The organism is Confluentibacter lentus (genome assembly GCF_002806995.1).
Classification (GTDB): Bacteria; Bacteroidota; Bacteroidia; order Flavobacteriales; family Flavobacteriaceae; genus Confluentibacter; species Confluentibacter lentus.
In genome coordinates, this window is sequence record NZ_NIHE01000010.1 from 1 (window position 1) to 57,671 (window position 57,671).

At 33.2% G+C, this 57,671-nt stretch carries 38 protein-coding genes and 3 tRNA genes (1 of these 41 running past the window's edge); 25 read left to right on the forward strand and 16 right to left on the reverse strand.

Going from position 1 to position 57,671, the window contains the following annotated elements; translation table 11 throughout:
• Nucleotides 1-226: 226 nt before the first annotated feature.
• Complete coding sequence (gene nudK, locus CDH50_RS13935; protein ID WP_100612907.1) at nucleotides 227-808, forward strand: GDP-mannose pyrophosphatase NudK; 582 nt, start codon at nucleotides 227-229, stop codon at nucleotides 806-808.
• A 14-nt stretch (nucleotides 809-822) separates the two neighbouring features.
• Here the strand turns inward: nudK and CDH50_RS13940 are convergent, their stop codons facing one another.
• Both CDH50_RS13940 and CDH50_RS13945 read right to left on the reverse strand, forming a co-directional pair.
• Entirely contained in the window at nucleotides 823-1,572 is a 750-nt protein-coding gene (locus CDH50_RS13940) for a C40 family peptidase (protein ID WP_100612908.1), read from the reverse strand.
• Between the two features lie 113 nt (nucleotides 1,573-1,685).
• Nucleotides 1,686-2,864 (reverse strand): acetyl-CoA C-acyltransferase, encoded by a 1,179-nt coding sequence (locus CDH50_RS13945; RefSeq protein WP_100612909.1) that lies wholly within the window; start codon nucleotides 2,862-2,864, stop codon nucleotides 1,686-1,688.
• Between the two features lie 127 nt (nucleotides 2,865-2,991).
• Between CDH50_RS13945 and CDH50_RS13950 the strand changes: the two genes are divergently transcribed.
• The 13 genes from CDH50_RS13950 to CDH50_RS14010 all read left to right on the forward strand — a co-directional run bounded on the left by CDH50_RS13950 (nucleotide 2,992) and on the right by CDH50_RS14010 (nucleotide 23,234).
• The gene (locus tag CDH50_RS13950; protein WP_100612910.1) at nucleotides 2,992-5,040 is read left to right on the forward strand and encodes an HD family phosphohydrolase; all 2,049 of its coding nucleotides are present in this window, start codon (nucleotides 2,992-2,994) and stop codon (nucleotides 5,038-5,040) included.
• 91 nt (nucleotides 5,041-5,131) lie between these two features.
• Nucleotides 5,132-5,215 (forward strand) — tRNA-Ser (locus CDH50_RS13955).
• 19 nt (nucleotides 5,216-5,234) lie between these two features.
• A tRNA-Pro gene (locus CDH50_RS13960) sits at nucleotides 5,235-5,309 on the forward strand.
• Between the two features lie 347 nt (nucleotides 5,310-5,656).
• Nucleotides 5,657-5,863 (forward strand): hypothetical protein, encoded by a 207-nt coding sequence (locus tag CDH50_RS13965; RefSeq protein WP_100612911.1) that lies wholly within the window; start codon nucleotides 5,657-5,659, stop codon nucleotides 5,861-5,863.
• Between the two features lie 160 nt (nucleotides 5,864-6,023).
• On the forward strand, nucleotides 6,024-9,863 hold the full coding sequence (locus CDH50_RS13970) for a PAS domain-containing sensor histidine kinase (protein ID WP_100612912.1): 3,840 nt from the start codon (nucleotides 6,024-6,026) through the stop codon (nucleotides 9,861-9,863).
• A gap of 2 nt (nucleotides 9,864-9,865) precedes the next feature.
• Nucleotides 9,866-10,504, forward strand: a complete 639-nt coding sequence (locus tag CDH50_RS13975) for a response regulator (protein ID WP_100612913.1) — start codon at nucleotides 9,866-9,868, stop codon at nucleotides 10,502-10,504.
• Between the two features lie 474 nt (nucleotides 10,505-10,978).
• Nucleotides 10,979-12,970, forward strand: coding sequence for a PAS domain-containing hybrid sensor histidine kinase/response regulator (locus tag CDH50_RS13980; RefSeq protein WP_100612914.1), 1,992 nt, complete (start codon nucleotides 10,979-10,981; stop codon nucleotides 12,968-12,970).
• Nucleotides 12,971-13,094: 124 nt separating this feature from the next.
• On the forward strand, nucleotides 13,095-13,466 hold the full coding sequence (locus tag CDH50_RS13985) for a response regulator (protein WP_100612915.1): 372 nt from the start codon (nucleotides 13,095-13,097) through the stop codon (nucleotides 13,464-13,466).
• 39 nt (nucleotides 13,467-13,505) lie between these two features.
• Nucleotides 13,506-14,708 carry a sensor histidine kinase gene (locus CDH50_RS13990; protein WP_100612916.1) on the forward strand — a complete coding sequence of 401 codons (1,203 nt, stop codon included), beginning with the start codon at nucleotides 13,506-13,508 and terminating at the stop codon, nucleotides 14,706-14,708.
• A gap of 800 nt (nucleotides 14,709-15,508) precedes the next feature.
• Nucleotides 15,509-17,899, forward strand: coding sequence for a glycoside hydrolase family 31 protein (locus CDH50_RS13995; protein ID WP_100612917.1), 2,391 nt, complete (start codon nucleotides 15,509-15,511; stop codon nucleotides 17,897-17,899).
• 72 nt (nucleotides 17,900-17,971) lie between these two features.
• Nucleotides 17,972-20,206 (forward strand): glycoside hydrolase family 3 C-terminal domain-containing protein, encoded by a 2,235-nt coding sequence (locus CDH50_RS14000; protein WP_100612918.1) that lies wholly within the window; start codon nucleotides 17,972-17,974, stop codon nucleotides 20,204-20,206.
• A gap of 476 nt (nucleotides 20,207-20,682) precedes the next feature.
• On the forward strand, nucleotides 20,683-22,791 hold the full coding sequence (locus CDH50_RS14005; RefSeq protein ID WP_198513506.1) for a beta-galactosidase: 2,109 nt from the start codon (nucleotides 20,683-20,685) through the stop codon (nucleotides 22,789-22,791).
• 369 nt (nucleotides 22,792-23,160) lie between these two features.
• Nucleotides 23,161-23,234: transfer RNA gene (locus CDH50_RS14010), tRNA-Arg, on the forward strand.
• Between the two features lie 68 nt (nucleotides 23,235-23,302).
• Here the strand turns inward: CDH50_RS14010 and CDH50_RS14015 are convergent.
• Complete coding sequence (locus CDH50_RS14015; RefSeq protein ID WP_100612920.1) at nucleotides 23,303-26,167, reverse strand: glycosyl hydrolase 115 family protein; 2,865 nt, start codon at nucleotides 26,165-26,167, stop codon at nucleotides 23,303-23,305.
• 271 nt (nucleotides 26,168-26,438) lie between these two features.
• Nucleotides 26,439-26,870: a PH domain-containing protein gene (locus tag CDH50_RS14020; protein ID WP_100612921.1), complete on the reverse strand. Its 432-nt coding sequence runs from the start codon at nucleotides 26,868-26,870 to the stop codon at nucleotides 26,439-26,441.
• Nucleotides 26,871-27,188: 318 nt separating this feature from the next.
• Here CDH50_RS14020 and nhaD point away from each other — a divergent pair, with 318 nt between their 5' ends.
• The 6 genes from nhaD to CDH50_RS14050 all read left to right on the forward strand — a co-directional run bounded on the left by nhaD (nucleotide 27,189) and on the right by CDH50_RS14050 (nucleotide 33,320).
• Complete coding sequence (nhaD, locus tag CDH50_RS14025) at nucleotides 27,189-28,493, forward strand: sodium:proton antiporter NhaD (RefSeq protein ID WP_100612922.1); 1,305 nt, start codon at nucleotides 27,189-27,191, stop codon at nucleotides 28,491-28,493.
• A 157-nt stretch (nucleotides 28,494-28,650) separates the two neighbouring features.
• The gene (locus CDH50_RS14030) at nucleotides 28,651-29,463 is read left to right on the forward strand and encodes an SDR family oxidoreductase (RefSeq protein ID WP_100612923.1); all 813 of its coding nucleotides are present in this window, start codon (nucleotides 28,651-28,653) and stop codon (nucleotides 29,461-29,463) included.
• Nucleotides 29,464-29,479: 16 nt separating this feature from the next.
• The gene (uxuA, locus tag CDH50_RS14035; protein ID WP_100612924.1) at nucleotides 29,480-30,643 is read left to right on the forward strand and encodes a mannonate dehydratase; all 1,164 of its coding nucleotides are present in this window, start codon (nucleotides 29,480-29,482) and stop codon (nucleotides 30,641-30,643) included.
• Entirely contained in the window at nucleotides 30,644-31,381 is a 738-nt protein-coding gene (locus CDH50_RS14040; protein WP_100612925.1) for a (Fe-S)-binding protein, read from the forward strand. It begins immediately after the preceding gene.
• On the forward strand, nucleotides 31,381-32,742 hold the full coding sequence (locus CDH50_RS14045; protein WP_100612926.1) for a lactate utilization protein B: 1,362 nt from the start codon (nucleotides 31,381-31,383) through the stop codon (nucleotides 32,740-32,742). The genes CDH50_RS14040 and CDH50_RS14045 overlap by 1 nt, the downstream gene beginning before the upstream one ends.
• Complete coding sequence (locus tag CDH50_RS14050) at nucleotides 32,739-33,320, forward strand: LutC/YkgG family protein (protein ID WP_100612927.1); 582 nt, start codon at nucleotides 32,739-32,741, stop codon at nucleotides 33,318-33,320. Before CDH50_RS14045 ends, CDH50_RS14050 begins: the two co-directional genes overlap by 4 nt.
• Before the next feature lie 96 nt (nucleotides 33,321-33,416).
• Here the strand turns inward: CDH50_RS14050 and CDH50_RS14055 are convergent, their stop codons facing one another.
• Nucleotides 33,417-37,217: a glycoside hydrolase family 3 C-terminal domain-containing protein gene (locus tag CDH50_RS14055; RefSeq protein WP_198513507.1), complete on the reverse strand. Its 3,801-nt coding sequence runs from the start codon at nucleotides 37,215-37,217 to the stop codon at nucleotides 33,417-33,419.
• Nucleotides 37,218-38,043: 826 nt separating this feature from the next.
• On the opposite strand from CDH50_RS14055, the gene CDH50_RS14060 reads away from it, so the two are divergent.
• The 5 genes from CDH50_RS14060 (at nucleotide 38,044) to CDH50_RS15220 (ending at nucleotide 43,516) form a co-directional block, all read left to right on the forward strand.
• A complete protein-coding gene (locus CDH50_RS14060; protein ID WP_100612929.1) occupies nucleotides 38,044-41,127 on the forward strand; it encodes a PAS domain-containing hybrid sensor histidine kinase/response regulator in 3,084 nt (1,027 codons plus the stop codon).
• Nucleotides 41,128-41,933: 806 nt separating this feature from the next.
• On the forward strand, nucleotides 41,934-42,692 hold the full coding sequence (locus tag CDH50_RS14070; protein WP_100612931.1) for a hypothetical protein: 759 nt from the start codon (nucleotides 41,934-41,936) through the stop codon (nucleotides 42,690-42,692).
• Nucleotides 42,693-42,732: 40 nt separating this feature from the next.
• Nucleotides 42,733-43,134 carry a DUF5675 family protein gene (locus tag CDH50_RS14075; protein WP_100612932.1) on the forward strand — a complete coding sequence of 134 codons (402 nt, stop codon included), beginning with the start codon at nucleotides 42,733-42,735 and terminating at the stop codon, nucleotides 43,132-43,134.
• Nucleotides 43,135-43,137: 3 nt separating this feature from the next.
• Nucleotides 43,138-43,353 carry a hypothetical protein gene (locus CDH50_RS14080; protein ID WP_100612933.1) on the forward strand — a complete coding sequence of 72 codons (216 nt, stop codon included), beginning with the start codon at nucleotides 43,138-43,140 and terminating at the stop codon, nucleotides 43,351-43,353.
• On the forward strand, nucleotides 43,340-43,516 hold the full coding sequence (locus tag CDH50_RS15220) for a hypothetical protein (protein ID WP_198513508.1): 177 nt from the start codon (nucleotides 43,340-43,342) through the stop codon (nucleotides 43,514-43,516). The genes CDH50_RS14080 and CDH50_RS15220 overlap by 14 nt, the downstream gene beginning before the upstream one ends.
• Nucleotides 43,517-43,620: 104 nt before the next feature.
• Here CDH50_RS15220 and CDH50_RS14085 read toward each other — a convergent pair whose 3' ends face one another.
• The 11 genes from CDH50_RS14085 to CDH50_RS14140 form a co-directional block, all read right to left on the reverse strand.
• Complete coding sequence (locus tag CDH50_RS14085; RefSeq protein ID WP_100612934.1) at nucleotides 43,621-44,010, reverse strand: DUF1398 domain-containing protein; 390 nt, start codon at nucleotides 44,008-44,010, stop codon at nucleotides 43,621-43,623.
• A 129-nt stretch (nucleotides 44,011-44,139) separates the two neighbouring features.
• Nucleotides 44,140-44,904, reverse strand: a complete 765-nt coding sequence (locus CDH50_RS14090) for a helix-turn-helix domain-containing protein (RefSeq protein ID WP_100612935.1) — start codon at nucleotides 44,902-44,904, stop codon at nucleotides 44,140-44,142.
• 137 nt (nucleotides 44,905-45,041) lie between these two features.
• Nucleotides 45,042-45,464: a DUF6943 family protein gene (locus tag CDH50_RS14095; protein WP_100612936.1), complete on the reverse strand. Its 423-nt coding sequence runs from the start codon at nucleotides 45,462-45,464 to the stop codon at nucleotides 45,042-45,044.
• A 1,256-nt stretch (nucleotides 45,465-46,720) separates the two neighbouring features.
• Complete coding sequence (locus tag CDH50_RS15225; protein WP_198513509.1) at nucleotides 46,721-47,734, reverse strand: hypothetical protein; 1,014 nt, start codon at nucleotides 47,732-47,734, stop codon at nucleotides 46,721-46,723.
• A 5-nt stretch (nucleotides 47,735-47,739) separates the two neighbouring features.
• Nucleotides 47,740-49,473, reverse strand: a complete 1,734-nt coding sequence (locus CDH50_RS14110; RefSeq protein ID WP_100612938.1) for a hypothetical protein — start codon at nucleotides 49,471-49,473, stop codon at nucleotides 47,740-47,742.
• A complete protein-coding gene (locus CDH50_RS14115; protein WP_100612939.1) occupies nucleotides 49,474-50,271 on the reverse strand; it encodes an HNH endonuclease in 798 nt (265 codons plus the stop codon).
• A gap of 2 nt (nucleotides 50,272-50,273) precedes the next feature.
• Nucleotides 50,274-51,167 (reverse strand): HNH endonuclease family protein, encoded by an 894-nt coding sequence (locus CDH50_RS14120; RefSeq protein WP_100612940.1) that lies wholly within the window; start codon nucleotides 51,165-51,167, stop codon nucleotides 50,274-50,276.
• Complete coding sequence (locus tag CDH50_RS14125) at nucleotides 51,164-53,401, reverse strand: AAA family ATPase (protein ID WP_100612941.1); 2,238 nt, start codon at nucleotides 53,399-53,401, stop codon at nucleotides 51,164-51,166. Before CDH50_RS14125 ends, CDH50_RS14120 begins: the two co-directional genes overlap by 4 nt.
• Entirely contained in the window at nucleotides 53,398-54,738 is a 1,341-nt protein-coding gene (locus CDH50_RS14130; RefSeq protein WP_100612942.1) for a DNA double-strand break repair nuclease NurA, read from the reverse strand. The genes CDH50_RS14125 and CDH50_RS14130 overlap by 4 nt, the downstream gene beginning before the upstream one ends.
• A 20-nt stretch (nucleotides 54,739-54,758) precedes the next feature.
• Nucleotides 54,759-56,762 carry an ATP-binding protein gene (locus CDH50_RS14135; protein ID WP_100612943.1) on the reverse strand — a complete coding sequence of 668 codons (2,004 nt, stop codon included), beginning with the start codon at nucleotides 56,760-56,762 and terminating at the stop codon, nucleotides 54,759-54,761.
• Nucleotides 56,759-57,671: the 3' portion of a DNA-methyltransferase gene (locus CDH50_RS14140; protein WP_100612944.1), read on the reverse strand. 71 nt of this gene lie beyond the right edge of the window; the window shows 913 of its 984 coding nt (coding positions 72-984); its start codon lies beyond the right edge, outside the window — the gene reads right to left on this strand; it ends in the stop codon at nucleotides 56,759-56,761. Before CDH50_RS14140 ends, CDH50_RS14135 begins: the two co-directional genes overlap by 4 nt.

Consider the following 57,671-nt stretch of genomic DNA (forward strand, 5'->3'; position numbering starts at 1 on the left):
ATTTCAAGCATTTCGCCTGTGTGCTGTATTTTTTTTGTACTTCTATTATTGTCATTGCTTATCTATTGATTTTATTATACTTTTACTCAACTTCTATTCCATTATAGGGATAGGTGCGTTAGAAATTATAAACATATCAATTTAGGAATTGGTATTTTTATCAAAATTGAAAAAATAAAAACGATATCATAAACCTACTTTAATTTACTAAATATTAATTTTAAAAATGATTTCAACACGAATAAAAAATATAGTTAGCAAATTACTTTCCGACAATTATTACATCTTAAAAAAAATAACATTTGATTATAGACTTAGTAACGGAACATGGGTAACTCAATCAAGGGAAGTGTATAATAGAGGCGATGGTGCTGGTATTTTGCTTTACAATAAAGAAAAGCAAACGGTTATACTGACCAAGCAATTTAGAATGCCCACTTATATGAATGATAATGAAGATGGCATGTTGGTGGAGATTTGTGCCGGCATGTTAGATAAAGATAATCCAGAAGCTTGTATTATTAGAGAGACAGAAGAAGAAGTTGGTTATAGATTAGAGAACGTAAAAAAAGTATTTGAAGCTTACAGTTCGCCAGGGGTTATGACCGAAAAAATGTATTTTTTTGTTGGTGAATATACTGATGCTATGAAAGTCAGTTCTGGTGGGGGTTTGGATAGCGAACATGAAGATATTGAAGTACTTGAAATTCCTTTTAATAAAGCTATTGATATGTTAAACAATGGCGAGATTGTGGATACAAGAACCATCGTTTTGCTACAATATGCACAAATTCATAAGCTTTTGTAATAAAGGAATAGTATTTATATTATTTTTTTAATGACGCGAAGTTTATGGGTATGCGTTTTTTTGTCAACATTATAAATTCCATAGTGGTCTAAACGGTCTATTCTCACTTTCCCATGTGCATGGATGATATAATTATCACTCATAATAATCCCCACATGGATAATGGCTCCTTCATTATTATCAAAAAAAGCTAAGTCACCAGGTTCGCTTTCTTCAATAAAACTTAAAGGGTCGCCTTGGGTAGCTTGTTGGGAAGCGTCCCGTAAAAGTTTATAACCATTTAGCTTATAAACCATTTGTGTAAATCCAGAACAATCTATTCCAAAAGGCGTTTTACCTCCCCATAAATATGGACTGTTTAAATATAAAAAAGCGGTTTCTATAAGATTGTTTTTATGTAGAACACCTTCAATAATGTTCCCGTCGTGTGAATGATTGAGTATTGATAGAGCATTTAATGAAGATCCTAAGAGGATGGGATGTAATTGATGGTTTTCATCTTGAATGAATTCAACCAAATCAATCGATAATTTAGGACTTGATGTATTAAGTAATAGATATTGACTTTCATCAATGTTTTTGTATTGTTTATTATCTATCCAGCCTTCATAACCATCAAACGCTAATCTGATTTTACTCCAAGATTTACGTTCTTCCAACACCTTAAAAAAATCGCCGTATAATACTTGGGAAACCAGTTCGCTTTTATCTGTTGGTTCCAATCTTAAAGGAACGATGCTTAAATTACAAACGCCGTATTGCATGCTACTATCTATTTCTAAGGTATTTTTGATTATTAGATATCATACCGCAATTTGAAAATTTAATTTTAAAAAAGAACATGGATTGTATTAAAATGTGTATCATCAAAAAATATTTAGTAACGCTCAATAATGACAGCCGAAGCACCACCACCACCATTACAAATGGCTGCTGCTCCAATTTTTGAATTATTTTGCTCTAATACATTAAGTAAAGTAATTAAAATTCTAACGCCAGAACATCCCAATGGATGCCCTAAAGATACCGCGCCTCCATTTACATTGACGTTTTTATCTGTAAGTCCGAGAAGTTTCATGTTTGCCAAACCAACGACTGAAAACGCCTCATTAAACTCAAAAAAATCAACATCGTTTATTGAGATTCCTGCTTTTTTTAAAGCTTTCGGCAACGCTTTTGCTGGTGCAGTAGTAAACCATTCAGGTTCTTGTGCAGCATCTGCATAGCCTTTTATGGTGGCTAAAATTTTCAGACCTAATGCTTCCGCTTTTTCCTTGCTCATCAAAATCATGGCGCCTGCACCATCATTTATGGTTGAGGCATTAGCAGCTGTAACAGTACCGTCTTTTGTGAATGCAGGACGCAGGGATGGAATTTTAGCTAAATCCACATTCGTGAATTCTTCATCTACATTAACTATAATTGGTTCGCCTTTGCGTTGTGGCACTTCAACAGGCACGACTTCATTATTAAATTTACCAGCTTCCCATGCCTCACTGGCACGTTTATAGGATTGTATGGCGAAGGCATCTTGGTCTTCACGGGTAAATTCATATTCATTAGCACACATATCGGCACAAACGCCCATGGCATTTTGGTCGTACGCATCTACCAATCCATCTTTTTGCATGCCATCAATTAATGGTGTAGAACCAAACTTTGTGCCTATTCTAGCATATAAATAATGGGGGATTAAACTCATGTTTTCCATACCGCCCGCAACAACAATATCATTATCGCCAATGGCGATGCTTTGTGCAGCTAACATGACGGCTTTCATGCCAGAAGCACACACTTTATTTACGGTCGTACAAGGTACTGTATTAGGTATATCAGCAAATATAGCTGCTTGTCTTGCAGGAGCTTGTCCGGAACCCGATTGAACCACTTGTCCCATGAAAACTTCATCAATTAATTCCGGATTAAGTTGTATGTTTTCCAATGCTCCTTTTATAGCAACTGCACCAAGTTTGGGTGCAGGAATGGTTGATAACGCTCCCATAAAACTACCAATTGGTGTTCTGGCTGCAGATACAATAACCACGTCTTTATTCATTATCTAAATGCATTAGCTTAGTAAGTACGAAATTAATCATTTTTTAGCAGAAATAGGATGGATTACTATATTTTAAAAGTTAAAAGAAACCCTAGAATTTATTACATTTGAAGACCTAATCCTAGTAATGCAAGATTTTATAAATAAATTATATAAAAATCATTCTTTGATTTACAAAGCGTTACTGTTTGTATGCACTACTTTTTTAATTGTTTATCTGTTTCCTAAAAGTGGAAAATTTAAGTACAATTTTGAGAAAGGAAAACCATGGCAATCAGAAAATTATTATGCGCCTTTCAATTTTGCCGTCCAAAAATCTGACGAAGAAATAAATGCTGAAAAACAAAACATTATTGACCATTCCATTGTTTATTTTAATGAAGATGCTTTAATTGAGCAAAAGGTTGTCAATTTATTTAATGTCGAATTTGAAAAAACATTTTCAGATTCATTGCCAAAATCTACACGGGATGATGTATATAATACAGGAACTAAAATCATTTCCGAATTATATCATTATGGCATTTTAAATGAAAATTATAATTATCCTGATGACAGGGTTGCCGTTATTCTTGACGGACAGGTTAAAAAGCACAATACACAATTTTCAAACTTAATCAAACAAGATGAAGTAAAATCTGTTATAGTAAAAATCCTTTCTGAAGCTAAGTTAGATGCTTACGAAACGGTGTTTGTATCCTTATTTTTTGATCTTGTGATACCCAATTTGACTTTAAATGAATCGTTCACCAATAAGGCATTAAAAGATGATTTAGATAAAATATCTTATTCAAGGGGTAGTATAGAAAAAGGGACCATCATCATATCGAAAGGTGAAGTTGTAGAGGGCGACAAGTACCAAATATTAAAATCGTTAAAGGCAGAATTTGAATCTCAGGTGTGGACAAAATCCAACTATAATTGGATATTGTTTGCATATACGGTTTTGGTTTCCTTAGCATTATTAATGTTGCTTTTATTCTTAAGAAAATATCGATTGGATATATTTGAGAACAACACCAAAGTTACTTTCATATTTTTCAATATATTTTTAATGGTATTACTTACTACGTTGGTAGTCAATTACAATTCTAAATTTATTTATATTGTACCCATTTGTATTTTGCCATTAGTATTGAAAGCTTTTTTTGACGCAAGATTGGGCATGTTTGCCCATGTTATTACGGTTTTACTTTTGGGGTCAATTGTTCCCAACAGTTATGAATATATGTTTCTTCAAATTATTGCCGGCATCGTTACCATTCTAACAGTATCTGAGTTGTATAAACGTGCCAATTTATTCATTTCTGTGGTACAGATAACCCTCGTTTATATCATAGCCTACTTTGCCTTTTTTGTAATTCATGAAGGAAGTGTAGAAACCATTAATTGGGAAACATTTATTTGGTTTATTTTATGCGGACTTGCTACATTATTTGTGCAACCTCTTATTTATGCTTATGAAAAAATTTTCGGATTGGTTTCTGATGTATCTCTTTTGGAATTGTCCGATACAAATTCCAAATTGTTAAAAGAATTATCAAATGTGGCACCTGGTACATTCCATCATTCACTAAGTGTTGCAAACTTGGCGGAAGCATGTGCTAGTGAAATAGGCGCTAATGCCATGTTGGTTAGGGTAGGCGCCCTCTACCATGACATAGGAAAAATGAAAAGCCCAACATATTTCACAGAAAATCAAACTACAGGCATTAATCCGCATGAAGAGTTATCTCCAAAGGAAAGCGCTAAAATTATTGTAGACCATATTATAAACGGTATAGAGATAGCCAGAAAGTATAATATTCCGGATAGAATCATGGACTTTATAAGAACGCATCATGGAACTAGTGCTGTCTATTTCTTTTACATGAAAGAAAAAGAGATTAATGAATATGTAGAAAGAAAGGATTTTTGTTATCCAGGTCCAAGGCCATTTAGTAAAGAAACGGCTATTTTAATGATGTGCGATAGTGTTGAAGCCGCTTCAAAAAGTTTAAAAAACCCAACATCCATTAAAATTGACAGCTTTGTTGAAAGCATTATCAACAAACAAATTGAAGACGATCAATTTTTGAATGCGAACATTACTTTTAAGGAAATAGAATCCATAAAAAAAGTGTTAAAGCACAAGCTAGCAAACATTTACCATCTGCGAATAGAATATCCAGAATAGATATACAAAAAAAGAATAAAAATAGTTGCGTTGTAAAAGATGATGCGTTACATTTGCAACCGCAATTTTATTGCAGAAGTTCTTTAAATTCGGAGAGGTGCCAGAGTGGTAATGGAGCAGATTGCTAATCTGTCGACGCGTAAGTGTCGCCAGGGTTCGAGTCCCTGTCTCTCCGCAAAAGAAGATAATCATTTCGGGGTGTAGCGTAGCCCGGTTATCGCGCCTGCTTTGGGAGCAGGAGGTCGCAGGTTCGAATCCTGCCACCCCGACGAACCTAGAAATAGGTAGTATCAAAACACTGTTAATTGTATGATTATCAGTGTTTTTTGTTTTTAGCCATTTTGTTTGATATCAAATAAAACCAATTGAAATCATATAAAAGGTTTGCAAATCGGTGAACACTTATTTACCGGAATTGTTGTAGTTTTAAGGAACATTTAAGAATGATTTGACTTTTGTTTTTGCAAAAATGTCGAATTAAAACCTTTTAGAACGCAAACAAACAGTACCTTTTCAGCACTTTTATCTACAAGAAAATCGAGAAGTCAAGACAATATATTATCTATTTATGCACGTGTAACTGTTGCAGGAGAACGAGCCGAAATCAGTTTAAAGCGTGCTATTCAGGTTAGTTAATGGGATTCAAGTAAAAATCGAGGTAGGGGGACAACCAAAAAGATACGAATCCTCAATACCTAATCAATTACTACGCTTCTACAAACAACTCATAGAAGAATCAAAACTCATTACAGCACATGCTATAAAAGCAAGGTCTTTAGGAGAAGATGAAGCCCACAAAACCTTAAAGGATATCATTACCTAAATTAAAAATCTAACCTAAGTTATTTTAACTAAACACTTTTGTAATTGAATCTTTTAAATTGTTTTTCTAATCCTTAATTTTAAGATTTTTTTTGCTGAAATATGAAGTGAATTTTATTTTGTATTTTAGACTAGATAGATTAAAAAACCTCTAAGGGATTATGGACGGAATAGCAATTACCCAATTATTAATTTTGACTTTACAATGTGTTATAGTTGGCTCTCTACTATTATTTCTTTTTAAACTAAGATCCATTTTTGGTTTGAGTTTAATATTTACAGCACTTGGAGTTTTTCAATTTATGCAGACTTTTCTTGTTGCTGCATTTTTTATTGAAGTAATTCCCGGTATTATGGTTTCTCCTGGATCTATGGTACTATTTACGGGTAGCCTATTCGCCGTACTTCTTATTTATATACGTGAAGATGCTATTGAAGCAAGAAAAGTTATTTATGCTCTACTTGCTGCTAATTTAGTTTTGGCAGCTCTACAAATTATTTTCAGTTGGTCTATTATGGGGCAACATACTATTAATGTTTACAATTTACCAGAAGATTTTTTTTTAACGAACTCTAGGGTACTTATAGTAGGTACTTTAGTATTGTTTATGGATGCTTTTCTTATCATTTTTTTATATGAAATAATTTCAAGATATATTTCCAACCTTTTTTTTCAGATATTTTTGACCATGTCAATTATAGTCAGCATCGACTCCTTATTTTTTGTTTTAGGTGCGTTTGCTGAAACAGATATGTTCTATCAAATATTAATTTCTGGTTTGATGGCGAAGCTCTCATCTACCTTAATCTATTCTTTAATTTTTTGGTTTTATATATCATATATTGATAGTGAATCTGAAAAATTAGGCAGTAGCGCCAAGCCATTTAAGGATATTTTTCACACTCTTACATATCGCCAAAAATATGAACAAGTTTATCTTGAAAAGGAAAACAAATCGATTGAATTGAAAGAAAGTGACATTCGATTTAGAACACTCTTCGAAAATATGGCGCTAGGGGTAACCTATCAAAATGCTGCTGGCGAAATTATTGACGCAAACCTAGCTGCACAGCAAATTTTAGGATTAACACTCGATCAGATGCAAGGAAAAACATCTATGGATCCTCACTGGAAAGCTATTCATGAAGATGGTTCTAATTTTCCGGGCGAAACACATGCCAGCATGGTAGCTCTTAAAACTGGTAAGGAAGTAAATAACGTAATCATGGGCGTTTTTAATTCAAAAAAAAATGATTACCGTTGGCTAAAAGTAAATGCATCGCCGCAATTTAGAAATGCAGAAAAAAAGCCTTACCGAGTTTTTACAACTTTTGACGATATTACCAATGAAAAATATGCACAGCAAAGTCTAAAAGAGCTATATAACAAATACCAAAACATTATTCATACCGCCAATATCGCTATATTGGAATTAGACAAAAATGCAAACTATACTTTTGTAAATCCAGCTTGGGAAAAATTGTTTGGGTATAGTATTCACGAAGTGCTTGGAAAAAACAAAGAACTCATATTGCCAAACGATCAGCCTACTAATTCATTATTTAACAAATTAATAAATGGAGAAATCTCTAACTACCAAATAGAGAGAAAATACCAGAAAAAAGATGGCAAAATCGTATGGGTTGATTCATACATAGCGGCCAATAATGATTTGCAAGGAAATTTGAATTCTATCGTAGGTGTTATGATAGATATTACCAAGAGGAAAGAGGCAGAGCAAGAAATTAGAGAAAATGAACGCGTATTGCGTGAAGCACTTTCAAAAGTAGAGCGAAGTGAAAATCTACTTAATGAAACAGGAAGATTGGCAAAAGTTGGTGCTTGGGAATTGGATTTAGAAACCATGACTCCTTATTTTTCTGATGAAACATACCGTATACATGAGCTACCCATTGGTAACCCACCAAAAGTTGAAGACGGGTTGAAATTTTATGCTCTAGAAGCTCAACAAATCATTAAAAATGCATTTATTGAAGCCGTTGAAAACCATGTTCCTTACGATCTTGAATTGCCTTTTATTACAGCAAACAAAAAAAATATTTGGGTTCGTACACACGGACAAGTTGAAGTGAAAAATGGCAAAGCCGTACGTTTATTCGGTGCTATTCAGGATATAACCGCATTAAAGGAATCTACTTTAAGATTAAGGGAAAGCAGAGAAAAATATAAAAACTTGGTAGAATATTCCCATGATGTGATTTGGGCAATAGACTCAGAAGGGTCATTCACATTTTTCAATAGTGCTTCCAAAATTATTTATGGCTATGAACCCGATGAATTAATAGGAAAACCTTTTTTTCAGTTTATCCCTAAAGAACATATTCAAAAAGAAATTGAAACCTTTCAGGAATTAGTTAATAATAAACAAAAACTTCTAAATTATGAAAGTCAATTTACCCATAAAGATGGACATATTGTAAGCACACTTTCAAATGCAAGAATCTTACTGGATGATTCGGGAAATTTTATAGGAGCAACTGGAATATCAAAAGATATCACAGAACGAAAACTTAAAGAAGACGAACTTAAAAAATCTGAAGAAAGGTTTAGAGCCATTGTTGAAGGGGCTCCAGATCCTATTTTCATACAAGCAAACAAATGTTTTGTTTACCTAAATAAGTTAGCAGTTGAACTTTTTGGAGCCAAAGATGAAAAAGAATTACTTGGAAAACCAGTTCTCGATTATTTCCACCCTGATTTTCATAAAAAAGCGGAAGAAAGAATAAAAAGCTTGAATATTGATAAAAAGAGAGTACATGAACCATTTGAACAAATATTGATTCAGGTAACTGGAAATGAAGTATGGGTAGAAACAAAAGGACAACCTATTTTTTATGATGGGGCGCATGGCGGTTTGGTTTTTGTTAGGAATGTAACTGCTCGTAAATTAACTGAGAATGAATTGCGAGAATCAAAAGGATTGCTAGAAAGTATCCATAATAATTTGCCAGGAGCTATCATTCAGTATAAACTCTTCCCTGATGGAACTGATGCATTAATTTATGTAAATAACAGATCAAAGGATATTTGGGGAATTACTCCACAAGAGGCGATGGAAAATAATAATCTAATTTGGAATCAAATAGATGACGAATATATAATGCCAGTAAAAAAATCAATTCAAGTTTCTTTTGAAGAATTAAACCCTTGGAAAATTGAGTTTAAAAACAATTTATCCGATGGATCAGTAAAATGGATAGAAGGTATTGGAATTCCGAATAAACGCGAAGATGGAAGTGTTGTTTGGGATTCAATTATGCTTGATGTAACTTCTAGAAAGAATACTGAAATTAAAATGAATCAGTATAAAAATTCCCTTCAAAAGTTAACAACAGAATTGATGCTTGCTGAAGAAAAACAGAGGAAGAAAATAGCGGCAAATATTCACGATCACCTTAGTCAGTCACTCGTCATTTCAAAAATGAAATTAAATGATTTATGGAATGACATTGAAACAAACGAAAGACAAAATGAAATTGGTACAGTAATAAAACATATTTCTGAAGCTCTTGAAAATAGTAGAAAAATAACCTACGATTTATGCCCTCCTGTACTATATGAACTCGGATTAATAGAAGCCATATATTGGCTAGCAGAAAAAATTGAGGACCAAAATCAAATAAAAGTTAAGTTTGAAACCGACTTTAACGACATTAAACTTTCCGAACCTAAATTAATACTCATCTACCGTGCTATTCAGGAAATCTTAAATAATGCGATAAAACACTCTGGTGCTAACCAAATAAACATACGTTTCACTAAATACGAATATGGGCTACAAATTATTATTAAAGATGAAGGAAGTGGATTCGATAAATCACAGTTAAACAGTCGGTCACTAACAAATTCCGGGTTTGGACTATTTGCGGTTAGAGAAAGAATAGAAAACCTAGAAGGTACGTTCATTATAAATTCAACGCTTGGGTTTGGTACTGAGGTAAAAATATTTGTACCTTTAAAAGTAAACAAATTATTGTAGCTATGAAAATTAAAATTTTATTGGTTGATGACCACCAGATTCTTCTTAATGGTATTCGAAATGTCATAGAAAGAAATACTACAATGGAAGTTATAGGTGAAGCAAAAGATGGAAGAGAGGCTATAAAATTATGTAAGCAATTTAAACCAAACGTCGTTATTATGGATATCGCTATGGAAGGTCTAAATGGTGTAGAGGCAACTACAAGAATAGTGCAGGAAAATCCAGAAACAAAGATAATTGCTTTGTCAATGCATTCTAATAAGCGCTTTGTTTTAGGAATGTTTAAAGCTGGTGCCTATGGTTATTTGTTAAAAGATTGTGATTCAGAAGAATTAATTAAAGCCATTAAAACAGTGTCAATCAATAAAAAGTATATAGCTCAAAACATATCTGCTGTTATTTTAAGTGAATTCATTTCTGGCCAACAAGAAGAAGAAAGTCTAACGTCGCGTGAAAAGGAAATTTTACAGCTGATTGCTGAGGGAAAAAGTTCAAAAGATATTGGAGATATTTTATTTCTAAGCTCAAAAACAGTTGATTCACACCGAAAAAACATTATGGATAAACTGAAACTGTATTCATTACCTGAATTAACAAAGTATGCTATAAAGATAGGACTTATTAGTTTAGATAATTAGTCAAATTTACAGATCCTTAATCCTTTTATTTTATTTTAAATGCTATAATTCAGTTAATTAAATAATATCTGTAATCAGTAATTAAGAAAAAAACTTAAAAAAATAGGAAATATGCTTATTGTTGAGTTTGCATTCCCAATCTATATTTGTACCATAAAAGGTTATAATAGCAATTTACAAATTTAACTTTTACTAGAAGAGCGCAAGGTGAGAGACTGCGCTCTTTGTATTTTATTAAGTTTGGTTCTTTTTTGTTTAATTTTAAGTTTTATCTATCCGTTTTAAAAATATTTTTGTTAAAAAAAGTATTTTTTCTAAATAACGTCTGTTTATGTTTTTCTAATCGCTTTGCGTTAAATTAATAATCATACTTCTGAAATATACTAAGGATTCTTTTTCAATTATTGAGAAATATGCCTATGGTATTGTTTTGGTTTTTACTTGACATTTGTCAAGATTTATTTAGGTAAAATTATGATAGATAATGAAGAAGGGGTAATTACCCAAGGAACTGAAAAAAACAGTCAAAAAAAGTTTGAAATCCTTTTCGAGGAAATGACTGAGGCACTATTTCTTCACGATTTTAAAGGAGATATTAAAAAGGTTAATAAAAAAGCCTGTGAATATCTTGGAATAACAAAAGAACGTTTAGAATCAATGAATATTGCTGATTTTGTTTCTAATGATGTTGTCAATTCATATCAAGATATTTTAAAAAAGCAAATAAGAGAAAGACAACATCGTTATGAAACAAATTATGTTTTAAATGATGATACTACAATACCTATTGAAATTACCTCACGATTGATTGAGTTTGGAAAAACAAGAATGGTACTTACTGGATTTAGAGATATTTCATTAAGAAAACATTACGAAAATTTACTTATAGAATCAAAAAAAGAAGCAGAATCTAACCAAAATGAACTAAAGTTGATTTTTGATAATTCACCTTCAAGCATTTTTCTTTTTGACGAGCAAATGAATATTCTGAGGGTCAATAAAAAAGCTACTACAAAATTTAAAATAAATAGTTCTGAAATAATAGGCCAAAAAATAAATGATATAGTATGTTGTATAAAAACTGATTTTAATTCTTTCCAATCTGCGAGTGCTGATACATGCAAGCTATCAAATATTTTTAGCGAAACAATACAAGGAAAAAACTTCACTAAAGAGGAACTGCAAATTTCAATAAAGGATGAAGACTCAATTCAGGTGAAAACAGTTTTAATGTCAACATCTTTGTTAAAGCGCAATGGTCATGCTGTTTATCTTGCCACAATAGATGACATTACCAAACGAAAACAAATGGAGCTGGAACTTCTTGATGCCAAAGAAAAAGCAGAAGAATCCGATAAATTAAAATCATCCTTTATAGAGAATTTGCATCATGAGATAAGAACACCGCTAAACGGAATTTTGGGGTTTATTGATTTTTTTGTCGATGATAGTTATAATTTTTCAAACCAAGAAAAGAAAGAATTAATCGAAGTCATGCACAAAAGTGGTGATCGATTAATAAAAACAATAAATGATTTATTGGAAATTTCTAAACTCGACTCTGGAATACTTAAAGTTAATAACGAATCATTTAATTTAAAAGCCCATTTAGATAGTTTTATTAATGAACAACGCTTTAAATTTAAGAGTTCTGAAATTGAATTTCAATATGAAATTGATTCGAGCCTTGAAAACAAAATGATACAAACTGATAAAGTGAAGTTGTTTCAAGCAGTTCAAAATTTACTGGACAACGCTTTTAAATTTACATCTAAAGGATTTGTAAAACTAAAGGTATCTGTTGAGGATGAGAATCTAGAAATTTTTATTGAAGACAGTGGTGTAGGTATTGCTACAGAGTTTCATGATTTAATTTTTAAACCTTTTTGGCAAGTTAATAAGGATCCAGACCGTTATTATGAAGGTAATGGACTTGGACTTGCTGTTTCGAAAAGAATAGTAACCAATATTGGAGGAGAGTTAATTGTGAAATCAGATCTAGGAAAGGGATCTACATTTTCAATTAAGTTGCCAAAAAAAATCAATTTAAGTATGAAACCTTTAGATGAGGTTACAAAAAAATCGAGCATTGGAAAATCTTTAGAAGGAAAAACTATATTAATTTGTGAAGATGAGATGTCTCATTACATTTATTTGAAAACAGTATTATTAAATGAAAAATGCAGATTAATTCATGCCTCTAATGGTATTGAGGCTTTGGAAATATTTAAGGCAAATACAACTATCGATTTGGTGCTAATGGACCTTATAATGCCAGGAATGAATGGTCTGGAAGCATGTGCCAAGATAAAGCAAATAAGAAGAAATGTTCCGATAATAGCCCAATCTGCTCAAGCTATAGATATGGAAATACTAAGAGCCAATAAAGCAGGTTGTATTGATTATTTAGTCAAACCTATAAATAGAGACCTGTTAATAACCACAATTACAAAACACCTTAGATGAAATTATAAAATTTATTGATTATACTAAAACATAAGTGCAAATTACTAGGCAATATTATTAATACTTTAGGCATTTTGCTTAGTAAAATACTTATATTATTCATCTATATTAGTGGTTGTAAAAAATGTACAAAATCTCTCTAATGGTGCGTAAAATAAATGTTCTTTTAATTGAAGACGATTTCGAAATTGGTAAATGGCTTGGAAAACGCATTTTAGAATTAAGTAATATAGAGTCTTTGAGCTGGGAGACTAGTATTGAAAAAGCATTAATTAACCTTTCCCTTAATAATCCAGATATTATCATTTTAGATTTAAAACTTCCTGACGGCAACGGAATTGATTTGTTAAAAAAAATAAAGAAGGCTAAAAAAGAATCTAAAGTTTTTATTTTTTCAGTAAGCAATGAATTAAGAAAAACTTGTTTACGATCAGGTGCTGATTGTTTTTTTGATAAAACTACAGATAGTGAAATACTTATTAAAAGTTTAAAATGAATGAAAACATTTTTTCAATATTGTAAATAAAATGAATTAATGCAAAAACCAAAAGAATATATAAATGAAAGGGAGCGGTTAAAAGATTTGGAGTCTTATTCCATACTTGATACGCTTCCAGAATCTGACTATGATGACTTAACAGCTATTGCTGCAGAATTATGTGGCACTAAAATTTCCTTAATTACTTTGGTTGATGATACTCGACAATGGTTCAAGTCTCATCATGGTATGGAAGTTTCAGAAACCCCTAAAGAATATGCTTTTTGTGCGCACGCAATCAATGAACCTGATAATGTTTTTATTGTTCAAGATGCAAGAAAAGATTTGCGGTTTCATGATAATCCATTAGTGACGAATGATCCATCCGTAATTTTCTATGTAGGAATCCCTTTGCTTAGCGATAATAATCATCCTTTAGGTACTTTATGTGTAATTGACAATAAACCAAAAATATTGAGTGAAAGTCAGATACAGGCATTGAAATCTTTGGGAAAACAAGTGATGAATATATTAAACCTAAGGAAAACCAAACTAACTTTAGAAAAAACCTTATCGAATTTAGAAGAAAAAAACAAAGAGTTAGATCGTTTTGCATTTGTAGCAGCCCATGACCTTAAGTCGCCTCTGGCAGGAATTAGTGGGTTGTCTAATTTATTTATAGAAGAGTACGGTTCTCAGATTAATGATGAAGGAAAAGAAATGCTTGTTTTAATTGAAGAATCTACAAACGTTTTAAGAAATCTAATTGATGGATTATTAAAGTATAGTAGATGTGAGAATGTTTTTAAAGAAGACAAATCGCCGATAGATCCAAATGATTTATTAAAAAGCATTAGGGCTCTTTTTATAAACGTACCTGAATTGAAACTCCGTTTACAAAACTCAATTGATGTGATTTATACGAATAGAGCGGCTCTTGATCAGGTTTTACTAAACCTTGTTACTAATGCTATAAAGTATAATGATAAGGAAACCATTGAAATTGAAATAGGAGTAGCGTCTTCAGATACCCATTACGAGTTTTATGTACAAGATAATGGCCCTGGAATAGCTGTAGAAAACCAAGAAAAGATTTTCGAAATTTTTGAAGTTGTAGCTAAGAAAGATAGGTTTGGCAAAACAGGTAATGGAATAGGTTTGGCAACAGTAAAAAAAGTAGTAGAAAAAGGAAGTGGATCAATAAAAATTGAATCAAAGTTATCAAAAGGAACAACATTTATGTTCACTCTGGAAAAATGAATTTCATTAATAGCTATTAGTTATTTATGTTCTTTAAATGTAATTACCTTCATTCTCAAAAAAGGAGAGTATAAGAAATTAAAATATTTATTCATATAATTTGTATCTTTATAATATTAAAAACAATCAAATTAGATTTTATAGTTATTCTTTTTAAGTCTAGTGTGCAATTAGGTGAATAAGAAAAGATAAAAACCGCAAGAAAGCAGTAATATTAAGGGTTAAGATGATATTAAATTGAGTCTGCCACCCCGACCAAGAAATTCCTTTCCTCCTTGAGGTAAGGATTTTTTGTTTTAATGAGCAAAGCTAGTTCATAATATTTGAAATCAAAAATAGCTCAGAGCGAAGCTTAAAGTATTAGGGGTAATAATACTTTTTTAAGATTACAAGAGGGGATAGTATCCTATTTCTAAATGTACACTACTATTTTCTAAAGTAAAACTATAAGTATATTCCTAAAAGGTCTTGTCCATAAATTCATAATGGATTTAATATAATAAGACCTTGAGTTAATAGATAAAAGCCTTTGGAATAGACAGACTTCAATTCGTAAAAAAACTATTTACATCGGTTGTCATTTTAGATTCTTCTATCAAAAGTTGAGTGATCATTCAAAAGGGATTTCAGATTTTTGCACGATAAATGAGAGCTTGACCTTCACTTAGTAAGGTGCTTTTTACATTGGCCGTTATGATATTAAATTAGTATTCTTAAATCTAATGGATTATTTAATAGAACATTAAACATTATTTTTAAATTTATAGAAAATATAAATTAAAAGATAAAACCAATTAACCATGCTAAAAAATAACATTAACTGCAACAATTTTTTTACATTATTATTTTTGTTGCTCGCGAGTGTGGCATTAGCACAACTTCAAAACAATAGTATTTTAAATGAACCACCAGACATCAGTAAAGATTTTGAAGATTATAGAAATACCTATTACCTAGCGGATGAGCTAACAACTTTCAACCCTGAAACCGGCAGAGGAACCATAAAATATTTGCGTCATAATTTTGTGGCAAGTCAAGCTTTTGATAATATGTTGAGCAGACTTTCTCCAGTTCAAGGAAATGAATTTCCAACAACTGAATATGCTGTTTCTCCAGAATTACCATTTTCTGTTGAATTCATTTCCGATAGAACCATTAGAATAAAAACAGCTTCCGGGCCACAATTTAAAAAAGAAGAACCGTCGTTGATGCTGGTTAATGGCGTTGCTAAAAATGCTAGAAACTTATGGACTTATTCCAAAGTTGCTGAAGGACATAAATACACAAGCAGCAAAGGCTCTGTTTTAATAACCGAAAAACCTTGGCATGTTTATATTTATGATGCCCAAGGTAAATTACTGACCAGTACTTTACACTCCAATGATGTTAAAAGCACCTATACGCCAGTGACCCCTTTTTCATTTGTTAGAAGGGCAGAGGATTATTCACGTAGCATGAATGCCGTATTTTCCATGTCGCCTGAAGAAAAAATATTTGGTTGTGGCGAATCGTTCACACAATTTAATAAGCGTGGTCAGAAAGTGATTTTGTGGACTGATGATGCCAATGGTGTGCAAAACGAAACCATGTACAAACCCATTCCGTTTTACATGAGTAGTCGTGGTTATGGTGTATTTATGCATCATTCTACACCGATAACCGTTGATTTTGGAAAATATTTTAATGCGGCAAACGCTATGATGATTGGAGATGATGAAGCTGATTTATTCGTTTTTATTGGCGACCCAAAAGATATTCTTGATGAATATACCGACCTTACGGGTAAAGCAGACATGCCGCCACTTTGGTCGTTTGGGTTTTGGATGAGCCGTATTACTTATTTTTCAGAAGAAGAAGGGCGAAAAATAGCTAAAAATTTAAGAAAGCATAAAATTCCTAGTGATGTCATTCATTTTGATACCGGTTGGTTTGAAGTCGATTGGAGAAATAATTATGAATTCTCAAAAAATCGATTCGATAATCCAACAAAAATGATAGCCGATATGAAGGAAGATGGCTTTAATGTATGTCTTTGGCAGCTTCCTTATTTCTCACCTAAAAACACGTTGTTCAATGAAATTATAGAAAAAGGATTAGCGGTAAAAGATAAAAAAGGAAACATTCCTTATGAAGATGCTACGCTGGATTTTACAAATCCTGAAACCGTAAAATGGTATCAAGATAAAATCGCAACGCTTTTAAAAATGGGAGTGGGCGTTATTAAAGTTGATTTTGGTGAGGCAGCACCTGCCAGTGGGATTTATAGTAATGGCAGAACAGGATTTTATGAACATAATATGTACCCTTTACGATACAATAAAGCCGTAGCCGATATTACCAAAGAAGTTACTGGCAATTCTATTATTTGGGCACGAAGTACTTGGGCCGGTAGCCAACGTTATCCATTGCATTGGGGCGGTGATGCTGCCACAACCAATACCGCCATGGCCTCTACGTTGAGGGGAGGTTTGTCATTAGGATTGTCTGGTTTTTCGTTTTGGAGTCATGATGTGGGTGGATTTGTAACCAAATCGCCAGAAGATTTATATAGAAGATGGACACCTTTCGGAATGCTTACTTCTCATGTACGCAGCCATGGTGAACCTCCAACGGAACCTTGGGAATACAGTGATGCCTTTTTAAAAGACTTTAGGGATGCCGATAATATGCGCTATATGTTGATGCCATATATCTATGCACAAGCTAAACATGCTTCCGAAAAGGGACTTCCCATGCTAAGAGCTTTGTTTGTAGAATTTCCAAATGACCCTGGGGCTTGGTTAGTAGACGACCAATACCTTTTTGGTTCAGATATGTTGGTGGCACCACTTTTTGAAAACATTACGGAACGTAATGTCTATTTACCAGAAGGAAAATGGATCGATTACCAAACAGGTAACATCTATGAAAAAGGTTGGCATACCATAAAAGCAGGCGGTATTCCTATCATCGCTTTAATTAGAGATGGTGCCGTGATTCCTCATATTAAATTGGCACAATCAACAAAAGATATGGATTGGAGCAATATTGAACTTAAAGTATATACTGCCGATGCTTCACAAGCCAAAGGCAAATTATTCTTACCAAATGATTCGAAACTATACGATTTGATTTTAGACAAAAACGGGTCGGGTTTTATTCTAAAAGACAATCCTGATTTACAACAAATACGTTTTAAAGTAACTAAATAAAGAAAACTGTTGAAGTATTAATACCTCAACGGTTTTTTGCCAACAACCAACTAATAGACTAAACCATTATTTATGAAAAAAAATGCCATCATCATATCAGCTACATTGCTATTAATAATTTCTTGCAAAAAAGAAACCAAAGAATCTGTGAGTGAAGTAGTAGTAGAGACCACTTATGCACCTAAGGAATTTGATCTTTCTAAATTTGAATCAAAAATAGATTCTTTGATTGCGTTAATGACTCTTGAAGAGAAAATCGGCATGCTGCATGGCAATAGTATGTTTACTACTGGCGGTGTAGAACGCTTAGGAATACCCGAACTAAAAATGGCAGACGGTCCTTTAGGAGTCCGAGAGGAAATTTCAAGGGACAATTGGGCACCCGCTGGTTGGGACAATGATTTTGCTACTTATTATCCAGCTGGTGGTGGATTATCGGCAACGTGGAATACAGATTTGGCATATCTCTTCGGAAATAGTGTAGGTCAAGAAACACGTGCCAGAGGTAAAGACATGTTATTGTCGCCAGCAATTAACATTATTAGAACCCCGCTTGGTGGTAGAACCTATGAGTACTTTAGCGAAGATCCTTTTTTAAACAAGAAAACAGCCGTTCCTTTTATTGTCGGATTACAAGATAATGATGTCATGGCCTGTGTAAAGCATTTTGCCGTAAACAATCAAGAAACCAACCGAGGCACTGTAGATGTTATAGCTGATGAGAGAACCATACGTGAAATATATTTACCAGCTTACAAAGCAGCAGTTACAGAAGCCAATGCCTATAGTTTGATGGGTGCTTACAATAAATTTAGAGGCGATTATTTATGCGAGAACGATTACATGTTGAATAAAATATTGAGAGACGAATGGGGGTTTAAAGGTGTTGTGGTTTCCGATTGGGCGGCTGTACATTCTACGGTTAAAACATTGGAAAACGGTTTGGATATTGAGATGGGAACGCCAAAACCATTCAACGAATTTTTTCTTGCTGACAAATTGATTGCTGCTGCCAAAGCAGGAGAGATTTCAGAAGCAGAAATCAATAAGCACGTGAAACGTATTCTGACGGTATTGTTTCAAGTAAAAGCCATTGATGGTAAAGACCGTGTAGAAGGAAGTATTGCTACGGAAGCACATTATCAAGACGCTTACAAAATAGCATCAGAATCTGTTGTATTGTTAAAAAATGAAAACAATGCATTGCCTCTAAAATTGGAAGGCATTAATTCCATTGCCGTGATTGGTAATAATGCCATAAAGAAAAATGCCTTGGGCGGATTTGGAGCTGGTGTGAAAACAAAAAGAGAGGTCACACCTTTGGAAGGTCTTAAAAACAGATTACCAGAATCCGTTACCATTAATTATGCAGAAGGTTATTTAGAACGTTATACAAAAAACGAAAACAATAAAAAGACAGAAGTCACTCTAGATGGCCCCGTAACTGTTCAAGAATTGGATGAAGCTAAGTTACAAGAAGCTATTGAGGCTGCTAAAAAATCGGATATTACCATCATTTTTGCTGGTTCAAATCGTGATTATGAAACAGAAGCATCGGACCGTAAGGATTTATCTTTACCATTTGGTCAGAAGGAATTTATTGAAAAAATATTAGCAGTCAATCCCAATACCATTGTCGTTATGATTGCTGGAGCACCATTTGATATTGAAGATATCAGTAAAAAATCTTCTGCTTTAGTTTGGAGTTGGTTCAATGGCTCTGAAGGTGGTAATGCATTGGCCGATGTGCTTTTAGGAAATATAAACCCATCAGGTAAATTACCTTGGACCATGCCAAAAAAACTTAGCGATTCGCCAGCCCATGCCACCAATAGTTTTCCAGGGGATGAATCGGTGACTTATGCAGAAGGCATCTTAGTGGGCTACCGTTGGTTTGATACTAAAAATATTGAGCCATTATATCCGTTTGGCTACGGATTATCATATACAAATTTTGAGTTTTCAAATTTAAAAACAAATAACCAAGTTTATCATAAAGATGATATTATTGAAGTGTCTTTCAATATTAAAAATATTGGGAAAATGGATGGCAAGGAAGTGGCACAATTATATGTTTCGAAACCGGAATCTAAAATTGAAAGAGCAATACAAGAACTAAAAGGATTTAAAAAGATATTAGTCAAAAGTGGAACTTCTGAATATGTAACTATTCAATTGCCAGCAAAGGAATTAGCCTATTATAATGTTGATAAAAAACAATGGATGGTGGAGCCAGGAACTTATAAAATAAAAATAGGCAACTCCTCTAGGGCAATAAAAGGGGAGTTTAAAATACAAATTAATTAAAATTAAATATCTATAAATTAAACTATTAAGTTTATAACTATACTGTTTTTATAATAGTAAAAATCAAAGCATGAATACATTTTGTAATCTTGAAAAAGATGGTAAACTGATAGATATATTGAATTTGAAACAGGATGTTTTAATATTATTGGTTGTATCAATAATGTAGTCGCAAGGATAAATAGGAAGGAATAAGCAAAGGATAAAAAAGTGTTTGAAGTAACTTGTTGTAAGTAGTATTGGTTGCCTCCAAGCTTTTATGGTCTATGGTGTTATTCTGGATTACAATTAACAAAATTCAAAATCTTGACGATTAACTTAAGCTCAAAAGTTGTCTATTTGAGATAAAACAGAAGTGGTTATTTTCCGAAATCATAATGAAGTGAAAAAGTCTTTAATTGAAAGGAAAAAATTCACCTATTGAAATTATCTAAATCAATAAAGCATAAAACTTATAGAAATTAATAAATTGAACAATGAAAAAGAGTTATAAACAGATAAAATCTTTAAAAGTAATATTATTTATAGTCATGATGATTATTGGATGGCATGTACAATCACAAAATGCCAACAGATTTTTTCCTGAAAAAGACCTCATAACCACAGGGATTTATTACTATCCTGAACATTGGAACGAAAACCAATGGGAACGCGATATTAAGAATATAGCCGATATGGGATATGAGTTTGTACATCTCGCTGAATTTGCGTGGTATAAAATGGAACCCATTGAAGGAACATTTGATTTTACTTGGTTGGATAAAGTTGTGAATCTTTGTGTTAAAAATAACTTGAAAATAGTTATGTGTACGCCTTCGGCAACCACACCAACATGGATGCGTGTCAATTATCCAGAAACGTTTATTATGGATGGACATTATATTCGTGCAGAGAATGGAACCCGGGGGTTAGGATCTACCGTTAATCCTAAATACCGCATGTTTGTTGGGAGGATTGTTGCTGAAATAGCAAAACGTTATGGACAGAATAAGCATGTGGTAGGTTGGCAAATTGACAATGAACCCCCGGCCCTTGCAGATTATAGTCCTTCGTCGCAAGAAGCATTCAGAAAATGGTTAAAAAATAAATACCAAACCATTGATGCTTTGAATACTGTTTGGGGCACAGCCTTTTGGAGCCAATGGTTCAATAGTTTTGACGAGGTAGTAATACCTAATACCAATTTAGTAGGATGGTGGGGAAACAATCCCCATGCTTTACTCGATTTTAAACGTTATTCAGCAGATTGTCAAGCAAACTTTCTTGATTTCCAAGCTGGGATTTTAAGAGAACATATTTTGGATAATCAATATATAACAACAAATTATACAGCTATTTCAACCAGTGCAGACCCAAGGAGAACCAACAAACTTGATTTTGATTCTTACACGGCCTACCCTAATGGAGGAAGTAACAATATTGGCGAACAAGGTTTCAGGTTAGGAGATGGTAAGGCCATTCTTTTTGCTTCTGAATATTATAAATCGGTTGGTGGTATTTCAGGAGTTATGGAAATTCAACCAGGACCGGTTAATTGGGGAAGCTACAATCCTTTATTATTGCCAGGTACCGTACGTATGTGGCTATACCACACCTTTGCAGCTGGAGGTAAATTCGCATGCTCCTATAGATTTCGTCAAATCAATTACAGTTCAGAGCAATATCATGCGGGTATCATGAAACCGGATGGGGTAACACTTTCTCCTGGAGGTAAAGAATATATGCAATTTATGAAGGAGGTAAAATCGCTTCGAAAGGAATACAAACCTAGTATAAAGATACCTGAAAAATTGGCGGCAAGATCAACAGCCATTCTTTGGAATCTTGAGAATTATTGGGCTATTGATAGGCAAAAATTAACTAATCAATGGAATACATGGGGCTATCCAGTAAAATTTTTAGAATTAGCTAAGTCTCTTGGGGCTCCTTCTGAAGTGATTTCAGAGAAAACAGACTTTTCTAAATATAAATTTTTGATTGTACCCGCGTATGATTTGGCAGATTCAGTTTTGGTTAAAAGATGGAAAGATTATGTTGCTAATGGTGGACATTTGATTTTAACTTGCCGTACTGCAACACGAAACCGTGATGGACATATCTGGGAAGGGGAATGGGCTGCACCATTAACTGATCTTATTGGTGCTCATGTTGAGGCAACAGATATGCTTTCATCTTATAAAAATGGGGATATCTTAATGGATTCTACTCATTACAATTGGAATAACTGGGCCGATTTGCTTGCGCCTGAAAAAGGAGCAGAAGTGCTTGCAACTTACAATGATCAATTTTATAAAGGAAAAGCTGCTGTAGTAAGACATAAAATAGGCAAAGGCTCTGTAACATACATTGGTGTAGATACTGACGATAAGAAATTGGAAAAGGATATTTTAAAAAACATTTATAATACCGCTGGAGCTACTACAGAAGACTATCCAGAAGGGGTTTACGTTTACTGGCGTGATGGATTCAACTTCGCTGTAAATTATTCTTCTGAAGCATACAATGTGGATATTCCCGAAACCGCAAAAATCCTTGTTGGTGAAAAAATATTAAATCCTGCAGACGTATTGGTTTGGAGCGAATAATGACCCTTGAATAATAATTAATGATATGGCTGGCTTTTGAGGTTGAAATGGAAACTAAAAGATTTATTAAAGCCTCAGTGATACAAAAAAAATCATTAGAATTATTAAAATACAAGCTTAGTCTTTTGATTTTTAATGTATAATGAAGAAGTACGTAATTAGGTTTAAATTCATACTAATTTATCTTGTTTTATAAAAAATACTAATTTATATTTGCACCGCCTTAGTTTGAGGGCAAAAGAAAACAAAAGTTCTTATAAAATAAGTTGCCATTTCGGTTACTATGTATGTTTATTTATTGGTAACTTATTGATTATTAATAATATTAAGTTGGAACAGTTTAACTGTAACCCGACATTTTTGAGTTAAGGGCTCTTAGCTCAGTTGGATAGAGCACCTCCCTTCTAAGGAGGCGGTCAAAGGTTCGAATCCTTTAGGGCTCACAAAAAACCTCACTAGTATTAGTGAGGTTTTTTTGGTTTTGTAACTTTTCGTTTTCGAATTTTATGCACTAAGGTTTTGAATAAATGCTTTCTTCTGGTCCTAAATAACTTGGTTTTAATCCGCCTGCATTAATCACGAATTTTTGAAATACAACGCCAGGGTCTATCATCCATACTTTTAAAGTATGTTTCCCGGGTTTTATTGCTTTATGAGTCGATTGTTTTTTTCTAATGTGGTCTGTTACAGAATTGTTCCACCAATCTGGATACTCCCAATCGGGTTTTGTGTCTTCCTCATTTATATTGACTATTTGTGGTTGTTCATCGTCAATGGCAATGGCATATTTTAATCCTTCATTCTTTTTGTAATTTAATAAAGGCGATAAATAGGTTTCAATTTTTAAATCACCTCCATCAAAAACAGTAAAAACATATTCTAAACTTGGTGACGTTTTACTTGGTGTTTGTCTGTCTGCATTTGCAGGTTCCACGGTTACTGAAGAATCGGTTCGCCCCATGTTAGGCACTACGGTCCAATGAATTGTTTTAGAATCGATTTTATTGGTGTAATTAGCCGCTTCAATAGAAACCACGCCATTATTTTCTACAAAACCGGTCGCGACAGGCAAATCATTACGGATAGGAACTTCTATTTTGTATTCCCTACCAGCACCTGAAATAGTTATTTCACCTTTATTTTGGCCTTTAGGGGCTTTGTTCCAGTCAATACTTACAAAAACTTTTTCCTCATGATCCACAGTTCCTTTTTCAGAAGATAATTTTATCCAATCCTCCTTTGATTGCAGGGAATAATGTAATTTATCACTTCCAGTATTAAAAATCTCTATATAGTAGGATTGATTATTTATGGGATCGAATTTGGGAAGACTCGTGGCAAACAAACCAGAACGGCTAAAGCGCCCTCTACCAACACCATGTTCAGCAACATAACCCAGTCCAGCGGTACTTGGTACTTGAATATAAGTTATCTCAGGCATTTTATTTACTGGAGGATTGCTCCAACTGGTGTAACCAATGCGTGTTTGTGACATAAAATGATTCCATTTGCCATCAGCCAAGGTTTCATGGTAGTATTTTGCCAGTGCTTCATCTTTGAAAAAATTCTCTTTAACCTTGTCTCCATATACGTTTGTTGAAGCTCTATTTTGGCTAGCGTATAATTTATTCTTGCCTACCGAAATATACATCTCATTCAAATTTTTCAAGGCTTCAATAGGATAGTGCACTAACTGATAGTACGCCGATTTATATTGTTCTGGAAGTTTGTCATAAATAGTTTTACTTCTATTAAAAAGTTGTGTATACTCTTCCAGAATTCTGTCGGCTTCCCTATAATTATCTAAGCTATACGTATCTGGTTTTAACATTTCGGGAGTCCGTCTTGCACTATATTTTGTGCTTAAAGCCATAATATCAGCAATCTCTGTAGCATATTCGTTTCCAAATTGTTGATCCGCCCAATTCAAATAGTAGTTCGGCAAATCAGAGGCTTTCATATCTGCATCCCAACCAAAATCAAGGAAAAAGCTAATGGGTAACTCCATAGGTTTTAAATCGCCTACATTCACAATCCATAAGTCTTTCACGCCCCATTCGTAAGCTAAATTCATTTGTTCCCAAACACGTTCAATCTGGGTAACGTTTAACCAACGATATGAAACAGGGCCTCCAACAAAATCGAAATGATAATAAATACCATAACCACCTTTATGATTCAAGTCTTCTTTTTTTGGTAGAATACGGATATTGCCCCAATTGTCATCACAAAACAAAATGGTAATATCATCATCAACACGCATGCCTTTATCATAGTAATCCTGTACCTCTTTATAAATAGCCCACACTTGTGGCGTTTCTTCAGCAGGTTTTCCAGTGACATCTGCAATGATTTTTCGTTGGTCTGAAATGATATTTTTTAATAAGTCTACCGCCGTATTCTCACTCATGGCCTCATCGCCATCTCCACGCATACCCAGGGTCACAACACTTTCGTGATTCCCCATGCGTTCAATACCGCCTCTCCAAAATTTTTGAAGTCCTTCCTTGTTGGTCTCGTAATTCCAGGCGCCACCACCATTAGCTCCCCATTCTTCGTGTGCCCGCATCATGGGTTCATGGTGGCTAGTGGACATCACAATGCCATATTCGTCGGCGGTTTGTGCATTTATAGGGTCGTCAACAGCAAATGCCCTTGGTTGCCACATGGCTGGCCACAAATAATTAGCTTTGTTGCGTAAAAGTAATTCAAATATTTTTTCGTAAAATTCATGATTAAAACTACCGAATGTTTCCTCAACCCAACCCGTTAATGCAGGAGCTTCGTCATTTAGAAAAATACCGCGATATTTAACTGAAGGTCCTTTTGAAGTGAATTTTTCCTTTTTAACAAAAAGGTTATCACTTTTTTTAGCAGGCACATCTGCCCACCAATGCCAAGGAGAAACGCCTATTTCTTCTGAAATGGTAAATGTACCATAAGCAGCACCACGTTTATCACTACCAACGATCACCAAAGCTTCTTTGACATTGGGCATTGGATTTTGAATGGTTTGGATAATGAATCGTTCCCATCCGCCACGTATGGCATCCACATTTAATTTTTTGGAAGCTATTAATCGATCGATTAAAGGACTGTTTCCTATAGTGCCAATAATGATTAAATTGCCATTTGCTTGATTGTTTGAAGTTAAAACCTCAGGTTTTTTGCCGGTCACTTTTTCAATATCACCGGCAAGAAATGTAGCTGATTTTTGAATCAATTTGTAATCCGAAGGATCATATAGAATGTTAGCGGTTGTAGTTCCTTCTACAATTGAAAAATACTGTTTTTTGTTTTTAACATTACTACTTACTTCTATTTGGGAATGTGATAGTGTAGAAAATAGTAAAAGAACAATTAGAAAATGTCTCATGGTTTTAAATATAAGTTGGTTTTTTGCTTAAAATCATAATATGGAATTTATAGATAATAACATACATTTTAAGCGTTAACAAGGTTATAAAAAATCATTCCAAACAGCGTTAAATAAATGTGAAAATGATATCAAATATGAAACATGCACTTTAAAAAATTATCACTAATACTATAAAATCTTTCCTCAAATCTTTTAGTGTATACAAGCAATAATTTTTACTTTTCAATACCTCTTTTATTTCTAGCTTAGAAGTTGAAGACAATATCTTTTAATTATCAGTAATATGATTCTTGATATTTTGATTGATAAGCGTTAAATCTTTAGCAAAAGCAGCTTTGTCTTTTGGAGATATAATAAGGATGTCAAATTTACCATAGGCAATCTCAATTCTGTCAAATGAAGGCGCTGGTGAAGATATTAGGCTGTTTGTTTTGGATATTTTTTTTATCTCATGGATGTTAATACTCTTGCGATACAAGAAACCGCATTTGATTTTAAGTACATCGTTGTCTATAACATATTCTGTTCTCAAGAATATATTTAAAATGAAGAGATAGGAAGAAATTAAAATGACTATTAAAACAATCGAGCCTCTAACAAAACCTGTATTTATGATGGCGAATATAATCGGAGCAAAAAATAAAAAGAAAATCACAATCAATAATGTATAAGAGACTTTGGCATTATATTTTTTAATCATAATAAGTTTCTTGATAAGTTGTATGAGTTTCTTTTAAGCTTTTTACTTAGTGAAATACCTACTTGTGTACAATTCATATTACAAATTTAATGATTTATTTGCCTTCTCTTTTAACAAATAATTATTTTCTATTATTTAAAATATTTCAAGAAAATTTACGTAAAATTACGGGCAAATTCACTTAACATAATTGAAGTTTAAAAAATGGAAAACCACCAATTTATAACTCATACTTACTTCAATCAAATAATCAATAAATTTTATTAATTTCTATTATTATACCTAAATAAATTCGCCAAAAAATTTAACTCACACTTTATGTATCTAGCCATAATCATTGTTTTCGTAATAGGGTATTTAGCCATTGCCCTAGAACATAATATTAATATAAATAAAACAGCAACAGCGTTACTTTTAGGAGTTATATGTTGGACTTTGCTTGTTTTTGGAAGCAACACCATTTTTCCTAATTTAGAAAGCATAGAATCTTTGCATTTCATTTCTGAATCGCTTTTAGAACAAGTTGGAGAGATTTCCCAGATTTTATTTTTTCTTTTAGGAGCCATGACTATTGTGGAGCTTATGGATGCCCATGAAGGATTTGGATTAATCACCGATAAAATCAAGATAAAGAAAAAAAGTCATTTGCTTATTGCATTAAGTTTTATAACATTTTTTCTATCTGCAGCTTTAGATAACCTTACAACGGCGATCGTTATGGCAGCGGTTTTAAGAAAAATGATAAAAGATAAAAACGATTTATGGATTTTTGCCTCCATGATGATCATAGCCGCCAATGCTGGGGGTGCATGGTCACCAATAGGTGATGTAACTACCATTATGTTATGGATTGGCGGACAAATTACTGCTGGTAATATTGTTACCGCAATTTTCATTCCTAGTTTGGTTTCTACACTTATACCACTAGCTATTTTAAGCTTTAACCTAAAAGGTGATGTAGTAATAATTGATGACGAAATTGACACTGTCCAAATAAAAAGTGATGTAACCACATTTGAAAAAACAATTGTTTTTACAACTGGAGTAGCAGCGTTATTATTTGTCCCCATTTTCAAAACAGTAACGCATTTGCCTCCTTTTATGGGCATTTTATTTGGGTTAGGCGTTATGTGGATCTTGACAGAAGTTTTACATATGAAAAAAAGTGAAGATCATAAAAGATCCCTATCAATTTCAGCAATTCTAACACGGATTGATACCCCAAGTATCCTATTTTTCTTAGGTATATTATTAGCTGTGGCGGCATTGCAGGTAGGAGGGCATTTGTTGCAATTATCTCAAGTTTTAGATTCTAATTTTGATAGCGTGTACGTTGTTAATTTGTTAATAGGTTTGTTATCTTCCATAATTGATAACGTGCCAATGGTTGCTGGTGCTATGGGGATGTATACTTTAGAAGCCTATCCTCCTGATAGTATGTTTTGGGAACTTTTAGCCTATTGTGCAGGAACAGGAGGCAGTATTTTAATTATAGGATCTGCTGCTGGAGTTGCCATTATGGGGATTTTTAAAATAGATTTCATTTGGTACTTAAAAAAAATATCGATAGTTGCTATTTTAGGATACCTTGCTGGCATTGGAATGTATGTGCTATTAAATTAGTGTGTTTTTTGTGGATTTTTAACTACTGTACTCTTAAACCAATATATTTTGCTAACAAAATAATCTTATTTCTGTCTCTTATTTATACAAAACAACATGGTATTAATTTAAGTTATGTTTAAATTTGCATATCATAGATTATAAAATAAAAATTTAAATGAATTTATTCGATATTGAAAACAAAGTAGTGCTTGTTACAGGCGGAGGTGGTGTGCTTGGTGGTAGTATGGCCGAGTATTTATTAAAAAACGGAGCTATTGTCATTATATTACATTACAAAAAAGATACGGTTGATGAGACGGTAAAACGTATGTCATCAATCAGTAAGAAAGTGGATGGGTTTGTATGCAATGTGACTGATGAAAAAAGTCTTCAAGAGGTGTCTGATGCTGTTATTTCCAAATATGGAAAGATAGATGTGTTAATAAATGCTGCAGGTGGTAATATGCCTGGTGCTACAGTAGGGCCAACGCAATCTTTTTTCGATATTAATATGGACGACTTTAGAAAGGTAGTTGATTTAAATCTGTTTGGAAGTATCATACCTTCTATTGTTTTTGGTAAAGAAATGGTGAAGAACAAAAAAGGCATCATCATTAATATATCTTCCATGGCTTCTGAGAGGGCCATTACAAGGGTAGCGGGTTATTCAGCATCCAAAGCAGCGATTGATAATTACACCAAATGGTTATCGGTTGAATTGGCGTTAAAATATGGCGACGGATTACGTGTGAATGCCATTGCTCCTGGATTCTTTATCGGAAACCAAAACAGAGCATTATTGCTAAATGAAGATGGCAGCTTGACGCAAAGAGGCAATACCATTATTAGTAATACACCCATGAAACGTTTTGGAGAGGCTGATGAATTACACGGAGCGTTACATTATTTGTGTTCTGATGCTTCAAAATTTGTTACGGGCATTACTATTCCGGTAGATGGCGGATTTAGTGCATTTAGTGGCGTTTAATAAAAATTAAAAAAACATGCAAGAAACATTTAGATGGTTCGGAGTAAATGACTCCGTAAAATTATCATATATAAAACAAGCAGGAGCAACTGGTGTAGTTACGGCCTTGCATCATGTTGCCAACGGCGAGGTTTGGGAGGTTGAAGAGATTTTAAAAGTCAAAAACCTTATTGAATCCCATGGTATGGAATGGTCGTTTATAGAAAGCATTCCCATTCATGAAAACATTAAGTTACGTAAAGGCGATTATTTGCAACGTATAGAAAACTACAAACAAAGCTTAAGAAACGTGGCTTCTTGTGGTATAAAAAATGTATGTTATAATTTCATGCCGGTATTGGATTGGACGCGCACCGAATTGTTCTGGAAATTACCCGATGGAAGCACCGCTTTACGTTTTGATAAAGTGGACATGGCGGTTTTTGAGTGTTTCATCATGGAACGTGAGGATGTTGAAGATTCTTATACACCAGAAATTTTAGAAAAGGCAAAAGTGCGTTTTTCTAAAATGACTTCCCAAGAAAAACAAGTTTTAGAAGACAATGTTTTAAAAGGTTTGCCTGGAACTGTGGACGATTTAACCATTCCTGTGTTTAAGGAGATGATTGCCCAATATGATAATCTGTCCCATGCCGACTTAAAAGCTAATTTATCGTTCTTTTTAAACCAAGTGATTCCAGTTTGTGAAGAACATGGTATTGTAATGGCAATCCATCCAGACGACCCACCTATGGATATTATGGGACTTCCAAGAATCATTAAATCTGAAAAAGATTTGGAAGATTTGGTTGGTTTTATTGATAGTCCATCAAACGGTATTACTTTTTGTACAGGGTCTTTGGGAGCTAATCCAGATAACGATTTGCCAAAACTAGTTAGAAAATTTGCTAATCGTATCCACTTTTTACATTTAAGAAACGTGAGGAGGGAAGCCGACGGTAGTTTTTATGAGGACAATCACTTAGATGGATCTTCAGATATGTACGAAGTTGTGAAAGCTGTTTTGGAAATTGAAAAAGACCGCAATGTACAATTACCTATGCGCCCCGATCACGGACATCAAATGCTACATGATTTAGAACCAAATAGTGCCTATCCGGGCTATACATCCATAGGACGTTTACGTGGTTTGGCAGAATTACGTGGGCTAGCACTTGGTATTTCCAGAAGCTCTAAATAAATGAAAGTTGGGCTGTTCATACCATGTTATGTCAATCAATTATATCCTAAAGTTGGAATTGCCACTTTAGAGCTTTTAGAAAAGTTAGGGGTTGAAGTTGATTATCCAATCGGGCAAACATGTTGTGGACAGCCTTTAGGCAATTCAGGTTATGAAGATGAATCAAAAGGAACTTGCCAGTTATTCATCGAAAACTTCAAAAAATACGACTATATTGTTTGTCCTTCAGGGAGTTGTGTATATCACGTAAAAAAACACTTTGATATTTTAGAACAAACAGATGATGTTATAAATGTTCAAAATAACATCTATGAATTAAGTCAATTTATCTTTCAAATCTTAGGTAAAACCAATGTAGGTGCGTCTTTTCCATATAAAGTCGGCATTCATAAAAGTTGTCATGGTTTGCGGGGTTTGCGTTTGGGGTCTTGTTCAGAACGTATGGATGCTCCATATTCCATTGAAGAAAATCTGCTAAAGGAAGTCAAAGGTATTCAATTAAAAACTTTAAATAGGGTAGATGAGTGCTGCGGATTTGGAGGGACATTTTCCATTTTTGAAGAAGCCATTTCAATAAAAATGGGAAAAGACAGGATCCAAGACCATCTAAATAGCGACGTTGAGGTAATTACTGGTACAGACCAATCGTGTTTAATGCATTTAGAAGGTTTGATTAATAGAAACAACCAGCCTTTAAAAGTGATGCATATAGCTGAAATCTTAAATAGCGCTTTATAATGTCGCACGCCAAAGAAGCCGAATTATTTAATAACGATGAAGCTAAAGTCAATTGGCACGACCAAGCTTTGTGGTTTGTTAGAAATAAACGGGATAAGGCAGCGCATACTGTAAAAGGCTGGGAAGAACTACGGAATTTAGCTTCAGCCATCAAAGCAAACGTGCTTTCCAATTTAGATGAGTATCTTGTAGAGTTTGAAGAAAATGCTCAAAAAAATGGTATCCACATCCATTGGGCAACAGATGCTGAAGAACATAACAAAATTGTTCATAATATATTGTTGAAAAACAACGCTAAAAAGGTTGTTAAAAGCAAATCGATGCTGACTGAAGAATGTCATTTAAATCCGTATTTAGAAGTTAACGGCATTGAAGTTATTGACACGGATTTAGGTGAACGCATCGTTCAATTGGCAAAAGAACCCCCTAGCCATATAGTATTGCCCGCTATTCACAAAACAAAAGAAGAGGTAGATGTATTATTCCAAAAACACTTGGGAACTATTCCAAGTGAAGGCAATCCCCAATATTTAACCAGCGAAGCCAGAAAACATTTACGAAATAAATTTCTAAAAGCCGATGCTGCCATCACAGGCGTCAATTTTGCCGTGGCAGAAACAGGTGGTATTGTAGTTTGCACCAATGAGGGCAATGCCGATATGGGTGTGCATTTGGCAAAAATTCATATTGCCAGTATGGGCATTGAAAAAATTATTCCAAAGGAAAAGCATTTAGGTATTTTTTTAAGGTTGTTGGCAAGAAGTGCCACCGGACAGCCTATAACTACCTACTCTTCGCATTTTAATAAACCGAGCGAAGGAAAGGAAATGCACATTATTATTGTTGATAATGGAAGAACAGAACAATTAGGTAGAGAACATTTTAGAAGCTCTTTAAACTGCATTCGATGTGGTGCTTGTATGAATACATGTCCGATTTATAGACGAAGCGGTGGACATAGTTATAAAGCCACCATACCAGGACCCATAGGTTCCATATTATCACCGGGAACGGATTTAAAAAAACACAGTTCATTGCCGTTTGCATCCACGTTATGTGGCTCTTGTAGTGATGTTTGCCCTGTGAAAATCAATATTCATGAGCAGTTGTACCAATGGCGCCAAATCATCACGAAAGATGTTAAGCAACCAATTGTAAAAAAAACAGTTTTAAAAATGACTGGACGCGTTTTAGGAAATTCTAAATTATATGGGTTTTTTGGAAAATCAGCGCGATTTATGTTGAAACACCTCCCGAAATCTGTCATCAATTCCCAAACAAATACTTGGGGAAAAGCAAGGGATTTGCCCAAAGTTGAAAACGATAATTTTGAGGATTGGTATAAAAAAAGGAAATCATGAGTAGAGAATCCATATTGAGTGCTATAAAAAAAAACAAACCAGAGCAGGTGTCTTTACCAGAAATCGATTTAGGGATTTTTCATGAAGATGTTGATTTGGTTGAAACATTTTCTAAAAATCTAGAATCAGTAGGAGGTAGGATTGTTTCTTTTAATAGAATAGAAGATTTGGATGCCGAAATTAAAAAACGATATCCAAATGCAAAACATATCGTATCCTGTTCAAGTGAATCAAATTTAGCAACTATGTCAATTTCAAATGAAACCGAGCCACATAGTTTAGAATGTATTGATTTGGTTATTATTGATGCGCAAGTTGGCGTTTCAGAAAATGGGGCTGTTTGGATTTCTGATAACGATTTTATCGTTCGTGTTTTACCATTTATTACCAACGATTTGGTTTTAATACTGTCCAAAAAAGACATTTGTTTGCACATGCATGAGGCATATAATATTATCTCAAAACGATATAGAACCTTCGGATTATTTCTTTCCGGACCTTCAAAAACAGCCGATATAGAGCAATGTTTAGTCATTGGTGCCCAAGGAGCTGTTAGCCTTACAGTTTTTCTAATTTAAGCGTATTGATTAGCTTCCGTAAGGTTATTATATACCATAAAAAAAACCTATGACAAGTTAGCTCGCCATAGGTTTTTAAGTTGTTAAATCCGTTTGTTATAATTCTTTCAATCCACTATTTGTTATGTGGAAATAGTCAAAAGACACATTAAAGGGAGTGCTGAGTTTTGTAGTATCTGAATCAAACCAATACGTACTTTTCATATATTGTATTATCAATCCATCGCTTACAATGAGCCCTGACTTGATATCCTTTAATAGTACATTTACCATTCCTAGAGTTTCAAATTTTTTGCCATCGAAAGAATAATAAGCGGTGTACAGACTGCCTTTTTTCTCTAATTTTAGAATTAAATAATTACTACCTATTATTTCTGTTGGCACATTAAAACTTGCTACGGATTTTGCAATATCGTTTTCTTCCATCATAAAGTCGATGGTGCCCGCTTGAACGCCGCTTGAACGTGTTGTTTTTGTAACAGCACGGAACATCAATTTAACAAAATTACTATCATCTTGATAAGCTAGAATGCCTGTGTTTTCTGGTTGTGAAGGCGTTCTGGAGCAAACCAATTTAGTCTCTGCTATCCAATCATTATTAGCGCTTTGTAGCAGTATATTTCTAGCGTTATTGGTGCCTTCCGATATATCTCCCTCTTCACTTGTAATAGTAAGCGATCCATTATTAGTGTTTTTAGTGGCATTATTTTCCCTAAACCATGTCCATTGATTACCCACAGAACCATTAAACTCATCACTAACGGAATTAACATCAAAATTGAAGTAATACATATTTGTTTCCAATGTGATGTTGTCAATAAGCTTTACAATGGTTGTTCCTGGAATGCTTTTAGCTTGTTCAATATCTATAGTCATGTTATCTCCCAAAGCAGTCGCTTTCACCACGGGAATTTTTGATTTTGAACTCAAAAGATAACTGTAAGCTTTTACATTTTTATCAAAACCACTGATATTCTTGCCATTGATGGTAATGGATTTAGGATTCAGGTCAGGCATGACTTTCAGCGGATAATTATTTGAAACGGTTATCCCATCAACAGTAACATAGGCGTGTATTAATGCTACTCCCACACCCGTAGCTATTACTTTTCCAGTTTCGTCAACTTTGGCAACGGATGGATTATTGCTTTTGTAATCCACTTTAGCCTTTGCTAGGTCGTAAAAACTATCGTCAGACATCGCTGCAGTGACACTCGTTTGAATCATATCTCCAGGTCTTAAAACAACTTTATCGCTTTCAGCAACAACCGTTGTTAATATAGGTTTATAAGTGCCACTCATGTTGGCTTCTACTTGACCTTTAATAGCTCTGGAGGATGCACCAATTTCAAAAATGTATTTTCCTTGGTCGAAAGTGATTTTACCTGCTATGGTATCCCAAAACCACAAATCAGCACAGTCTATATCAATAGATACCGTTTTTACTTGTCCTTTTGGAATGGTGACTCTTTTAAAACCTTTTAATCTTTTAATAGGTCGTTCCATGGAAGCAGGACTATCCGGCGTTTTTAAATATATCTGAACAACTTCATCACCATCAACAGCTCCGGTGTTTTTAACATCCACACTAATGGTGACTTTATCATTAGGAGTTATATTGTTTTTATTGATTTTGAAATTACTGTATTCAAAGTCAGTGTAAGACATGCCAAATCCGAATTCATACGAAACATCTTTATTATAATACCAATACGTTCTTCCATTGGTGCCGTCACCACGCAAGGTGTAGTCATTAAAATCAGGAAGATCGTTTAATGATTTATGCCACGTAACATTTAGTTTTCCACCCGGATTCACATCACCGAATAAAATTTTAGCCATGGCGGTGCCTTGTGCTTGCCCATTGTAACCCGTCCAGATAATACCGGGAATGTTTGGTGAATTTTTGAACTGTTCCACTTCAACCATGCCCATGGTTTGCATTACGACAATAGTATTTGGGTTGACGGCTGCAACCGATTTAATGAGTTCGTTTTGGTTTCCTGGTAAGGTTATTTCAAAACGATCGGATTCTTCTCTTCCTGTTGTTTGATCAGTACCAACAAATATTAAAGTAACGTCGGCTGAGGCTGCCATATCTAAAGTTTCTTTATCTGTCCACGGAGTTTCTGCTTCACGATATACCAATACAATGGTTTGAGGACCAGTAATGCCCAATGTGTTTATTTTAACTGGAACCGATTTAGCTCTTGGAAAACCACCTGATTGTTGAGTGCCTTGAATTTTTTCGGTTGCCAATATATTGCCTGTTGGAGAACCGACTCTCACTTCTAGTAATCCGCCTTCAGCAGTTACTGTCATGTTAAATTTAATAGTATCAACATTGGTTATATCAACGTTGTTATAGGCCGTCCAGTCGCCATCTTTTATGCCTCGAACTGAAACTTGTCCAAATCGGGCAGAGGTAATCAAACCCGCAGCTGAACCATCAAATTTTGTGGCATCATAGTCCTTTAAAACCTTATCCTTGCTCACTGTTGAGAAACTCATCATGGTAAAGAAATCCGTTTTCCTATCCGTATTTCCACTTGATTTGGACACAACTTCTATATTAAGATTATGCTGTTTTATATACTTTTGAATCCCTGCCAAAGGAGTTATTTTTAAAGAAGGTTCCACTTCACCCGAATAATCGCCTAACTCAATTTTATTGGCTTGTGGCCCTAAAACAGCTATTCTTTTAATACCTTTTAAATTGATAGGTAGTGCTTTTGTGTTGGTTTTGCCAACAAGATTATTTTTAAGTAGAACAGGAGTTTTAAGTGCAATTTCTAAAGCAAGATCATTATGTGAAGGATCATTAATGATGTTTGGTTTAATGTTGGTGTAAGACACTTTTTCCTTTGGGTCAAACTCTCCAATTCTCATTCTGATGGTAAAAATATTTATTAAGGCTTTATCGATATCTGCTTGGGTTAACAAGCCTTTTTCTAGGGCACTTAAAGCATGGTTTTGATATATACTGCCACAGTCAGTATCCACTCCAGCTAAAAGTCCCAAAGCAGCTGCTTCTTCGTTGGATTTAACGTAATTATGACCTCTAAATATATCATCAATCGCCCCGCAATCACCTGTAACATAGCCTTCCATGCCATAAGTTTTGCGGGCAATATAATCCACTAAATATTTGCTGGCAGACATGGGTACACCATTTACGGCACCATAAGCCGTCATGATAGATGGTAGTTTGTCTTCACGTATCAATGTTCTATATGGGGATAGATAGAACTCCCTCATATCCCTATCATCCATATTAGAACTTCCAGAATGGCGGTTAAATTCCGTATTATTGGCAAAATAATGCTTTCCACAAGGAACAGATTTAAGATATGTAGGGTCGTCGCCCATCAAACCTTGAATAAAACTTTTTCCAATTTGAGACACTAAAAAAGGATCTTCCCCAAATGTTTCGGCTGTTCTTCCCCAACGTGGATCTCTTGCTGGTTCAATAACGGGCGACCAATAGGTGAGTGTAAAAATAAGATCATGGTTAAAACCCCTTGCTTCATCCGAAATCACTTTTGTTTCACGCTTTATCAGTTCAGGATCCCATGTGGCACCTACCGCTACGCTGTTGGGAAATGAGGTAGCGGTCATACCGCTATTATTGTTTCTACCCATAATACCATGCAAAGCTTCACCCCAGAAATCATAGTGATTAACGCCTAGTCTTGGAATAGGGGGCATGGTATTACCTAATTGACTTTGCTTTTCTTCAGGAGTCATCCTCGAAACTAGGTCTATGGCCCTTTCTTTAAATGAATACGATGTGTTTAGATAAATGGGGATTTTTGCTTTTTCTTGTTTTGGTAAAAAAGCCATGGAAACAAGGCAGCAAAGGCTGAAATAAAACAATTTAGTTTTGGTGGTTTTCATTTGTATTTAAATTTTGTGATTTCGAAGAATGATTTATTGAATAACAACCTGATAAAGTGGTTAATGCGAAGAGAAGTTTATTTAAACTTTTTAATATCATGGTTGCTTATTAGCTTAAAAAAATCTAATAGCATTTTAATTTTTTAAACGCTTCAGTACTTGCCATAAATCTTGTAAAAACAATTAAATCCTTTATGTCAAATTCAGTATGGAAGGTTATAATAAATCTCGTGCAGTAGTGTATAAAATATGGTTAAAATGACATATAAAAATAAGAAATATTTTTGTGTTACAGTAGATTTTTATAGGAGTAAACTGAAATTAAATTTCATTAAATAAAAGAAAAAAATATGATTCTTATTATAGAAATTGAAAAGATGAATAAACTGAAATAATCATTATTGTTTTATTCATACAAAGTTGAGGTTTCTAAATTTCAGTATATCCCAACCGCACCTAATTTTAATTAGTAAACTGGGTTTAAATCATAATTTAGTTTCTAAAATTATATTTTTAAATTTGGTTTTATACCATTAAAAATTTCATTCTTTACCTTCATAAATCACCATTTCACAGCAATAATTGTTTGGTATTGTGCTAAAAGTTATGAGATTAATGGTATTTATTTTTTACAATCGTTTTCAAATAAATATGAAATTTTTTATATATTTAGAAATAATTTTATTGTGCCCCTAATGTCTGTTTTTGGTTATTTTCTCTCATACAAGCCGTAAAAAGTGCGTGTTTCTATACTAAATTATGATACAATAGTGCACTTTAAATCTTAAAAACCAACCGGTATTTTTATATTATTTAATTAAGACACGTGAAAAGACTGTTTGTATTTTTCGAAAATGACTTCGATTTTTTATTAGAATCACTGCCTTGTTACGATGGGTTAATCTATTGTTTTTTTAGTGACATAAAGTTATTAAATGCAGCTATAAAGAAAACCAAGCCAGATGCAATATTAATTGATAATTCGGGGTCAAGTGGTAACATTCCAGACTGTATTTCTTTTAATGATTCTAGGTATTATGTGCCTGTTATTGTATATGAAAAGCCTTTTGAAGTAGATAAATATTCCCATTTAGAAGTGTTACAGTTGCCAAGTCAGTTTGATGCTGTTACTATTTTTGAATTGTTTTCAAAATTAAATCTGATAGATAAAGCATATATTGGACAAAAAGAAAAATTAGAAGAAAGCCAACGGTTTTTAGACCTTCTAATGTCTAATATACCAGATGCCATCTACTTTAAAGATCGTGACTCCAGATTTACAAAGATAAATCAAGCGCAAGCCAATACTTTAGGGATTGCTTCTCCGGAAGAAGCCATTGGCAAAAAGGATGAAGATTTTTTTGAAGAAAACCAAAGTAGGGAAGCTCATAACGATGAACAATCGTTAATGGAAAATGGTATTCCACTGATTAAAAAATTAGAACATTTGGTTACATCTAGCGGAGAGAAGTATGTAAGAGCCACAAAAATACCATTGAAGGATTCCAAAGGTAATTCTATAGGTATGTTAGGCATTTCTAGGGATGTTACAAATGAATACCTTATTGAACGAGATCTGCGTAGGGAAAAAAGATATATGGATTTGTTGATGGATAACTTACCAGACAGGATTTATTTTAAAAACAGAAATTCCCAGTTTATTCGTTGCAACATGGCATTGGCAAATATGTTTGGCTTATCCGAGCCAGAGGCGCTTTATGGAAAAACCGATTTTGATTTCTTTGAACACGCCCACGCCCAAGAAGCTTTTGATGATGAGCAAAGAATTATGAGCGAGAAAAGTTATATTTTAAATAAATTAGAAAGCCATGTGAAAAATGGGGAGCGCTTTTGGGAATTAACGACCAAGATACCATTTGTTAACAGCAAACAGGAGGTCATAGGTATTGTTGGCATTTCCCATAATTTTACAGAACAAAAAAGATTAGAAGACCGGCTAGAGAAAGAAAAGGACTTCTTGCAAATACTCATGAACAATATTCCTGATTATATTTTTTTTAAGGATATTAACTCTAAATACATTCGCGCAAACAAAGCCATTGCAAATTTCTTTAAGATTGATATAGAGGATCTCATAGGGAAATCGGATGCTGATTTTCTTTCTAAAGATGCCTCCAATAAACACAGAAAACAAGATGAGATTGTTCTAGAAAAGGGGTTGGAAATAATCAATGAGGTAGAGAAATTGCAAGACCTAGACGGAAATACTATTTGGCTTTCAGTCACAAAAGTACCAATCAGGGATAAGAGTTCTAAGATTATTGGTCTTGCAGGCATTTCGCGAGATGCAACCATGCAGGAATTAACTAAGCAGAGGTATGCCATTGCTAAGGAAAAGGCGGAAGAGGCCAATAAAGCGAAGAGTTTATTCCTTGCCAATATGTCCCATGAGATTCGAACCCCCATGAATGGTATTATTGGTATGGCCGATATCTTGAGTAAATCATCCCTGGAACCCATTCAAATGGAGTATTTGGATATTATCGTTAAATCGGGTCAAACATTATTGTCATTAATCAATGATATTTTAGATTTTTCCAAGATTGAATCTGGGAATATGGAATTGGAAACAGTTCCCATAAATATCCGGAGTATTATTGAAGAGGTTGCCGATTTACATTTAGTGCCAGCTGTTGCAAAATCTACAAACCTTTTTACTTTTATAGATCCTAATGTCCCAGAATTTGTTAATGGTGATTATATACGGTTAAAACAAATTATCACCAATCTGGTCAATAATGCCATCAAGTTTACCTCTGATGGAGAGGTTGCCATTTATGTCAACCAGATAGAAAGCAAGGATGGTTTCCATGAAATTGAGTTTAAGGTTAAGGATTCTGGCATTGGTATTTCAAAAGAAAATCAAAAGAAACTGTTTAAATCATTTTCCCAGGTAGATGCATCTACCACTAGAAAATATGGCGGCACAGGACTCGGGTTGGCCATTTCACAACGATTGGTTGATCAAATGGGAGGTGCTTTAGAACTTGATAGTTCACCAGAAACTGGTTCGACGTTCTTTTTTAAAGTAGTGTTTTCTTTTTCAAACGAAGTTAAGAAGCAAGATATAATTCTTAACAAAGAGGCCCTGAAAGGAAAGCGTGTTGTAGTAGTTGATAACAATGAAACCAATAGATTTATATTAAAAAATTACCTGAAGGCTTGGGGCATGGAGGTGCTGGAATTGAATGATGGAGCTTTAGCTTACGATTTCTTGAAGAAAGCATCTGAAGATGGTAATACCCTTGATTTGGTTTTGGTCGACTACCAAGTGCTTGGGGTTAACGGTAAAGCTTTTGTGCAGAACCTTAAGCAAAACCCAGAAACTAGAAACATAAAACTTATTTTATTGTCTTCTATTACGCAAGCAATAGACAAGGATGGTTTTGAAGTAGGTCTTAATAAGCCTATTAAAATGAACCAATTATTAAATGCCCTTTTTAAAGCTTTAGAAATGCAATACGAAGATAGAGTTGTTGAATGGACAGAAAGTGACAACTATCAGTTTGCATTTAAAAATAAAAGGTTTTTAATTGTTGAAGACAATTTAATAAACATTAAAGTGGCTAGAATTGTTTTAAGTGAATTATCGAATCATGTTGAAGTAGCACAAAATGGTATAGAGGCTATAGAGATGTTTGAAAATCACCACTTTGATATTATCCTGATGGATATTCGAATGCCGCTTTTAGGAGGTATAGAGGCAACCTTAAAAATCAGGGAGCTGGAAAAGAAAAATATGGTAAAGTTTCCTGTTAAAATCATAGCCATGACGGCCAATACATTTCAAGAAGATATTGAAAGATGTTTGGCAAATGGCATGGATGCCTTTCTGGAAAAACCCTTTAAAAGAAAAGATTTGGTAACTATTTTGCAGAGGGTGTTGTAAAAAATGTCTTTTTATATTTCATAAAATAAAAAACCCACAATGTAAATTGTGGGTTTTCCTTTTGCGGAGAAAGAGGGATTTGTCATCCATTTCTAACCGATTGATATTGTTGATTTTAATATCTTGAAATCTCCTAGGGTCTCGCTTTTGCATCTATAAATGACATGCAAATTTTTCGAAATCTTATAGTACAAATCTATGAAAATTAGATGATTAAACAAAGTCAATTATCAAAATTATTGTTCATTTATTGAACTGGTTATTGAAGTAAAAAGTATGTAGAATGAAGTTTATTAATTGATACATTTTTTATAAACCTCATCCAATAATTAATGGTTCGACTTGTTCAATCTTTAAGCTTGTGTAGTTACAGAACTCTTCAACCGATACAAACTCATTTTCAAGCTTATTAAGTTCAGTTCTAATCTTTTGCAACATTCTTGCACTCTGTCTATAACTCTTTCCTGTAATACGTTGTATGTCCTTTGGGTAGATACATAGCCTCTTTTGTTCATTTTTCATACTATATCTATGCCTTTGACTAGGCTTTGAGTTACCTAAAACCTATCTGAATTAAATATTTGAAGCCATAAAATTAATCATTCTTTGAACTGGTTCAGAAACGATTAATAAACTTGTTGTGATGTCTTTTGTGTCGATATTGGACATATGTGTCATAAAATGACAATCGTTTTCTTTTGTAAATAATCTTGTTTCAAATTTGTTTTAAATCATTCAAGAATAGTTGCAACAGATTGGAAGAATGAAGGAGAATTTAAATGAATGTTTAATTAAATTTTGAAGTTATGGCTAGACAGAAAGGCATAATTAAATTAAAAGGTACTATTGGAGATATTACTTTTTACAAAACGCAAGATGGCCATTTGGCTCGTGAGAAAGGTGGTATTGATGCTAGCAGAATTGCTAGTGATCCTGCGTTTCAAAGAACTCGGGAGAATGGTGCTGAGTTTGGAAGAGCTGGAAAAGCTGGTAAGCTTTTAAGAACAGCTTTTAGATCCTTACTATTGAATTCTGCGGATAGTAGAATGGTAAGCCGCTTAACGCAACGCATGGTTAAGGTTATTCAAGCGGATTTAGTGAGCGAAAGAGGCTTGAGAAACGTTATTGATGGAGAAGCTGAATTGTTATTTGGATTTGAATTCAATATTCGTGGTAAGCTTGGAACTTCTTTGTTTGCTCCGTTTGTAGCGACTATTGACCGTGTTGCTGGTGAAATTAAAGTGGATTTAGCATCATTTATCCCTGCGAATATGATTGCTGCTCCAAGTGGAACTACTCACTTTAAAATCATTTCTGGAGGAGCGGAAGTGGATTTTGAAACAGAAACTTTTGTGGTTTCTAGTTCTGAAACTGCGATTTTACCTTGGGATAATACAGCAACTGCAGTTATAAGCCAAACGAATGCAATTACTGCTAACTCAACGAAACCATTGTTTTTAGCATTAGGTCTTGAGTTTTATCAAGAGATTAATGGACAAATGTATCCATTGAAAAATGGTGCGTTTAATCCGTTGTCTATTACTAAAGTTGATGGTGGTGTTTAGTGGACTTCGACAAGCTCAGTCTGACAAAAAAGGTTAAAAAATGATTTTAGTTTTAACCAGAACTTATTTCCCTGATGGGACGAATGGGAAACTCGAATGTGAGGGTAAATTGATTTGTAATACTATTGAATTGCCTTGGAAGAATAATGAAAAGCGAGTTTCCTGCATTCCGGAAGGGAAATATTTTATTAGAAAACGGTACAGTCAGAAATTCAAATGGCATTTGGAAATTATTGATGTACAAAATAGAAGCTATATTTTGTTTCACCCTGCCAATAATGCTTTGAAAGAATTGAATGGATGCATCGCTCCAGTAACAAAACTTTCTGGTCCAGGGTTAGGATTGATGTCTAGAAAGGCTTTTGAAAAACTGAAGATTCATGTTTATCGAGCAATTGATCAGAAAGGAAGTGTTGAATTATTAATTACATCTAATTTATAGATTATGAAAAAAGTTTTAAATAGAGCTTCGGCTCCTACTCCAAAGTTTTTTAAAGTGCTTCGAACTGTTGGTTTAGCTTTAGCAGCTGTAGGTGGCACCATTTTAGCTGCTCCAGTGGCTTTGCCTGTTATAGTTACGACTATTGGTGGCTATGTTGCTGTTGCAGGAGGTGTATTGACTACGGTAAGTCAATTGACTACAACTAATGACAGCGAATAACCATACTTTGACGGGCACCCTTGGAGGCACTTTTTTAAGTATTGTACCAAATATTCATTCTGAAGATATTGCAAAAACAGTTATTTTAGCCACTGTTGGAGCTATCGTAAGTTTTACTATTTCGTTACTGCTTAAAAGCCTACAAAAGAAGCGCAAAAAATAAGTTTAACCCTAGTTGTGGTGACCTTTGGGTTAAACAAAATGAAAGCCAAGTCGAAAGATTTGGCTTCTTGATTTAATGAAAGATATTGTTACTTTCTTCTAATTTTATTGAGGGATTTTTTCAACTAAAATTTCGTTGCCCAATTTGTCAAAGTAGATACAAGACATTTTTTCCATATTTACTTCCCATTTTTCAATACCAAATGTTGCACAACTATTAATGAATGTTAGATAATCTGTTTTTCCTCGTTGATGTTCTTTTAATTCTATTTTAAACTGCTGAATATTTGCTTTATCGGCGACGTTTAGGGCATCATATTTTGGTGGAACTGTTGCGGTATAGTTATTTGTTCCATGGTAATCAATATGCCCATCATTTACATAACATTCATAATGTGTTACACCTAATTGTTTGATTTCTTTAATGTATGCAGGAAAGTCTGCACCTGATTTTACCTTGCTGTGAGCTGCTTTGATTTGTTCTACTGTAAACATATTTTCTTGATTTTAAGTGGTTGAACGAGTTGAAATACATGAAATTTTATTATCCATTTTTATTTCATTAATTATTACAATGCAAAGTTGTAGTAGATTAGCGAGATGCCATTGTAAAAAATCGTTTTTCTATAAAAATCGTTTAAAATTTTCAGGAGTATCTCCTGTGAACTGTTTGAAGTCTTTTATGAAGTGGGCTTGGTCAAAGAAATTGTTGTCGTAGCAGATTTCGATTAAAGATTTGTTTTTATTTAAATGATCAAGAACTGAATTGAATCGAATAATCGAGGTAAATTTTTTAGGACTTATTCCAACAGTTTTTCTAAATCGTTTTTCGAATGGACTTTGACTAATGCATAATTTTTCATTCAATTCTTTTATTCGGATTGTTCCTTGACTTTGGTAAATTAATTTTACAGCTTCAATTATTAACTTATCTGATTGAATATCTATTAATTGCGAAATTAAAAACAGCTCTGTAATTTTAATTCTTTGTTTATCGGTCGAAGCTAATGTTAGTTTTTCTTCAATTTCATTTACTTTACTTTTATTGAAAATATCATCAAGTGAAATACTTAAATTGAATAATTCATTGACAGGATTTGTAGAAAAATGAGCAAATCCAATTTCGGTAAAATAAATCAGGATTGTTCCAATATTTGTTGAATTTTTAAAAGTTTTATAACTATCAGAAATGCCGGTTATTCCGGATGAGGAAAGTTTAATTTCTAGATTGTCTTTTACATTAAATAATTGTCCTTTGTACTGAAATCCAATGACAAGGTTAGTGGAAGGAAAAACTTTATACTCTTTTTCAAAATCATTTTCAGACACTACATAATACTTAATGTAAGGTCTTAATTTTTCAGAAGGTATATGTTTTTCAAATTTCATTTAGTTTTCCAAAATAAATTCCAAATTTAATTAAAAATTGATTAAAAATATAGATTCAGAAATCACCCTTTATATCATGATTTATAGAAGTTTTTGAGATATATTAATACGAGTCTGGTCGTTAGTTTAAGCTTTTATTATCTGTTGCAATATCTATATAAAATCACTCTTCTCATATCATTTATAAGATTTAGGTTTTGATTGAAACGTTTTTCAGATTGTTCTAAAAGCTTTAAAGTATGCACGTTTTTAAGATGCTCTTCGTGTTCTTCCATTAATGCTTTAGATTTAGAAAAAAATTCTTTTTTGAAATCAGGCAATCTTAAAAATGGAATAACAGAACCTACCAAATGTTGATGCCAAAACTTTGTTTTCCAAAGACTGTAAGCGATGAAATAGGTGTTTTCAATATCTTCTTCATTCTTGAAAATGACTACAAAGCTGTTTGTGAATGGTTCTTTTTGAGGTTTGCCACTATTTAATCCTTTGTTTAGAATAAATAGATGAGGTTGTGTGTAAAACGTTCCTTTCTGATGTGTTTTAATGATAAAGTTGAGCATGGCTTCCGATTTTAAAAATTAGCTTCTCTTTTGTTCTTATTTTCATCTGAAATACAGGATTGCCTCGCTACGCTTTGCCCATTAAATTTTTATTCGCCAAATTTTATTTTTAATTGGAAGCGAAGAATGATTATTTCAAAAGAAAAAAAGAAAAAAAAGAAAGCCGTCTGTTCAAGTGGAAGGTTTCAGAAAAACAGGTTTTTTTAAAAAAATACTACCCGATATTTGATTAGATTAATTAGCATCAAATCGAAAAGGAATATCTTTTATGGAACGGTATGGGTGGAGATTTTTTTAAAAACCCGTAGGGCTTGAACTTGTTTTTCTGAATACCTGGAACTTATCTTTGCTTCCTTTTTTTTATTTATTTTTTTTGAACTTGGATTTTTACTTTAACAATCAGATAAATGTGTTTGCTGCAAGCAAACTGCAAGGACTTACGTAGTGCGATGGTGCAGTAGCGCAAGCATGGGTATAGTTTTTTATTTGCTTATTAGAGTTTTGTGATTGTTTTTGTGATAGCTGATGCCACGAGAAGTGTTCAGTATTTAGTTTTTAGTATTCAGAAAAATGTAGTTTAGTTATGCAATGGCATCAGCTATCGCGGAAACAATGGATTGTGATGTTCTGGCAAATGAAAAACTATACTTATGCTGGCTTTTTTGGTTTTGTGGGTTTTAAAAATGGCTTTATCCGATGATTGATAGACTGAATTTTTAAGCCATTTTTAAAACTTACAAAAGCAATGCAAATACTACCGATTTAAACATACAGATGATAAAAATAGTTGTGAATTTCATGCGATGTATTATCAATCAATTGTAGATAAATGTGATACGGAATTGTGAAAGTGGTTTGTGAAGGATGCCTTTTTTAAAAACCGGCTGGTGCGAGGAAGTTTTTAAAAAAGGTGTCCTGGAACAAACCACACGAGCGTTGGGTGAGGGAGATATTTTACATAATGTTATTATAGTGCATGCGGATTGTTCATTTGGAGCAGAATGTTTGTTTATGCACTATAATGCCACATTATGTAACATAGCATGGGGAAAAAAATTACTGGCATGAGTTGCGTAGCGTACGCGTTTTTGTTTTGAGCGTTGGACAAGCTCTTTGATTGATGGCTTATCGTATTTTAATATTTTAAACAAAACTTTCTAGCCATCAGGCAATGTGCTTGATGTGCGGTGGGACAAAAACCATGACAGTAATTTTTTTTGAGCGGTGGGAAGGGGTGGCATTTTCACTAGTTGCTGCTACATTGTATGGTATTGTCTGAATTGATTATTATCTTCTTCAAGTGTAAAATAACGACCGAATAAAGTGTTCTGTATACGTTGATGAAATGTACTTTGATCAACGGGTAATTCTATACCATTCCACGTACCGCTTATATTGAATAATGCTGGATTAATCTCAAATATTTTCTCACTTCTTTTATTGTGCAAATAACCTAGAAGATAATGTGGTAGTAAACCTCCTTTTAAGGTAACTTCCTTTTGATAAGGAAAAAAGCTCTTTTCATAAACAGGCAAACCAATAACTTCCATATTAATATTCCTTCTTAGAACTCTAGAATCGGGGACACTTAATATTCCTTCGTATTTGTAAGGCACCCAACCAAAAATAATCAAAGGGTTTTTACTATCTTTTTCCTCTTTACTTGATGCAAATTTAGAAGCTTGCGAAAAATCAATACTTGTACTTAACATAAAAGAAGAAGCATAGTATTCACTTTTACTGATATGATGCAGTAACCCTAAGTAATAATCCCGGACAATAATCTGCTGTTTTGGAGTAAGATTGGATATAATGTCAATAAAACGATATTCATTATCTTGATTACTAAAAAAGTTAATAACACCTGATTCTCTTTTTTTAAAATCGCCAACAAATCTGCGAATTGGACCAAAAGGAAACTCCCTCTTAAGCAAGTTGGATAGCATTTTGAAAATGAGATTGAACACATTATTATTTGCACCATCAATATTTATTTCATTTATACCAGGCAGCTTCATAAGAAACATATTAGCCTTTGCCCCTAATATGAATAACGTATCTCGAAATTGTTCGTCAGAACTTTTCTTGCTTAATCCATAAATTGGGTACAGCTTTTCTTTTTTATCTCCTCGATATATGAACTTATCATTATTGCGATAAATCTTATTGATACAATTGAAAAAGTGAATCTTTTGTTCTTCGGATAAATTTCTTCCATTAGTCTTTAACGTATAGGCATAGTAATTAGGAATCATATCTACATTTTTCATGATAATTATTTTACGTTATAGGCATTTGAAAGAAACATATTCAAATCCACAAACATCTCATCAATACTGTCATAAACTTGCCAAATAGCGTCCGCATAATTATTCGAAATAGCATTAGGCTGTATTCCCAAATCCGTTAACGCTTTATGAAGTCTTGTTTTTGAATCATTAGTTTTATGGGCATCTAACTGTCTAATACTATTCACAGCTGATAACTCTATTAATTCATTAAATTTTTTAATTTCTAAAACTCTCCCTACAAGGGTTTCTTTATTATCTACTGGATGTAAACCACTTTCGTCGGAAATTTTTAGATAAGCTATAATCAATTCAAGTAATTTTATACTTCTGAATTCTTTAGTTATTGAAACGGGAAATTCTAACATATTTACAATCTTGCGTAAAGGTTTTTCTTGAAGATTTTCCCCTACCAAAATGTATAGCTTTTTACATCTGGATATAAATTGTTCTTTGGAAAAAGATTTTAAATCTACGTGTTGAGCAATAGCATTGAATTCGGGGAATTCTAACCATCCTGTATATTCAATGTATTCTTCATCTAAACCAATTAAGTCTTTTGCCGAATAATTAAGTTCGAATAAGTGATTAAATAAACCTGTAAATATTCGCCCAAACAAAAAGAACTTCCTAGTCAAACGTTCGGCTTTTTCAGCAATATTTTCTCCTTCAATAATCTCGGATGGGTGAATCGAGAATTTGTTCCAGTAATCAATAACTGTATATCTATTACCCTCGTATAGCTTTTTGATGTCAATTTTAATAGCATTTTTTCCAACACGATCACAATGGTTAACTGCCCACTGATTTCTATAGCTGACACTCCCTGATAAAGGATGAACTTCATAATCTTCGTCTGCTTCATATACTGCCAATACTTTATCAGAAACATATACATACTCAAACGGCATTTCGTGTCTTGCTCGCCACTCTGTTACCAACCCATCAATTCCTTTCCAATGATGCCCTGTAACTGTTTCTTCTTCCTGATTATTCTTAATGTTTGCCAGTAAAACCTTGAAGCCATTTATTTCTAAGTGAGCTATATCCTCTTTGTGGTCAAATCTGCTAAGCCTTATTTCGAACTGTTTAAATTCTTCTATAAAGTATTTTTTATTTTTAAGCAGTGTGGAGATTTCTTCGTCTATTGCGATATCTCTTTTTATAGTAAATACCTGTACCGCAACTTTCTTTCTGAAAGCTAAATAAATCTCCAAATAATCCTTCTTGACCTTTACATTAGCTTTGGAATGTGTTGGAAAATCATATTCAGAAAGAGGTTTGATTTTTACGACATCGTATTCAGGTTCTTTTAAATCATCCCATAGAATTTCGTCTTCTAACAAACGTGGTGATAATTTAAAGGTACTTAAAAAGCCCTGATCAATCATGAAGGTGGTGTGATTACCTGAACACCAAGAAACAACCAAAGGTTCTGCTTTATTTAACCCTGAAGATTTTGAAAGATATAATGAGAATGAAGGTTTATATTCATAATCTTCTCTATAGTATGCTCCTGATAGTTTTACATAAGGATTAACATGTGATGATTTTATTTTACTAATTAGACTTGGTGAAAGTAAAGCGGTATTGATATCAATAGTTTCCTTCAATCCATTCTTATCAATAGTTTTTAGTTCAGCAACGGTAATATGGTCTCCATCTGTTTGAATGTTCAACAGATTACCAATTAATTTTGATATTATTTGGTTCTTATTCATTTAAAACTTATCAAAAATTGTATTACGATGATACTCCAAAGCAATTTGACTAATTTCATATTGTACAGGATTTGAAATTACTTTTCCAGAAATTTCATTCAACCAATTTTGAGTTTGTATACTCAATTCATCTAATTTTGAAGCAATTGTTACCTCAAACTTTTCATTAAGTGTAAAATATCCCTTGTCAAATAAACTATCGTATAAAGTAGAAAGGCAAAGACCATTATGAGGTGATAATCTTGTGTCAATTTTAGTTGACCAAGGAATAATATGGCTTGCTACCAATAAATCATTTTCTTTAATTCCAGTTAAGCAACATTTATGGTCAAAATTCTTTAAAACTTTTTTTCGAAATGAGGATTGCTTGATTCTTATTTGTATTTCTCTTTTCGCGTTTTCTATTGCATAGTCATTAGTGCCTTCTGTACTTAAAATTAAAGGTCCAATAACTAGAGAAATAGGCACACTATATCTGTGAGCAATATTTAGTTTTACCCCTGTATTACTTAATGAAATATGATGATTGATAATATTCCCAATCCACCGACGTCTTCCTTCACTTTTAGCAAAATTGTCTTCAAGTAATAGGTGCTTTAATTCCTCAAAAGGAATTATATAAAAATCAGTTTCAATATCTTCATCTCCATAAATAATAATATTGAAATTATCGCTTAACTCTCTATAATGGTTAATTCTTCCCTCTGATAAATCAAGCCAATAATTCGTTTTTGCATCTGCTTTTCTTACATAGTTATTTATGGCAAGTTGATTTCTATTTTCTTTTACCCAGTTCATAATTAAATAACAATACCAAAATTTACTCTTAAAAACTCACCCACTACTTGTCTTGCCATACCAACATACTCTTCCTCTGGATTTAAGAACTTTTTTAATCTCTCCAACTCTCTTTTTAAGATTCGTTCAAAGTAAAATTTCTTTGTTGTGTCTGGAGATCCAATAATATCATTATAATTTTCGGTGGCTTCTTTCACTCTTTGTATTTGTGCCTGCATTTCAATAAGTTTCTTTTCCCTAGATTGGACAAGATACATTCTCTGTAAAACATAGACATCTATTGATTTTTTAGCCATGATACTTTCGTTTCCACCCTCATCTTTTTTGGGACGAATGACACCTTCCTCACCATATTCCAAATGATCTTCGGGATTATCAATACATGGATTTAGTAAAAGTCTATATGGTTCTTCATCTGTAATTCCATTAACATTATCATGCGTACGTACATATTTTGTCACATCTGACAGAGGAAATTGGTTCATTTTTCCCATTGTCTTTTTAGTTCCTATCCCGTACATGGAATGAGAAAGCTTTTGATTACAGTTTCTACAAGACAATAACAAATTGTCCCAATCTGCAGCAAGCCAATAATAACCGGGTTTCTTATGTGGAGTTGCTTCTTCAATTTCTCCTTTAGGACGAAAATGCTCAACATCTCCAGAATAAACATGTAAAAATGTACTTTCACAGTATGCACATTTCCCTTTGAACAACTTTATTAAAGCTCCTTTTACCTCAGAATCTGAATATATTTTAAACTCGAAATTAGTCGTTCCGTCAAAAGCGGGAGAAGTGTAATGTTCAATTGCTCTTTCCGTCTCCGTTTTACCTGCTTTATTTTGTTTGTTTAATGCAGATGGCTTTGACACTTGAGATCTATCAACTTTTATCATAATGATCTATTTTTAGTGTCCAAACTTTTCCATATACTTTCAACTCGTTTCAATGCCTCGGCTTCTAAATCCTTTTTGATTTTTGGCCCATCTTTTCTTGTCTTGCGAGCGAGCAATTCATCAATAACATAATAAGTAAGTTCTTCTCGTTCTGTATCTCCCAAATGTTTAATCCGAGGAATAATTTGGCTTAAATCTAAAAGACGATTTTTTTGTTCTTCACTTCTGTCTTTTTCTTCCAAAGCAAGAATTGCATAATATTCATCAAAAAGCCTTTCTGTTTCAGGATCTATTGTACTTTTTAATCCAAAAAAATCAGAAGTTAATATTTGGTCTACTCGTAGCTCACTTGGGTCGGGTAACTCCGTCAACGCTATTACTTCATTTTCCTGATTTTTGGTAAGTACAACAGTTTCTCCAGATCTTAATCCTCTCAAGCAAAGAGGTTCATGCGTTGTTACTACGAAACGGATTTTGGGAAAAGCTATTCTTAATCGTGTAACCACTTCCATTCTCCAACGTGGATGTAAATGAGTACCTATTTCATCAATAAGTACCATTCCTTCCGCTAAATCAAATGTTACATTTTCCCCGGCTAAAGTTGCCATAATATCAATCGCCAAATAAAAAATCGATCTATAGCCATCACTTAGTTCATCTATGAAAAAAATATCTCCATTCCTTTTTACAACTGGTTGATTTTTTTCAATATTTATGGTATCATCATCTTCAAGCAGCATTAAATCTTTTAAAGTTATCGCTACTCTGTCAAACGCATCTTTATCTTTTTTAAATAATTTAACAAGCCAGTTGTCAGCGTCTATCAAGGAAAATGTATAATCAAATAAATTTTTGGCTTTAGCTCCATAAAAATCTCCTTTTTCAGGCTGAATTTTTCCTTTTTTAGGCTTTAAACGTATGGAATTATAGGCTACAATATTAACAATAGGTTGATGTAATGTAGTTTTAATTTCTGTCCTATTAAAAGTTACCTCTATAGGTTGAACTGCCCCTACAAGATGTATTCGAATAAATCCATTTCTTGCCCTATGCTTCAAAAGGTCTTTTCCTTTTAGCTCTAAACTTTTTATATATTCATCTCCTGTCAAGCCAATTACAAAAGCTTTCAATAGAGAACTTTTTCCAACACCATTTTCACCAAGAAATAATAACCATGGTTCATTTTCAATAAGAGAATCAGAATTATGATTAAATTCTAATTCTAAAGAAGAGAAACACTTAAAGTTTTTCAACTCTATTTTTTCAACATATATATGCTTTATTTTATCAATGTTTAGGGTTTGATTAATCTCTTCTTTATCTTCAAAACTTAATTCAACCTTGTTTGCAAACTTTTCTATATCTTCTTGTGAAAAATTCAAAGGTTTACCTTTTAGAATTTCAGAATATTGAAATATTTTAAAATCCCGATTATTCAAATAATCATTTATACCTACATCCTTAAATAATTTAGTAAGAATCTGCTTTTGAATACCCAAATAGGGTTTACTCGATTCATCATTGAAAATGAACCCCCAAGATTTGACCATTTCATTAATAGCAGTCATATTTTCTTCAGGAGTAGAAAATAACTTAGAGAAATGTTCCCATTCTCTTTTAAGTTCTTGTATAATTTTTCTTCTTGCTTTTACTAATTCAGTCCGATTTAGCTTAATAATTTCTATCGTTGTTTTTCCCTTGGAAGTAAGAAAATCTACTTCACCTTGTTCGTTATAAATTAAATGTTCCTCTGGCTTATCAAAGCACGGATCTAATAGCAAAGCTTTTTCATGATATATAACTTCTTTGTAGGGTGTATTTAATGGGATTCTTTTTCCCTCAACTGGAAACCAGGTTGATTTATATTGATTACATAAAGTACAGCTCAGATAAATATTATTCCAATCATAAGTTAACCACCAATAATGATCTGTTGAAAATTCATTATCCAATCCTCTTGCTCCTCCTTTAGGGCGAAAGTGATCATACTCTGACCTTGAAGTTTCGAGAGGTATCACTGATTCACAATAAGCACATTTCCCTTTAAACACTTCTCGCAGTGCTTCAAGAAATTTATTTCTTAATTCTTTTTCAAAGGGTTGCGAGTATTTTTGCTGAGATCTGCTCTCTTTTGATTTTAAATAGAACTCTTCTAGTCTTTTTTTCGCTATTTCGACTTCCTTTGAATAAAAGACTTCAGGCACAGGAATGATATTTCTTTCTACGTAAATCATTTTGTATGTTTTTTAGCAAATTTTTCCAAAATACTTGAGCTAGGATGGCTAGATAGTGAAATGAGCTTATTAGCTAAAGCTACCGGTACAATTGAATTATCATACATATCACATCTTAGCTTTTCTATATTCCACAGTATTATATCCAAATTTTTAAAATCATCCTTTTGCGGGTTTAATACTATGTTTTTATTTTCAACAGGAAGCGTGACGACATATACTCTTTCATCTCTTGATTTAAAGATAATCTTCGAACTATAATATGATGTATGTGCATAGGGATCAGGATTATCTGAAGAACCTGGTAAAATATAGGAATAAATGTGCTTATTGTTAAGCAATAAAGCTTCTCCAGGCTTTAATAGCTTCTTAATTTCATCTGCATGCTCTACAAATGCTCCTGATTTTTCTAAACCTGCCAAAAACAAATTATGATGCTTAAAAAGATAATTACATAGTTTTCTAACATGTTTATGAGTATCTGCAGTTTGTCCAAAAAATGCTAATGGACCATCTTTAATAAAGAAAAATTTATTTAACCATTTGGGTTTGGTTTCTTTAATATACTTGATTGTATGTATAATATTTATCTGCTCGATTAGGTTAACCAAGTAGCCAAGAATTCCACCAGCTCCAAGCTCATCATCAATCACTTCATGCAATCTAAAATAATCAGTTATATATAATATTCCATCACATTCAGGACACTTCGTAATGTACTCATCATTGAAATTGGAACGTAAAATGTCTTGATTTGTTTCTTTACAATATGGACAAATGGTCAGGTTAAAACTATCCTCTGGTTGGTCGAATAAATTAAAGATTAGCCAATAAGTCGTCGAAAGTAAATTACTATTTTCTTCTCCTTTCTTTTTAAAGTATTCATAAATTGTACGACGAACAGAATGGGTTAAAGTGATATTGCTATTATATGAAACGTTTTTTGTCGGAAGTACTAATTTACTTCTTTCTAAGTCTTTAAGTGCAGCCATCGATTCCCTGGAAATAAATGGCATTTCAGAAATGTTATTTAAATCTTCTGTATTTAGGAAAATCTCTCCAAATTGGAAAAATGTTATTAGCGAAGAAGGGAATGTTTTCTTTACGGGAATAGTAGAGTAACCTCCGTCCATTGCTATAATATGTTCTATTGTATTCTCATCAGGATATTGAACTTTAATGATAAGAGACCTATCCAATTCTACTTCTTCAGCAGATTTGGGATATTCACAATTTTCCAAAAATGATTTAACTTCCTCATCATTTATAATAAATGAATGGGACGATTTGCTAGCTAACTCATCAGGACGCTTACCTGTTCTACTACTATATGCCATAACACTTATTTTGAAGAGGTTTAAACTGAAAATTTATCAATCTGTACTGGCACAATAAAAGGATTAGAGTAGGTTTTCATCCTCACAAAACCTTTATCGTTTTTCGCACTGAAACGAATTAATGCATCCGCAAAATCATCAAAGTCATAATATTTTCTGAGTTCCCTTATCTCATCCTCATTATTTAGATGTGCGATAAACCAATTCTGGGTATTTTTTAATATGTTTGAACTGATTGAACTTACTTCCTGTGTAGCGTAAATCATTCCTAGATTTAGTTTTGCCCCTTCTTTAGCAATTCTATTGTATATCTGACTTAAATCTTTATCGTCTTTTTTGGGAAAGAGATTGTGTGCTTCTTCAAAATAAAATTGAATGAAGTTGTTAGGAAGGCTATCTGTAAATCTAGACATTGAGTCTGAAAATATTTTTTTTGATATTCGCTCAAGAAATATTTCTTGAAGTTTAGGATCACCTTGTGATAAATCAATAATTACAATTCCCCCTTTTCTTAAATGTTTAGATATATCAACTTCAAAAGAATTATCGGTTGTATTAGTATGCATTTTTGCTACTTTTTTGAATTTATCAAATCCACTTACTGAACGACCATCCTTTTTTTGAGTGAGAAAGATCATAAGTGATTTCATTTCATCTGAAAACCAATCTTTACCTTTGTTTCTTTTATAATCTGTAAAAACTTTATCGTTTAAATTTTCCCATGCACATAAAAACCAGCTTTCTGCTTCATCTAAAGAAACTCCTTTCTCAATATCTAGTTCTTTGTATTTTTCTGACACTAATTTTTTTATTGTTGCATCAGCTTTAAATTTTACAGTAAAATTTGTTGAAGGATTAAAACCTGCTTTATTCAGACAACAGAAATATATAGCCTTATTTTTATTATATCTTGTCCATTCATCAAAATGTTCATTATCAAGAGGTGGAGGAGTAAAGTCTAAAACTTTGAGACTTGTTATATAATCTCCTTTTTCATCTTCCAAAGAAGCACAGATATAACTAAAACCAGTTACAATGTCCTTATAGAAATTTACTTTCATTATTTTAAAGTCTGTATCGCTTTTTTCTAAAATACTGTATCTAATAGTATTTGCTTTGTACTTTTCAAATATTGCAGTTCCTTCATCCTGTAAATTTTTATTTGCATACTCTCCATTCACATCAAAGATTAATTGTCCTACAGAATACTTAGGAGCATCATTACTATCAAAAGATTTTAGATTTTCTTCAACAGGGTTGGGAGATTTAGAAGGTAATGTAGATATTGCTTTACTTGATATTTGTGATGTTGCCTCTATAACTTTTTTAACTGTATTAGATTTACCTGTTCTGGTCATTCCAAAAAGAGCAGTTCTTTTTCCAAGAAGATCAGCTGGGTGAATATAAACTTCTGCTTTATCTTCTTCATTTTTACTTTGAAATCTGAGACTGGAACTATATCGTACGTGTCCAATGGAAAATTCATTATCATTACCAGGAATAATATCAGGAGAATCTCTTTGGTTAACAATATAACCTAAAACGTCTTTATTGACTTTATATACGCTGTAATGATGAGCAGAATAAAAATTTTCTAAGTCTGCACCAAATTCTACATTAGTTCCATTTCTATAGAATGTTCCCAGTACCCGACATTCCAATCCTGAAAAACTAAATTCATAACGTGTAAAATCATCCAATTTAGAGCTTTTACCAGAAGTAGGTAAATTGTCTTTGTAATATTCTATCATCGAACTTATCATTGCACTATCTGTTGGCAACTTGGCTGGTGCCAAAGCTCTTAAAAGAATTGCTTCTTCAACAGTTTCTTCATTATCATAAAATGCCAATAAAAAAGTTCCTTGTGCTATTCCTTTAACTCTTTCTTTATCATCATCACAAACAAGAATGTTAGCTTTATTATAATCAAGAGAAAAAGGATGTCCTACAAAAAGGTCCGGCTGTTTTCCTTGTTTTAAAGGATCTACAGATGCAAGTTGTTTTATTCTATCTGTTGTTTTCATACTTTCATTTTTTTCAGAGGTGATTTTAATAAAGGATCACTAAAACGAATACAAGCTTGTTCGATATAATCTTCTTTAACTTCAAATGATACCCATTTTCGATTTAATTTTTCCGCACAATACCCAGTCGTATTGCTTCCTGAGAATGGATCCAAAATCAAATCATCTTCATCTGTAAGAAATTCTATGAAGAAATTAACTAAGCCTCCAGACATTCTTGCGGGATGCGGTTTTATGTTTTTTTCTCTACATGTTTTAAGATAGTAATCATTAGAGTTTGTATTAGAAAAGCTAAGTACGCTATGTGGTAATCTTACTTCTCTGTTATCATCAACTTGTTCTAATTCAAAAAAATTATGTGCTATACTACCACCATTGTCTTTTAAAAATCCAGTCTCACTAATATTATGTTCTGAAGGTCTTTTTCCTGAATTATATTTTTGCTTTTTTAATAAGCTTTTCATACTCTTACTATATGGTCTAAGTACTTTGCTGTTATCTGCTTTAGGAAAGTCATTTTTAGCTATCCACCAGACATGTGTATAACTATCTACAGTTCTTAATCTGTTCACTGTAACCCATTGGGCTGGTGATGGTAGTTTTGAAGGATTGTAACATATAAATTCTTGTATTAATCTTAAATTTGCTTCGGGATGTTTTACAAGGCCAAATAAACATTCTAAATGTAATAATGATTGTACTGGTCTTTCAGGCTCCCAAGCATTTCCAATTTCAATGACTAGAGACCCGTCTTCAGTTAGCAAATCTGAAAATATTGGAGCCATATCAACAAACCATTTTAGATATTCTTCTCCTTTTTCATTTCCATATTGCTTTTTATTATTCAATGGAAAAGGAGGTGAAGTAATAATTAAATTTATTTTTCCTTGAAGTTCTTCTTTCATTTTA

Bases quoted from the DNA above. Each gene is read 5' to 3' on its own strand.
- CDH50_RS14130 (WP_100612942.1), bottom strand. From the start codon at position 54,738: ATGGCATATAGTAGTAGAACAGGTAAGCGTCCTGATGAGTTAGCTAGC.
- CDH50_RS13975 (WP_100612913.1), top strand. From the start codon at position 9,866: ATGAAAATTAAAATTTTATTGGTTGATGACCACCAGATTCTTCTTAAT.
- CDH50_RS14040 (WP_100612925.1), top strand. From the start codon at position 30,644: ATGAAAGTTGGGCTGTTCATACCATGTTATGTCAATCAATTATATCCT.
- CDH50_RS14050 (WP_100612927.1), top strand. From the start codon at position 32,739: ATGAGTAGAGAATCCATATTGAGTGCTATAAAAAAAAACAAACCAGAG.
- CDH50_RS13945 (WP_100612909.1), bottom strand. From the start codon at position 2,864: ATGAATAAAGACGTGGTTATTGTATCTGCAGCCAGAACACCAATTGGT.
- CDH50_RS14075 (WP_100612932.1), top strand. From the start codon at position 42,733: ATGATTTTAGTTTTAACCAGAACTTATTTCCCTGATGGGACGAATGGG.
- CDH50_RS14085 (WP_100612934.1), bottom strand. From the start codon at position 44,010: ATGTTTACAGTAGAACAAATCAAAGCAGCTCACAGCAAGGTAAAATCA.
- nhaD (WP_100612922.1), top strand. From the start codon at position 27,189: ATGTATCTAGCCATAATCATTGTTTTCGTAATAGGGTATTTAGCCATT.
- CDH50_RS14000 (WP_100612918.1), top strand. From the start codon at position 17,972: ATGAAAAAAAATGCCATCATCATATCAGCTACATTGCTATTAATAATT.
- CDH50_RS13985 (WP_100612915.1), top strand. From the start codon at position 13,095: ATGTACAAAATCTCTCTAATGGTGCGTAAAATAAATGTTCTTTTAATT.
- CDH50_RS15220 (WP_198513508.1), top strand. From the start codon at position 43,340: ATGACAGCGAATAACCATACTTTGACGGGCACCCTTGGAGGCACTTTT.
- CDH50_RS14015 (WP_100612920.1), bottom strand. From the start codon at position 26,167: ATGAGACATTTTCTAATTGTTCTTTTACTATTTTCTACACTATCACAT.
- CDH50_RS13980 (WP_100612914.1), top strand. From the start codon at position 10,979: ATGATAGATAATGAAGAAGGGGTAATTACCCAAGGAACTGAAAAAAAC.
- CDH50_RS15225 (WP_198513509.1), bottom strand. From the start codon at position 47,734: ATGAAAAATGTAGATATGATTCCTAATTACTATGCCTATACGTTAAAG.
- CDH50_RS14020 (WP_100612921.1), bottom strand. From the start codon at position 26,870: ATGATTAAAAAATATAATGCCAAAGTCTCTTATACATTATTGATTGTG.
- CDH50_RS13940 (WP_100612908.1), bottom strand. From the start codon at position 1,572: ATGCAATACGGCGTTTGTAATTTAAGCATCGTTCCTTTAAGATTGGAA.
- CDH50_RS14070 (WP_100612931.1), top strand. From the start codon at position 41,934: ATGGCTAGACAGAAAGGCATAATTAAATTAAAAGGTACTATTGGAGAT.
- CDH50_RS13990 (WP_100612916.1), top strand. From the start codon at position 13,506: ATGCAAAAACCAAAAGAATATATAAATGAAAGGGAGCGGTTAAAAGAT.
- uxuA (WP_100612924.1), top strand. From the start codon at position 29,480: ATGCAAGAAACATTTAGATGGTTCGGAGTAAATGACTCCGTAAAATTA.
- CDH50_RS14115 (WP_100612939.1), bottom strand. From the start codon at position 50,271: ATGAACTGGGTAAAAGAAAATAGAAATCAACTTGCCATAAATAACTAT.
- CDH50_RS14125 (WP_100612941.1), bottom strand. From the start codon at position 53,401: ATGATTTACGTAGAAAGAAATATCATTCCTGTGCCTGAAGTCTTTTAT.
- CDH50_RS13970 (WP_100612912.1), top strand. From the start codon at position 6,024: ATGGACGGAATAGCAATTACCCAATTATTAATTTTGACTTTACAATGT.
- CDH50_RS14090 (WP_100612935.1), bottom strand. From the start codon at position 44,904: ATGAAATTTGAAAAACATATACCTTCTGAAAAATTAAGACCTTACATT.
- CDH50_RS14030 (WP_100612923.1), top strand. From the start codon at position 28,651: ATGAATTTATTCGATATTGAAAACAAAGTAGTGCTTGTTACAGGCGGA.
- CDH50_RS14120 (WP_100612940.1), bottom strand. From the start codon at position 51,167: ATGATAAAAGTTGATAGATCTCAAGTGTCAAAGCCATCTGCATTAAAC.
- CDH50_RS14005 (WP_198513506.1), top strand. From the start codon at position 20,683: ATGAAAAAGAGTTATAAACAGATAAAATCTTTAAAAGTAATATTATTT.
- CDH50_RS14110 (WP_100612938.1), bottom strand. From the start codon at position 49,473: ATGAATAAGAACCAAATAATATCAAAATTAATTGGTAATCTGTTGAAC.
- CDH50_RS13950 (WP_100612910.1), top strand. From the start codon at position 2,992: ATGCAAGATTTTATAAATAAATTATATAAAAATCATTCTTTGATTTAC.
- nudK (WP_100612907.1), top strand. From the start codon at position 227: ATGATTTCAACACGAATAAAAAATATAGTTAGCAAATTACTTTCCGAC.
- CDH50_RS14045 (WP_100612926.1), top strand. From the start codon at position 31,381: ATGTCGCACGCCAAAGAAGCCGAATTATTTAATAACGATGAAGCTAAA.
- CDH50_RS14080 (WP_100612933.1), top strand. From the start codon at position 43,138: ATGAAAAAAGTTTTAAATAGAGCTTCGGCTCCTACTCCAAAGTTTTTT.
- CDH50_RS13995 (WP_100612917.1), top strand. From the start codon at position 15,509: ATGCTAAAAAATAACATTAACTGCAACAATTTTTTTACATTATTATTT.
- CDH50_RS14055 (WP_198513507.1), bottom strand. From the start codon at position 37,217: ATGAAAACCACCAAAACTAAATTGTTTTATTTCAGCCTTTGCTGCCTT.
- CDH50_RS14095 (WP_100612936.1), bottom strand. From the start codon at position 45,464: ATGCTCAACTTTATCATTAAAACACATCAGAAAGGAACGTTTTACACA.
- CDH50_RS14135 (WP_100612943.1), bottom strand. From the start codon at position 56,762: ATGAAAACAACAGATAGAATAAAACAACTTGCATCTGTAGATCCTTTA.